Source organism: Frigidibacter sp. MR17.14, assembly GCF_037095735.1.
In the GTDB taxonomy this organism is placed as follows: Bacteria; Pseudomonadota; Alphaproteobacteria; order Rhodobacterales; family Rhodobacteraceae; genus Frigidibacter.
In genome coordinates this window covers 891,232-932,103 of the sequence record NZ_JBAWKD010000001.1, presented here as the reverse complement: position 1 = coordinate 932,103, position 40,872 = coordinate 891,232, and the positions used below count along the sequence as shown (strand labels likewise).

Below are 40,872 nucleotides of genomic sequence, written 5' to 3'. Positions count from 1 at the left end.
CCCCCCCCCCCCCCCCCCCCCCCCGCCCCGCAGGCTGGCGCCCCCCGGAACGGTCGCGCGTCAGGCGGCGAACGACGCCCAGATCAGCGCGAAGACCCACAGCGCGAGGCCGAAGACCACATGCGCGGCCAGCGACAGCGCGCGGGCCAGCGTCGGGTTCGCCGCCTTCGAGGCCGCGATGCCGCCGCCCATGCAGGGACCCATCACGAACCAGCCGAGGCCGACGGTGACGATGCCGACGATCAGCGGCAGCGGCAGGGTCGGGACGGCGAGCCAAGCGGGACCGCCGACGAAGACGGTGAAGGCCGCGAAGCAGATCCCCACCAGATAGTGGCAGAGCCAGCCCAGAGCCTGCTCGCCCGGCACCTCGTCGGCGCCGGCCATGCTGTCATGGCGCAACCGGCCGCGGCCGATATGGGCGAACCAGCGGCCCGGCATCTTCCAGTTCTGCACCGGCAGGCCCAGCGCCTTCGCGACGATCAGGCCCCAAAGGTCGAAGACCGCGGTGGTGGCGATGCCGATGAAGAGGATGGGCAGCAGCATGGACGGGCTCCGACAGCGAAAGTGCCGCGACCATGCGCCCGGATTCCCCGGCGATCAATAGCTTAGCTTCGGATACCAGTCGCCGCGGCCCTCGGGCGTCTTGTCGAGCAGCGTCCACAGGATGTCCGGGTCGGGCGCGCCGCGCGGGTCCTGCCCGGGATCGGCCATCGCGCCCGACATCTCTTCCGACCAGAAATGCCGCACCGTGCCGTCGCGCCGGGTGAAGACGGAAAAGCCCGGCACGTCGGCATCCTCGGCGCTGACATAGGCGCGGGTATAGGCGCCGCTCTCGTCGGAATAGACCGGGATCTGCGTCCAGCCGCGGGCGCGCTTCGCCTCGACCAGCCGCGCGATCGGGGCGCGGGCGGTGAAGGCGATGGCGGCGCGCTGGCGGATGTCGGCGATCTTGGGCTCGTATCCGGCCATGAACGAGGTGCACATCGGGCAGGGCGCCGCGCGTTCGGGACCGAACATGTAGCTGTAGACGATCAGGGTCTGATGCGGCCCGAACAGGCCCTCCAGCGTCACCGGGCCGTCCTCGCCGGTGAAGGCATAATCCTCGGGCACCGCGCCGCCAGGGGGCAGGGCGCGGCGCAGCTCTGCCACCCGCTCGATCTGCCGGCGCAGCGCGATCTCTTCTGCCAGAAGCGAGTTGCGCGCGGCGCGGTAGACCGGGCTTTCGTTCGGCCAGGCGGCGCGGTTCAGCGCGGCAAGGTCCAGCGCCGGGGTCTTCAGCCCTTGGGTCATCGGTCGGCTCCTTTCGGAAAGCGCACCGCGACAAACGGGAACGGGGCGGCGGGGGTTCCCGCCGCCCTCAAGCCCTGCCTCAAGCTCCGCCTCAAGCTCTGGGCGTCAGCCCGCCTGCCAGAAGGCGATGGCGGCCTCGGCCACCTCGCGGTCCTGCGCCGGCGTGCCCGAGCTGACGCCGATGCCGCCGACGACGGCGCCCTCGTGCAGCACCGGCAGGCCGCCCGGCACCGTCGAGAGCCGCCCGCCGATCGCGGCGAAGATCCCGTAGGCCGGCGCGCCCGGCTGGGCCGAGGCGTGATATTCGTGCGTGGCCTTCTTCGCGCCCGAGGCGGTGAAGCTCTTGTCGATGGCGATGGTGATCGAGGTGACCTTGCCACCCTCCATCCGCTCGAAGGCCAGCAGGTTGCCGCCCTCGTCGGTGATGGCGATGCACATCGGCACGCCGATCTCTTCGGATTTGGCGCAGGCGCCGGCGATCAGGCGGCGGGCGTCGGCGATGTCCAGGCGGGTGACGGTGATCATCGGCAGGTCCTTTCCGGAAGGTGACCGCGGCGGCCGCGGGGGGTGTACGGGGGGTGCACGCCCGGTGCACGGGATGCACCCCCCGGTATTTGCAGTCGGCTCAGGCGGTTGCGGCCTTTTGCTTGACGATGCGCCGCCAGGCGTGCAGCAGCGGCTCGGTATAGCCCGAGGGCTGGTCGGCCCCCTTCAGGATCAGGTCGCGCGCCGCTTGGAAGGCCGCGCCGTCATAGCCCGGTGCCATCGCGACATAGGCGGCGTCGCCGGCGTTCTGGCGGTCGACCTCCAGCGCCATGCGCTTCAGGCTCTCGTCGACCTGCGCCTCGGTGATCAGGCCGTGCATCAGCCAGTTTGCCAGGAATTGCGCGGAAATCCGGAGGGTTGCGCGGTCTTCCATCAGCGGCACGTCGTCGATGTCGGGCACCTTGGAACAGCCGACGCCCTGATCGACCCAGCGCACGACATAGCCCAGGATCGACTGGCAGTTCATGTCGATCTCGCGGGCGATCTCGGCTTCGGACAGGTTGCGCCCGCCCAGCATCGGCAGGGTCAGCAGCTTCGCCAGCGCCGCCTTTTCGCGGCCCTTCAGCTCGGCCTGCCGGGCCGCGACGTTCACGCGATGGTAATGGGTCGCGTGCAGGGTGGCCGCGGTCGGCGAGGGCACCCAGGCCGTCGACGCGCCCGACATCGGGTGCCCGACCTTGACCGTCAGCATCTCGGCCATGGCATCGGGTTTCGCCCACATGCCCTTGCCGATCTGCCCCTTGCCGTCCAGCCGGGTGGAAAGGCCCGCATCGACATTGCCATCCTCATAGGCGCCCAGCCAGGCGGCCGTCTTCATCTCGCCCTTCGGCACCACCGGGCCCGCCTGCATCGCGGTGTGGATCTCGTCGCCGGTGCGGTCGAGGAAGCCGGTGTTGATGAACGCGAGCCGCCCCTGCACCGCGCGGATGCATTCGGTCAGGTTGACCGAGGTGCGGCGTTCCTCGTCCATGACGCCGAGCTTCACGGTGTTGCGCGCAAGGCCCAGGATGTCCTCGACGCGGGCATAGGTCGCATCGGCGAAGGCGACCTCGGCCGGCCCGTGCATCTTCGGCTTCACGACATAGACCGAGCCCGCGCGCGAGTTCTGGTTCTCGCTCCGCGCCATGTCATGCATCGCGGCAGCGACGGTGACCACCGCATCGAGCATCCCCTCGGGCGTCTCGGCGCCGTTCAGTTTCACCGCATCGGTGGTCATCAGGTGGCCGACGTTGCGGATCAGCAGGACCGAGCGGCCGGGCAGGATCAGCGTGCCGCCCGCGGGCGTGGTGAAGACGCGGTCGGGGTTCAGGCGGCGGGTCATCGACTTGCCGCCCTTCTCGAAGGTCTCGGCCAGGTCGCCCTTCATCAGGCCGAGCCAGTTGGAATAGGCCAGCACCTTGTCCTCGGCATCGACGGCGGCGACCGAATCCTCGCAGTCCTGGATCGCGGTCAGGGCGCTTTCGATCACCACGTCGCGCAGGCCCGCGGGGCTGGCGGCGCCCACCGGATGGGTCTTGTCGATCACCAGCTCGATATGCAGGCCGTTGTTCTTCAACAGGAAGCTGTTCGGGGTGGTGCCGGCGAACTGGGCCGGATCCTGCAGCGCGACGGGCTGGCCCGCGACGGTGGCGGTGAAGGCGCCATCCGCTGCGGCATAGGCGGTGACATCGGCATGGCGCGCGCCGGCCAGCGGCACGGCGTCGTCGAGGAACTCGGCCGCCCAGGCGACGGCGGCGGCACCGCGCCTGGCGTCGAAGCCCTTGCCCTCGGGCGTTCCAGGCAGCGCGTCGGTGCCATAGAGCGCGTCATAGAGGCTGCCCCAGCGCGCGTTCGCCGCGTTCAGCGCGAAGCGGGCGTTCATCACCGGCACCACCAGCTGCGGGCCGGCGAGGGTGGCGATCTCGGGGTCGCAGGCGGGGGTCGAGACCTCGAACGCCGGGCCCTCGGGGACGATGTAGCCGATCTCGCGCAGGAAGGCCTCCATCTCGGCGGGCGCGATGTCCTTGCCCTTGCGGGCCTTCAGGAAGGCGTCGATCTGGGCCTGCATCTCGTCGCGGACCTGCAGCAGCCGGGCGTTCTCGGGCGCGAGATCGGCCAGCATCGCGGCATAGCCGGACCAGAAGGCCTCGGCCGAGACCGGCAGGCCGGGCAGCAGGCGCTCTTCGACGAAGGCGGCGAGTTCGGGGGCGACCTCGAGGCCGGCGCGGGTGACGGGGGTGGACATCGGGCATACCTCCTTGCGGTGCGACCGGGGTAGGGCCGATGGGCCCGGCGCGGGAGTCCCGGCGCGGATCTTTTCCACGATGTGGAAAGCCGGACGGGTTGGGATCAACCCGCGCAACCCCGGTGTCGCAGGCTGAAGCCCTGATGATGTGCTGTGACAGACACGGGACGCGCGATTCTGCTGTGGATGCCGACCTGCTGCGGCGCGATGGCGCAGCAGTCGGATCTGGCCGTGACGGTGCAGCTGCGCGCCGACCCGGCCGCCTTTCTCGGACGAGCAGAGGGTGTGATCCCGGCCCACGGCAGCGACGGGGCGCACGATGCGGCGGGGATCGACCGCCACGTGGGGCTGGAATGTCCGGAGGCCCGGGCGACTGCGGCAAAGCCTCGATACGGCGGTGGACCAGGATGAAGTGGCGGTGCTTGCGCAGGCCGGGTCGCACGGTCCGTTGTGGCGCCAGTTCGACGCGGCGGACCGGGATGGCGACCGCAGCGGCGGCTCCGCAGAGATAACCGATTGGGCACGATCAGAGGCCGCGCTGGCCTTTTCCACCGCCGCCCCCTGTCCTTCGATGCCGACGGAAGGGTGACGCTGCCACAGCTGCGCGTCAGGATGGGGCCGACGCGATCTGAGCGGGGAAGCTCAGCGCGTGCGGCGCAGGTAGACGTAATAGGCGCCCTCGCCGCCATGCTTCAGATGCGCGCCCGAGACCTGCAGGACCACCGCGCCCAGCGGCATCATCTGCAGCCACTGCGGCACCTGGTGCCGCAACGCGCCGACGCGGCGCGGGATCGGGCCCGGCTCGTCGCGGAACTTGCCCTTGCCGGTGATCACCAGCACCAGCCGCAGCCCGTCGGCATGCGCGTTCAGGATGAAGCGGATCAGCTCGGGATGCGCCTCGGACAGGGTCATGCCGTGCAGGTCGATCCGCGCCTCGGGCGCCAGCCTGCCGCGCACCATCTTGCGGTGCTGGCCCGCATCCATCTGCACCGGCTGCGCCGCCAGCCGCGCCGCCGGGCCGGGGGCAAGGTCGTGGCGGGGCAGCGCGCCCGCCGCCTTCTCGCCCAGCCGGAAGGCGTCGATCAGGCGTTTCGACGGCTTGGGCGCGACGAAGGGCGGCTCGGGCTCGGGCGGCGGCGGGGCCAGCGGCTCGGCCTTCGTCTTGTGGACGCTCTTCGCCACATGATCCCAGAGCGCGCGATCCTCTTCGCTCAGGCCCTTCCTGCGCCGCGCCATGGCTCAGCCCGCCACGAAAAACGCCGCCCTTGCGGCGGCGTCCGGGGTCTTGGCCGGAAAGGTCTGGCGCATCCGGGGTCAGCTCACTCGCCGGTGGCGACCAGCTGCCAGTTGGGATCGTCCGACCCCACGATCCGCGCGAAGGTCCAGACGTCGCGCTGGCGGCGCGAGGCCTTGGGATCGCCGTCGACGATCTCGCCCGAGGCGTCGCGGGTGGCCGAGACCAGCTCGCCGGTGAAGCGGATCGTCACCTCGCCCTCGCGGGTCGCCGGGGTGAATTCGGCATCCTGCAGCGCCAGTTCGCGCAGTCCGAGGAAGGTCGCCTCGGTCTTCAGGCCGCGGGCCTCGCGCTCGGCCACGACGCTGGCGAAGCTGTCGAAGACCTCGGCCGAGAGGAACGGGCGCACCTGCTCCAGCTCGCCCTTCTCGAAGGCCATCAGGATCATCTCGTAGGCGCCGCCGGCCCCGCGCAGGAATTCCGAAACCGAGAAGCCGGGCTCTGCCCGCTTCATCTCGGCCAGCGCCTGGGCGGCCGGCGAGTTTTCCGGAACGTGGTCGGCGATGTCGCGATCGGGGCCGCCCTCGATCACCTCGAAGCCCTGACGCGGGGTCGGGGTCGCGGCATCGGGCATCTGCACCGGCGGCTTCTCGAACCCCTCGCGGCTGCCGAGCACGGCCTTGAGACGGAGGATCAGGAAGATCGCAACTCCGGCCAGGACGAGCAGCTGGATCAAGGCATTGGACATGAGACGGCCTTTTCGGTCGTGGCTGGGCCGGTCATCTTGAGAACCGGCGGTTGGAACATCGGGCGATCCCTACCTATGTAGGACGCAGGGCGCTTCAAGTCCATGCCCCGGCCCAAGACGCGTTTGCCGCGGGTCCCTGCCACCACACTGCGTCGAAAGACTGCATCGAACCCGAAGGAACATCCGCCCCATGTGGCCGCTTGCCGCGCTTCTTGCGCTTCCCGTCATCGAAATTGCGCTCTTCGTCACCATCGGCGGGGCGATCGGCCTTGGTCCGACGCTGGCGCTGGTGCTGCTGACGCCGATGCTGGGGATCTGGGTGATCCGCACCGCCGGCGCCCGCGCGATGGCCGACCTGCGCGCGCCGCTGGGGGGCCTGCGCGATCCGGCGGTGCCGATGGCAGAGGGGGCGGTCAAGGTGATCGCGGGCTTCCTGCTGGTCCTGCCGGGCTTCCTGACCGATGCGCTGGGGCTGGCGCTGCTGGTGCCGCCGCTGCGCCATGCGATGCTGCGCGCCCTTGGGCGGCGCGTCGTGGTGCTGCGGCCCGGACAGGACCCGCGGCAGGATCCCTTCCGTCGCCCGGCCGGGCAGGACGTGATCGACGGCGAGTTTCACGAGATCCCGCAGGCCGAGATCCCGCGCCACCGCCCCGGCGGCCCCTCGGGCTGGACGCGCGACTGATCACCGGCAGGGGGCGCTGACGCATTGAGATGGCAGGGCCTTCCTGCTAGACCCGGGCCCGAAGCCGATCCCAGGGAGACGATCATGGCCGAGAACGGCAACGGAACGCCCGAAGCCCCCGCCGCGCAGCCGCCGGGCCAGCCGAAGATGCAGGTGCTCGCGCAGTTCGTGCGCGACATGAGCTTCGAGAACATCCTCGCACAGAAGGGCCTGAACGCAGGCGAGGTCGTGCCCGAGATGACCGTGCAGGTCAGCCTCGACGCCCGCAAGCGCGCGGTCGAGGGCCAGTACGAGGTCATCACCAAGTTCAAGGTCGCCTCGACCAACAAGGCCGACGGCTCGTCGCTGTTCCTGCTGGAGCTGGACTATGGCGGGATCTTCGCTATCGACGGCGTCCCGAACGAGCAGATCCACCCGTTCCTGCTGATCGAATGCCCGCGGATGCTGTTCCCCTTCGTGCGCCGCATCGTCTTCGACGTGACCCGCGACGGGGGCTTCCCGCCGGTGAACCTCGACACCGTCGATTTCCTCGCGCTCTACCGCAACGAGCTGGTGCGCCGCGCCGAGGCCCAGAAGGCGCAATCCTCGATCGTCTGATCGCGGCCCACGCCTGCGGAAGATCAGAAGGCCCGCGCTTCCGGCGCGGGCCTTTCGCTTGCGCCTGTGGCCCCTTTGCCCGGTTCCCGGAGTCGTTGCGTCGACGCGATCACTTTTGGGGAACCGGCGACTCCCCGCGCGTCTTGGTGCTGAGGGGTGGCAACCAATCGCCAGACCTGCGACGACTAGGGGCAGGGCCGGGACAACCGGCCGGGACGACCGAGGGGAGACGACCGAATGCGGCAGCGGATGCGGCGCAGGGGCCGGAACGCGATGGGCGCGGCCCTTGCTGGTCTCGGACTGGGGCTGATGGCGGGGCCGGCGCTCGCGCTCGACAATTTCCAGATCCGCATCATCGGCAAGGACCATGCGATCGGCAACGCGGTGCTGAACGCCTCGCAGACCGCCGCGGCGCGCGACGACAAAGAGGCCGACGCGCAGGACCTGCTGGCCGCCGCGCAGGCCGATTACGGGCGCATCCTTGGCGCGCTCTACGCGCAGGGTCACTATTCCGGCATCATCACCATCGCCGTCGACGGGCGCGAGGCGGCCTCGATCCCGCCGCTGAACGCGCCGCAGCAGATCCGCAGCATCATCATCACCGTCGATCCGGGCCCCGCCTTCACCTTCTCGCGCGCAGAGGCACGGCCGCTGGCCCCGAAGACCGAGATGCCGGACGGGTTCGCGCGCGGCGAGCCCGCCGAGTCGGGCGTCATCACCGAGGCCGCGGGGGCGGTCGTCGATGGCTGGCGGGCGCTGGGCTATGCCAAGGCGCGGCTGGCCGACCAGCAGGTGACGGCCGATCACCGCGCCAACACGCTGGACGCGCGGCTGGGCTTCCAGCCGGGGCCGCGGGTGACCTTCGGCGAGCTTTCGGTCACTGGCCAGCGCCGGGTGCGCGAGGACCGGATCCGCAAGATCGCCGGCTTCCCCACCGGCGAGCGCTTCGATCCCGACGAGGTCGATGCCGTGGCCGAGCGCCTGCGCCGCACCGGCACCTTCCGCGCCGTGGTGCTGAAGGAGCATGACACCGTCAGCCCCGGCGACCGGCTGGACTACGACCTGATCCTGACCGAGGAGAAGCGCCGCAAGATGAGCTTCGGCGCCTCGATCTCGTCCGATGACGGCGCGGCGCTGGAGGCGGGCTGGATGCACCGCAACCTGTTCGGCGGCGCCGAGAAGCTGACCATCGACGGCGAGATCTCGGGGATGGGCAGCTCGGTCGGTGGCATGGACTACAGCCTTGGCGCGCGGCTGGAACGACCGGGCACGCCGTTCCGCGACAGCGCGGCCTTCGTCGACGCGCTGGCGGCGCGCAACGAAGAGGACGACTACACCTCGGACAACGTGCGGCTGACCTTCGGCCTGAAACGCTACATCACCGACAAGCTGACCGGCGAGGTCTCGTTCGGCTTCGAAGGGTCGGACGTGACCGATGACCTTGGCGTAGACACCCGCTATCGCCAGCTGATCCTGCCGTTCTCACTGACCTGGGACGGGCGCGACAACGCGCTGAACGCGACCGAGGGCGTCTATGCCAAGGGCGAGATCCTGGCCTTCAACGGGCTCGAGACCACCGGCACCGGGGCGAAGCTGGCCTTCGACACCCGCGGCTATTACGGCTTCGGCGCGGACGACCGCGTGGTGCTGGCCGGGCGGGTGCAGGGCGGCACCATCGTCGGCGCCAAGCTGGAAGAGGTGCCGCGCGACTACCTGTTCTACACCGGCGGCGGCGGATCGGTCCGCGGCCAGCCCTACCAGTCGCTGGGCGTCTACGAGATCGACCCCGACCTGAAGACCGGCGGCACCAGCTTTGCCGCGATCTCGGCAGAGCTTCGGGTGAACGTCACCAAGTCGATCGGCATCGTGACCTTCTACGACGCGGGCTGGGTGCAGGGCGATAGCAGCGACGACATGCAGGCCGGGGCCGGCATCGGGCTGCGCTACAACACCGGCATCGGGCCGATCCGGCTGGATGTCGCGGCCCCCGTTTCCGGCAGCACCGGCGACGGCGTGCAATTCTACATCGGTATCGGACAGGCCTTCTGATGACCCGCAAAGCTCTTCCCCTCGCGCTCTGTCTTCTGCTGCCGATCGGGGCCATCGCGCAGGACGCGGCGGCCCCCAACGGGGACGAGGATCGCGGCTGGATCACCGGCCTGATCGAGGACAGCCTGGGCGGCGAGGGGCGGACGGTGCGGCTGGAAGGCTTCCAGGGCGCGCTGTCCTCGCGCGCGACCTTCGACAGCCTGACGATCTCCGACGATCAGGGCGCCTGGCTCACGATCCGCGGCGGGGCGATGCAGTGGAACCGGCTGGCGCTGCTGCGCCGCCAGATCGACATCCGCGAGCTGTCGGCCGAGGCGATCGAGCTGCCGCGCCTGCCCGCGACCGAGGCCGACCCGATGGAGGCCTCGACCGCCTCGGAAGGTTTCTCGCTGCCCGAGCTGCCGGTGAGCCTGAAGGTGGAATCGCTGATCGTGGGCAAGGTCGCGCTGGGCCAGCCGATCATCGGCACGCCGGTCGACTTCTCGCTGACCGGCAACGCCAGCCTCGCGAATGGCGAGGGCGCGGTCGACATCGCGGCCGAGCGCACGGACGGCCAGCAGGGCCGGGTGACGCTGGCCGGCAGCTTCGAGAATGCCACGGAACAGGCGAAGATCGACCTGCTTCTGGACGAAGGTGCGCAGGGCATCCTTGCCACCACCATCGGCCTGCCCGGTGCGCCCGCGCTGCAGCTGGCGGTTGCGGGGCAGGGGCCGCTGAGCGATTTCACCGCCGACATCCGCCTGTCGACCGATGCCGAGCCGCGGCTGACCGGCACCGTCGCCCTGACCGCCAGCGCCGCGGCAGACGGCGCCGAGCCGACGCGCAGTTTTGCCGTCGATCTGGGCGGCGACATCGCGCCGCTGTTCCTGCCGGCCTATCAGCAGTTCTTCGGCGACGACGTGCGCTTGCAGGCGCAGGGCAGCCGCGCCCCCGACGGGGCGATGGACCTGCCCAGCCTCACGATCTCGTCGCAGGCGCTGGACGTGACGGGGCGCGCGCAGATCGGCGCCGATGGCGTGCCGACGCTGGCGGAGCTGGCGCTGAAGCTGGGGCTGGCGGAAGGCGGCGACGTGCTGCTGCCGACCTCCGGCTCGGAAACCTATGTGACCAGCGCGGCGCTGAACCTCGACTATGACGCGGCGACCGGCCCCGACTGGCGGCTGGCGGGCAATCTGCAGGGTCTGCGCAGCGAGACGCTGGGGATCGAAGAGCTGACGCTGGACGGCACCGGGCAGCTGTCGAAGGCCGCGAGCACCGATCTGAACGGCACGCTGCGCTTCGCGGCCTCTGGCGTGACTTCGCCCGATCCCGATCTGGCCCGCGCTCTGGGGCCGACCCTGACCGGCAGCGCCGACCTCGCGACCGTGGCCGAGGGCTTCCGCATCGGCAACCTAGCGCTGGACGGCGAGGGCTATGGCGCGACCGGCGATCTGGTGATCGGCGGGCTCGACGGCAACTTCACCGTCGACGGCGCGCTTGGGGCGCGGATCGACGATCTCGACCGCTATTCCGGCCTTGCCGGGCAAAGCCTGAAGGGCGCGACCGAGGCTGCGGTCGAGGGGCAATATGCCGTGCTGACCGGCGCCTTCGATGCCCGCGTCACCCTGAACGGCACCGATCTGGGGGCCGGGATCGCGCCGCTCGACGCGCTGCTGCAGGGCCGCTCGACCGTGGCGCTGGACGCGATGCGCGACAAGCAGGGCACCACGATCCGCTCAGCCCGCGTCAACGCCCGCACCCTGACCGCGACCGCGCAGGGCCTGCTGGCGCCGGGCCGCAGCGACCTGACCGCCGATCTCGACTTCGCCGATCTGGGCGTCATGGGCCCTGACTACGGCGGCGCGCTGAAGGCCGACGCCCATATGAAAGAGGCGGGGCCGCTGCGCCGCTTCGATGTCGAGGGCACCGGGCAGTCGCTGAAGCTGGGCATTCCGCAGCTGGACGGCCTGCTGGCGGGCGAAAGCAAGCTGGTGCTGATCGGCGGGCTTCTGAACAATGTCGTCACCTTCGACATGGCGCGGATCAACGGGCAGGCGGTGTCGCTGGACGCCACCGGCCGCTACGGGCCCGGCGACGCCGACCTGAAGGCCAGCTTCCGCCTGCCGGACCTGTCGGTGATGGGCGCGGGTTACGGCGGCAGCCTGACCGCCGACGCGACGCTGAAGGAGACGGGCACCGCCGAGGCGCCGGTCCGCGACTTCACCCTGACCGGGCGCGGGCAGGATCTTGCGGTGGGCCTCCAGCAGGCCAGCGGCCTGTTGCAGGGCGCGACTGCGCTCGATGTCGCGGGCCGGCAGGACGGCACCGCGCTGACGCTGGACGTGGCCAAGCTGGAGGGGCCGCGCGTCTCGCTGGATGCGGCGGGAACCTATGATCCGGGCGCCAGCGACCTGCGCGCGAGGATCGGGCTGCCCGACCTGTCGGTGATGGGCCCCGGCTACCGTGGCCGCCTGAATGCGGATGCTACCCTGACCGAGACCGGCACCGCCGCCGCCCCGGTGCGGCGGATCACGCTGAACGGCGCTGCCGACAACCTCGCGATCAACCAGCCCGAGGCCGACCGCATCCTGGCCGGCGCGACCAGCGTGGCGCTGGTGGCTGAAGAGGATCAGGGCGCGATTCGCATCGAGACGCTGGATGTGAAGAACCCGCAGCTGACCGCGAGTGCCAGCGGCCAGACCGGCGGCGACGGCAGTGCGATCACGTTGAACGCGCGGCTGTCGAACATGGCATTGCTGGTGCCGCAGTTCCCCGGTCCGCTGAGCGTCTCTGGCACCATCGCCCAACCGCAGGGCCAGGGCTACCGCATCGACCTGAGCGCGCAGGGCCCCGGCGGGGTCGATGCCCGCGCGCAGGGCACGCTGGCCGCCGATTTCGCGACGGCCGATCTCGGGATCACCGGCGCGGCGCAGGCGGCGCTGGCCAACGCCTTCATCGCGCCGCAGACGGTCGAGGGGCCGATCCGCTTCGATCTGCGCCTGAACGGCGCGCCGGGGCTTTCGGCGCTGTCGGGGACCGTGTCGACGCAGAACACGCGCTTCAGCGTGCCTGCCGCCAATCTCGAGCTGCAGGGCATCGACGCGACCGTCAGCCTGGGCGGCGGGCGCGCGGACATCGCGATGAACGCGCGCGGCTCGGAAGGCGGCACGATCCGCGTCTCGGGCCCGGTCACGCTGAGCGGCGCCTATCCGGCCAACCTCGCCATTGCCTTGGGCGACCTGGTGCTGAAGGACCCGAAGCTCTACCAGACCTCGGTCGCGGGCAACCTGACCGTCGAGGGGCCGCTGACCGGCGGCGCCGAGATCGCCGGGCGCCTCGCGCTGGGGCCGACCGAGGTGCGCGTGCCCTCGACCGGCTTCGGCTCCAGCGGCGATGTGACCGGGCTGCGCCATGTCAACGAAAGCGCCGCCAGCCGGCGCACCCGCCAACGCGCCGGCGCCGACGAGGTGACCCGCGTCACCGCCGAGGGCAGCGGCGGCGGCTACGGGCTGGACGTGCGCGTGTCGGCGCCGAACCGGATCTTCGTCCGCGGCCGCGGCCTCGATGCGGAACTGGGCGGCGAATTGCGCGTGCGCGGCACCACCAACGACGTGCAACCCGAGGGCCAGTTCGAGCTGATCCGCGGCCGGCTCGACATCCTCAGCCAGCGCTTCACGCTGGACGAGGGGCTGATCCAGCTGCAGGGCTCGCTGGTGCCGACGATCACCTTCGCCGCCTCGACCCAGACCGACGACGACACCGCCACGATCCGCATCGACGGTCCGGCCTCGGACCCGCAGATCAGCTTCGTCTCGGCCAACGGCCTGCCGCAGGAAGAGGTGCTGTCGCGGATCCTGTTCGGGCGCGGGCTCGACAAGATCTCGGCGCTGCAGGCCGCGCAGCTGGCCTCGGCGGTCTCGACGCTGGCCGGGCGCGGCGGGCAGGGCATCATCGGCAACCTGCGCGACGCGACCGGGCTCGACGATCTGGACGTCACCACCGACGACAGCGGCAACGCGGCGCTGCGCGCGGGGCGCTACATCTCGGACAAGGTCTATACAGACGTCACGGTCGGGGCGGGGGGCACCAGCTCGATCAACCTGAACCTCGACGTGACCCGCAACGTGACCGCGCGCGGCTCTGCCGAATCCGACGGCGGCACCAGCATCGGGATCTATTTCGAGAAGGACTATTGACCGGGACGGGGGCGCATCGGCGCCCCCGCAACGGCTAAGCCTTCGCGCGTAACGTCCGACGCGGGGTCAGGTTCCGCCCGATCTTCACAATATTTCCATGAAGATCAATAAGTTGGCGCAGGAACCACTGTGTGCGCATTTCGTTGTCATCCCATACCGGGGCCGCGGTAGGCCGCATGCCCCGCCGGAGGAGATGAAAGGACTGCGACATGAAAAAGCTTCTTGCCACCACCGCGCTCGTCGCGATGACCGCCGCGCCGCTTTATGCACAGACCGCGACCCAGCCCGCCGCTGAACCTGCCGCCCCGGCCGCCGATGCGACGATGGGCACCAGCGACTTCAGCTACATGCCCGCCGAGGGCACGATGACGATCTCGGCCGAGACCTTCATCGGCAAGCGCGTCTACACCGCCGAGGGCGACATCGACACCAGCGCCGCCATTACCGAGGCGAATGCCGACTGGGACGACGTGGGTGAAGTCCACGATATGCTGATCAGCAAGGACGGCCAGCTCGAGGCGATCCTCGTCGACGTGGGCGGCTTCCTCGGGGTCGGCGAGAAGACCGTGGCCGTCAGCATGGACCAGCTGAAGCTGATCCCCGACGGTGACGACGCCAACGACTACTTCATCGCCTTCACCGCGACGAAGGAGCAGCTTGAGAACGCGCCCGAGTACAAGGCTCCGGGCGAGATGAACGAGCAGGCCGCCGCCGACGGCACCGCCGCCGCGACCGACCAGAAGGCCGCGGACACCATGGCCTCGAACGACGCGGCCGCGACGACCGGCGCCGCTGCCGGCACGATGGCTGCCGCCCCGGCCGCCGACACCACGGCGCAGGCCACGGCCCCGGCTGCGACGACCGATGCCGCCGGCACCGGCGAGCAGATGGCTGCGGTCGAGGTCGACCCGAGCACCGTGACCGCCGAGCAGCTGCAGGGCGCGCCGGTCTACGACTCGAACGACGAGAAGGTCGGTGACGTGAAAGAGCTGGTCATTGCCAACGACGGCAAGATCACCAGCGCCGTCGTCGATCTGGGTGGTTTCCTGGGGATCGGCGCCAAGCCGGTGGCCTTCGACTTCGGCGACCTGAAGATGACCGCCGAGGATGCAGAGGGCAAGAACCTGTCGGTCCATGTCTCGCAGACCGAAGACCAGATGAAGGCGATGCCGGAATACGACAAGGAAGGCTGATCCAGCCAGCCGAACGAAAAGGGCCCGGGGAGAGATCCCCGGGCCTTTTTCCTTGCGCGTTGGTGGCGTTCCGCCGGCGCGGCGGTCGTCGCGCGAAGGGGTGGGCGCGGCACCGGGTGCCGGCGCCGGCCCGTCAGTGGCCGCGGCCGTCGCGGGGGGTGTTGGTGACCTTGCCGCTGGCAGAGGTGGGGAACTGCTGGATGCCGTGCTGGAATTCGGCCACGTCGAATTCGACGGCGATCTCGTAGCTGTCTTCCGTCTCGGTCCACTCCACCTGCGAGCCGAGCTGGCCGGCGAAGGCGGTGATCAGCTGGGTGCCGATGCCGGTGCGTTCGTTCACCACTGGCTCTTCGCCGCCGCGCGAGTTCCTGACCGACAGCCGCGCCTTGCCGGGGCCGGTCGAGACCAGCGCGACGCGGATCCAGCGCCGATCGCCCGCCGGGGTGCGGGTCGAGTATTTCATCGCGTTGGTCAGCCCCTCGGTGGTGAAGAGCGCGACCGGCACCGCCTGGTCGGGGTAGAGGCTGACCGGATCGAAGCGCGTCTCGATCTCCGGCTGGCGGCCCGGCTCGCCGGTCATCACCGACATCTGCCGCACGATGTCGCCCAGAAGCGTGTCGGCCTGTACCGCGGACAGCGACTCGGCCTGATAGAGGTTGCGGTGGATCGTCGCGAGGCTGGTGACGCGGTCCTGCACGCTTTTCAGCACCGAACGTGCCCCGGGTTCGCGCACCCGACGGATCTGCATGTTCATGATCGAGGCGATGAGCTGCAGGTTGTTCTTCACGCGGTGGTGGATTTCCTTCAGCAGGACGGTCTTTTCCTGCAGGCTCGCCTCGCGCTCTGCTTCGTCGCGCATCACGATCCGCGCGAGGTTCTGGAAGGTGTGGCTGACCTCGGTGATCTCCGAGGGCGCGTTGCGCGGCACCTGCGGCAGGTGATCGCGGCGGCCCAGCGCGAAGCGACGCATCTCGCCGCGCAGGTCGCGGATGTGGCGGATCACCAGCCGGTCGACGGCGGCATAGGCGACGACGAGGCTGGTCAGCCACATCGTCAGCGGGAACAGAAGCGTCGCGGGCGAGATCAGGTCGCGGCTCAGCTGGGCCCTTTCCGGGTCCCAGCTGCCAAGGACGTAAACGAGGTTCGCGACCACCGGCACCGCGACGAAGACCCGCTCGCGCCCCTGCCCGTCACGGCCCCGGAAGATCGGCGGGTCCTGATGGCCGGCAAGGGTATCGCGCGAGACATCGGCGGGCAGCAGTTCTTCGGCCGCGGACATCGGCCGCGGCTCGGTCAGCAGGACGTCGCCGCTCTGGTTCATCATCACCACGTCGACATCCGACGGACCGCCGGTCCCGGTGCGCAGCGAGGACAGCACCCGGTGCGGCACCGACAGCACCATCATCCCGAGATAGACGCCATCGCGGGTCACCGGGACAGAGACCATCAGCACCGGCTCGCGCGAGACGGTGCCCTCCATCGAGGCGTTGACCTGGGCGCGGGGTGCTTCGGCGAACTTGCGCAGGATCGGATGGGCCGAGACGTCGAGCTCTTCGCCCGCGGACGAGCAGCGGATCTTGCCGTCCGCCGGGACGAGCCCGGCGAAGGTGTAGATCGGGCTGCGGGCCACGAAGTCGCGCAGCATGGTCGAGCAGGCGGTGACGTTGGCGATGTTCTCGACGACGGTCTGGCTGAGCGCGCCGGCAGCGCCAAGCGCGCCGTGGACGATCGCCTGTTCGCCGCCGATCGCATTCGAGGTGCGCTGGATCAGCGCGGTCTCAGAGGCGCTTTCGGCGTCCATCGCCATCTGCCAGGTCTGCGACAGCGCGATCAGGCCCAGCGGCAGCAGGGCCACCGACAGCAGAAAGGCCAGGCGGAAGCCCAGCCTTTCGGTCATGCGAAGGAAGTCCCGGAAAGTGTCCCTCACAGGCCTGTCAGCCCGAGGACGCAGACGCGGCCATCACCGCCATGGTCGCCGGATCAGTCATCGTGAGTTCTTCCCCTTCGGCGAGATTCAGCAGTTCCGCAAGCCGCCGGCGACCGCGGTTCGCCCGGCTCTTGATCGTGCCGACCGCGACGCCGCACATCTCGGCCGCCTCTTCGTAGGCGAAGCCCGAGGCCCCCACAAGGATCAGCGCTTCGCGCTGTTCATCGGGAAGCTGCTCGAAGGCCGCCTTGAAATCGGCCATCGCCAGGCGACCGTCGTGATCGGGCTTGGTCGCCAGCCGGCCGGCGTGGATGCCGTCGACATCCGCCACCTCGCGGCGGGTCTTGCGGCGCGCCGAATAGAAGGTGTTGCGCAGGATCGTGAACAGCCAGGCGCGAAGGTTCGTGCCGCGCTGGAAGCGGTGCATGTTGCTCCAGGCCTTCAGGATCGTGTCCTGCACCAGATCGTCGGCGGCCGAGGAGTTGCGGGTGAGGCTGAGAGCAAAGGCGCGCAGCGCCGGAAGATGTGTGACGAGTTCATCGCGCGGATCGAGGTCAGAGCAGTCCTTGCCAGCGCTCATTTTTCGTCCGGCTCCTTGGCCGCATCCTGCTGCCGCAGCTGCTGAAGCAGGGACATGAACTTGTCGGGGACGGACTGATCCACCATCTGCTGATACACGCGGCGCAGATTCTCGTCGATCTGGCGCTCGACGGTGGGTCTGCTGTCGTCGCTGGCGTCTGGCGTCATGGTGTTCCGCGGCATTCTTTTTTGATTTGCTCTGGAACCGAACACAGTCGGCCACGTTCGGTTCCGAGAAAAATGAAAAAACGTCTGGAGACGACATGACAGAAGGGCACACCGCGGACATCTCGGCGCTGATCGGTCCCGAGCTGCCGTATCTGCGTCGGTACGCGCGCGCGCTCACCGGCAGTCAGGACACCGGAGACCGCTATGCGGTCGCCACGCTGGAAGCGATCCTGCTGGACCGGGGCCTGTTCGAATCCGGGCTCGAGCCGCGGGTGGCGCTGTTCCGCGCCTTCCACGCCATCTGGTCCTCGGCCGGGGCGCCGGTCGCCGAAGAGGGTCTCGACGCGCTCGAGGCGCGGGCGCAGGTCCACCTCTCGGCGCTGACCCGCAACACCCGCGAGGCGCTGCTGCTGCGCACGATCGAGGAGATGCGGTTCGAGCAGATCGGCCAGATCATGCAGGTCTCGCCCGGGGAAGCGGAAGAGCTGGTCATCATCGCGCTGCGCGAGATGGAACGTTCGGTTCTTGGCCGCGTGATGATCATCGAGGACGAGACGATCATCGCGATGGACATCCAGTCGATCGTGCAAGCGATGGGCCACGAGGTCACCGGCGTCGCCCGGACCCGTGATCAGGCCGTGGCGCTTGCCCGCAAGGAGCGCCCGGCGCTGATCCTCGCCGACATCCAGCTGGCCGACAACTCGTCGGGCATCGATGCGGTGAACGACATCCTGGCCGAGATGGGCGATCTGCCGGTGATCTTCATCACCGCCTTCCCCGAGCGGCTGCTGACCGGCGAGCGCCCCGAGCCTGCGTTCCTGATCTCGAAACCCTACCTCGAAGAGCAGGTCCGCTCGGCCGTAAGCCAGGCGATGTTCTTCGCCTCGACCGAGACGCTGGCGGCCTGATCCATCCGCCTTCGACAGTCAAAAGGGCGCCCTCGCGGGCGCCCTTTCTTTTTCCCTGTCGATCCCGTCGCGTCAGCCGGTACTGCGGTCGTACATGCCGATCCCGAGGGCCAGCAGGCAGAGCGCAAGGAACAGCAGGCACAGGACCTGGCTCGCGACGACTGCGCCAAGGGCGAAGCCGCCGAAGCCGAAGATCCCGCAGATCGACGCGACGAGAAGGAAGATCGCGGCCCAGTAGAGCATTTTCCTTCTCCTTTCGCAGGTCTGCAGTCATGCTTGTCGAAAGGCGAACGTCGCGGGGCGGGGCGGAGTTCCGCCGTGCAGGCCCCCGGATGCTGCACCGGCGACCATCCGCCGCAGCGCGGAACCCGAGGCCGCCGATGGCGTTGGTGGGGCAATGGAACGTAACGCTCCGGCCATGTCGGGGCGCTTTAGGAAAAGGAGTGCACCATGGCGCGTGCTGCCGCTTACACCAATGGCAAGGCTGCCGAGGCTGATCTCGTGGCCCTTCAGAAACAGATCGCCGCTCTGAAGGACGACCTGTCCAACATCACCACCACGCTGGGCGACTATGGCAAGCATCAGAGCCTGTCGACGCTCGACACCGCGAAGGCCCAGGCCGAAACGCTGCGTGCGCAGACGCTGGCCAAGCTCGACACGCTGACCAGCCAGGCCGCCGCCCAGCTCGAGACGATGCGGGCGCAGGCCGGCACCGTGGCGACGCAGGCCGACACCTTCGTGAAGGAACGCCCCGCGACCGCCGTCGGCATCGCCGCCGGGATCGGCTTCGCGCTGGGCCTGCTGACCGCGACCCGTCGCTGATCCATGGGCGGGATCATCGCCGCCCTTGAACTGAAGCTGCAACGCGCCGTCTCCGGACTGGCGCGTTCGGCCGCTTTGGGCCTGCTTGCCGGGATCGCGGCGCTGGTGGCGCTGGCCTTCGCGACCGCCGCGGGCTTCATCGCGCTGTCGGACGTTCTGGGCGCTGCCTGGGCCGCGCTGATCGTCGCGCTGTTCTATCTCGCGGTCGCGCTGGTCGCGGTGGCGATGCTGCGCCGCCCCGCACCGCCGCCGCCGGTGGCGCTGCCGCTGGCCACCGCGCCGCCGCCGCCCCCGCTGGCCGAGGCGTTCCTGGCCGGGCTCGAAACCGGAAAGAGCTTCGGCGAAGGGTTCAGATCGGGGGCCCGCGCCTCGAAATGACCGGGCCGCGGCCGCCGATATCCTCGGAATGCGGTCGCGGGATGCCCAGCACATGGTTCAGCGCGGCGCCCAGCAGCACCGCGTAGGCCGAAAGATAGAACCACATCAGCAGCGCGATCCCGGCCCCGAGCGAGCCGTAGATCCGGTTGTAGGTTCCGAAATTCGACAGGTAGATCGAGAAGGCCATCGAGGCCGCGGCCCAGAGCAGCGCCGCGAGCCCCGCGCCCGGCGTCAGCCATCCGGCCCTGAGGGCGCGGCGGGTGTTCGGCCCGTAGCGGTAGACCATGGCGATGGTGATCAGCAGCAGCAGGAAGGTGATAACCCAGGGAATCCCGCCGATTATCCGCCCCTCGATCGGGCCCAGCGGCAGGACATGCAGCAGAAGCGGCAGCACAACCACCGTGGCCAGCGCCGCGATCGCCATGCCCAGCACGGTCAGCGTCAGGATCATCGGCAGGATGAACTGCTTCGACAGCTTGTGGTTCGGATAGCCGTGGATCGCGTTGATCCCCTGCACGACCGAGGCGAGGCCCGCCCGCGTCGACCAGAGCGCGATCAGCAGCGACAGGAAGGTGCGCCAGCCGATCCCGCTTTGCGCAGAGGCGTCGACCAGCGCCGAAACCTGCCCCGCGATCAGCCCGAAGGCCACGTCCGGGATGAAGCCGCGCGCGACCTGCAGATAGCTTTCCAGCACGTCCGGATCGGCGGCCAGCCAGCTCCAGACCGACACGACCGCCGCCAGCGCCGGGAAGATCGCGAACATGGCGTAGAAGGCCACCCCCGCCGCGACGAGGCCGAGGTTGCGTTCATCCATGATCTTCAGGATCCCCGAGCCGATCTCGAGGAAAGTCTTCAGGGGTGGAATCTGCAGGACGCCTCCTCCGCGCAAGCCGTCGGCCCTCTGTCGCGTGATACGCGCGAACTGTGACGAACGGTTCACCGGGGTGCAATCACGCGCGCGCGATCGGCGTAAATGCGCGGCACGAATGCATCAAATCGACTTCGGGGGAATGGGGAGCCGCGGAACGCACCCGTGTGAGGGACTGTGGGGCAGGGTGCGTTCCGCGGCATCCGGCATTGGCGGGGACCTGAGCCGGATCACCGCTGCGGCCCGGCAAAGCCACGGCGGTTCGCAGGATAAACGTCGATCCTCCGGACGGGTTCCACGGGTTTCGAACAATTTTTCAGAATCTTTCGCGACGGCCCGGCCTGCGGTTTTCTGGTGCGCGGATCGGCAGGTTTCGCCGCGCGGGGCTTGCCCTTCACGCGCCGCCGCGCGATCTCTCGGTAGCGCAAACAGGAGGATCGCGGATGTATATCGGGCTCGACATGGGCACTTCGGGGCTGAAGGCGATCCTGATGGATGCCGATCAGGCGATCCTGGCCGAGGCGACCGCGCCGCTGACCGTCTCGCGCCCGGCCGAGGGCTGGTCGGAACAGGACCCCGCCGACTGGATCGAGGCCACGAAGACGGTGCTGGCCGCGCTGGCACAGAAGCACGGCAGTCTTGCCGCGGTGCGCGGGATCGGGCTGTCAGGGCACATGCATGGCGCGGTGCTGCTGGATGCCGAGGACCGGGTGCTGCGCCCCTGCATCCTGTGGAACGACACGCGCGCGCATCGCGAGGCGGCGGAGCTGGATGCCGATGCGCAATTCCGCGCCGTCACCGGCAATATCGTGTTCCCGGGCTTCACCGCGCCGAAGCTGGTCTGGGTCGCCCGCCACGAACCGGCGATCTTCGCGAAGGTCGCCAAGGTGCTGCTGCCGAAGGATTACCTGCGGCTCTGGCTGACCGGCGGCCATGTCGGCGACATGTCGGACGCGGCCGGCACCAGCTGGTTCGACACCGGCGCGCGGAACTGGTCCGACGATCTGCTGGCCAAGACCGGCCTGTCGCGCTCGCAGATGCCCGCGCTGGTCGAAGGCTCGGCGCCCTCGGGCACGCTGCGCGGCGCGGTCGCGCAGGAATTCGGCATGTCGGCCTCGGTCGTCGTCGCGGGCGGGGCGGGCGACAATGCCGCCTCGGCGCTTGGCGTCGGCGTGGTGAGGCGGGGCGAGGCCTTCGTCTCGCTCGGCACCTCGGGCGTGCTCTTCGCCGCCGATGACGGCTATCGCCCCGATCCGGCGACGGCGGTGCACACCTTCTGCCACGCGATCCCCGACACCTGGCACCAGATGGGCGTGATCCTGGCCGCGACAGACGCGCTGAACTGGTGGGCGCGGGGGGCGGGTCTTGGTGCCGCCGACCTCGTGCGCGCGCTGGGCGACACGGTTCAGGCTCCCGGCAAGGCACGGTTCCTGCCCTATCTGGGCGGCGAGCGCACGCCGCTGAACGATGCCGCGATCCGTGCGGGATTCCTTGGTCTTGAACACGGGACAGACCGCGACGCGCTGACCCGCGCGGTGCTGGAGGGCGTCAGTTTCGCGATCCGCGACTGCCGCGACGCGCTGGCCGCGACCGGCACCCGCTTCGACAGCCTCTTGGCGGTGGGCGGGGGCTCGCGCTCGGACTATTGGCTGGGGGTGATCGCGACCGTGCTCGACACGCCGGTGTCGCTGCCGGTCGCCGGCGATTTCGGCGGTGCCTTCGGGGCTGCGCGGATGGGGCTGATGGCCACCGAGGGGGCCGGGGTCGAAATCTGCACCCAGCCCGAGATCGCCCGCGTGATAGAGCCTACTTCGACCCTGAAACAGGCTTTCGACGCAGGCTATGACCGCTGGCGACGCACCCGCGACGCGGTGGCCGCGCTCTAGATCAGTCGCCGTATCGCAACCAGACCGCGGCCTCGCCCAGGCCCTTGACGAAGGCCTCGTGGGCCGCGATCTCCGCCTCGGTGATCCGGGGCGGCAGGGGCTGCGGGCGAGGCGAGGGGCGCCAGGCCTCGATCACCGCGGCACCGGCACCGGCCTGCACCTGCGGGCCCGACGCCAGAACGAGGTCGGGCTGCCTTCCGCCCAGCAGTTCGAGGTAGACCTCGGCCAAGATCTCGCTGTCCAGAAGCGCCCCGTGTTTCTCGCGCGCCGAGTTGTCGACGCCGAACCGACGGCACAGCGCGTCCAGCGAGGCCGGGGACCCCGGGAATTTGCGCCGCGCGATCATCACGGTGTCGACCGCGCGGTCCATCGGGATCACCGGCAGGCCGGCCCAGCCCAGTTCTGCGTTCAGGAATTTCATGTCGAAGCTGGCATTGTGGATCACCAGCTTCGAATCCGGGCCGATGAAGTCCAGAAACGCCTGCCCCACGAACTTGAACACCGGCTTGTCGCGCAGGAAGTCGTCGCCCAGCCCGTGCACCTCGAAGGCATCCTGCGGCATCGACCGTTCGGGGTTGATGTACTGGTGATAGGTCCGGCCCGTCGGCATGTGGTTGTAAAGCTCGACCGCGCCGATTTCGACGATCCGGTCGCCCGTCGAAGGGTCGAAACCGGTGGTTTCAGTGTCGAGAACGATCTCACGCATCGGATTTCCCCAGTTTGGCGACCAGATCCGCGACAGCCGCGCGGGCGGCGTCGAGCGAGACGGTCTCTATCACGTAATCGGCGCGGGTGCGCTTTTCGGCATCGGGAAGCTGGCGCGACAGGATCATCTCCAGCGCCTCGGGCGTCATGCCCGGGCGGGCCAGAACGCGGTCACGTTGCACCTCTGGCGGGGCGGACACCACCACCACCGCATCGACATCGGCAAAGCCGCCTGCCTCGTAAAGCAGGGGAATGTCCAACAGGACCAGTGGTTTGCCTGCATTCTGTGCGATGAAATCCGAACGGTCAGCCGACACCAGCGGATGCACCGCCGCCTCGAGCGCCGCAAGCCGCGCGCGGTCGCCGGCCAGCCAGTCCTTCAGCCGGCCACGGTCCACCGCGCCGCCGATCACCGCTTCGGGGGCCAGCGCGGCGATCGCCGGCACTGCAGCCCCACCCGCAGCGTAAAGCCGGTGCACCGTCGCGTCGGCATCCCAGACCGGCACGCCGGCTTCCGCGAACATCGCCGCCGTCGTCGACTTGCCCATCCCGATCGAGCCGGTCAGGCCCAGCCGGAACGGCCGGGCTGCCGTCACGCCAGCACCGCGGCGCGGGTCGCGTCATCGACCTCGGGCCGATGGCCGAACCAGCGCTCGAACCCGGGCGTCGCCTGGTGCAGGAGCATCCCGAGCCCGTCGACCGTCGTGCAGCCGCGCGCCGCCGCGTCTTCCAGAAAACGGGTGCGCAGGGGGGTATAGACGATGTCGGTCACGATGCAGTCGGGCGAGAGGTCGTCCATCGGCAGCACCAGCTCGGGCTTGCCGACCATGCCGACCGCGGTGGTGTTCACCGCGGTGGCCGCGCCGTCGAACATCGACCCGGCCTGCGTCCAATCGCAGACCACCAGCTTCGCACCGAATTCCTGCCGCAGCGCCTCGGCTCGCGGGCGCGAGCGGTTGGCGATGCGGATCTCGGGCACGCCGACCTCGAGCAGCGAGGCGACGATCGCCCGCGCCGCGCCGCCCGCGCCCAGCACCACCGCCGGGCCGCTTTGCGGGGCCCAGTGCGGCGCGTTCTGGCGCAGCGAGGCGACGAAGCCGTAGCCGTCGGTGTTGTCGGCATGAATCTTGCCGTCGCGGCGGAAGATCAGCGTGTTGGCCGCCCCGATCAGCGCGGCACGGTCGGTGACCACGTCGGCGATCTGCAGCACGGTTTCCTTGTGCGGGATCGTGACATTGCAACCGACGAAACCGGCCTTGGGCAGGGTGCGCAGCACCTCTTTCAGATCGGCCTGCGCGATGTCCATCGCGATGTAGTGGCCGGGCAGCCCGTACCGCTTCAGCCAGTAGTTGTGCAGAATCGGCGAGCGGGAATGCGCGACGGGGGAACCGATGACGCCGGCCAGCGGAATCCGGGGATGGTCGCTCATGCCTCGATCTCCCCGGTGACGCGCAGCCAGGACAAGAGCGGCAGCAGCGGCAGCCCGAGGATGGTGAAGTGGTCTCCTTCGATGCGTGCCATCAGGCGCACGCCCTCCTTCTCGATCATGTAGCCGCCGACGGTGTGGCGGATCTCGTCCCAGTTACGAGAGACATATCCGTCGATGAACCCATCCGAAAGTTCGTTCAGCGTCAACCGCGCCTCGCCGACATGACGCCAGAGCGGCTTGCCGTCGCGATAGATCACCGCCGCCGACAGCAGCCTGTGGGTCTTGCCGGACAGGGCGCGGATCTGCGTGCGCGCGATCTCTGGCGTTTCCGGCTTAACGAAGACTTCACCCTTCAGCTCCAGGATCTGGTCAGCGCCCAGAACGAGCGCCCCCGGCGCCTTGTCGGAGACCTTGCGGGCCTTCATCTCGGCCAGCGCATCGGCCTGATCGCGGGGGCTCGCGCCCTCGACCTGCAGCGCGGCGCGGATCGCCTCTTCGTCGATGCGGGCGGGGCGGGTCTCGATGGCCAGGCCGGCGGCCTCGAGCATCGCGCGCCGGCTTGTCGAGCCCGAGGCGAGGATCAGCGGCGGCTGGGGAAGGGGCATGTGGATATTCCTGTGCGGGACTCGGGTGGAACCCTCTTGGTGGCGCGGGGGTGGATCGCCTGCCCGCCCCGACACCCCCTGTTTCACCCGAAGCGCCCCCGGTCCGCTACCCCCTTTTCCACCTGTTGAACGGGTTTCCCGCCCGGTGTGGGCTGCGGTGCAGCGATCGTACAGCACCCACAGGAAACCCACAGGCAGGCCAACAGGGCGCAAAAAGCATGACGCTGATTCAAATGGAAATTCCGAGAAACCTGAAGCGGCGGATGCGCCTTAGTCACCGCTTCGTCCACAGGCCGGATCCTGTGGGAAACCCGCCGGACAACCCGGGAAATCCCGTGATCCACAGGCCCTACTAATTCATCATCTCTTCTTCTTCTTAAATATATTGATAATAGGGAGGGACCGCCTGACCGAGGGATCCGAACGATGACCGACCTGCTCGCGACCCTCTATCCCTGGACCAAGAGCCTGCATGTGATCTCGGTGATCGCGTGGATGGCCGGGATCTTCTATTTGCCAAGGCTCTACGTCTATCACGCGGAACGCGCAGAAGGCGGACCGGGTTCCGAACCCTTCGACAGTTTCGTGATCATGGAAGCGAAGCTGCTGAGACTGATCATGAACCCGTCGATGATCGCGACCTGGATTTTCGGCCTGGCTTTGGTCGCCACGCCGGGGATCGTCAGCTGGTCCTATGCCTGGCCCTGGGCGAAGGCCGCCGCGGTCATCGCAATGACGGTGTTTCACATGTGGCTGGCAGGCCAGCGCCGCAAACTGGCCGCGGGGCATGGGCTTTCGGGCCGCAGCTACCGGATCATGAACGAGGTGCCGACGCTGCTTCTGGTGGTGATCGTCCTCTCGGTGATCCTCAAGTTCTGACGCCGCTCGCCGCGGACTTTGCCAAGAACGTTGACTCGCGCGCCCTCAGTCCTTATCTCCGCCGCCAGCAGGGCCGTCCGGCCCATCGCGCTTCCCGACTGACCAGAACCGATCTCACGCCCGCCCCGGTGCTCCGGGCCCGGCCCCATTGCACGAGTGTCCATGTCCGACATCCTCGAAGACGAACGCCTGAACCTGTCCGATCTGAAGGCGAAAAGCCCGGCGGATCTTCTGGCCATGGCGGAAGAGCTCGAGATCGAGAACGCCTCGACGATGCGCAAGGGCGAGATGATGTTCTCGATCCTGCGCGAATATGCCGACGAGGAAGGCTACACGATCGGCGGCGACGGCGTGCTGGAAGTGCTGCAGGACGGCTTCGGCTTCCTGCGCTCGCCCGAGGCGAACTACCTGCCCGGCCCCGATGACATCTATGTCTCGCCCGACATGATCCGCCAGTACAGCCTGCGCACCGGCGACACCGTCGAGGGCGTGATCCGCGCCCCCGGCGAGAACGAACGCTATTTCGCGCTGATCAAGGTCGAGGGCATCAACTTCACCGATCCCGAAAAGGCGCGTCACAAGGTCGCCTTCGACAACCTGACGCCGCTCTATCCGAACGAGCGGCTGAAGATGGAGATCGAGGACCCGACGATCCGCGACCGCTCGGCCCGGATCATCGACTTGGTCTCGCCGATCGGGAAAGGCCAGCGCTCGCTGATCGTGGCGCCGCCGCGGACCGGCAAGACGGTTCTCCTGCAGAACATCGCCCATTCGATCGAACGCAACCACCCGGAATGCTACCTGATCGTTCTTCTGATCGACGAGCGTCCCGAGGAAGTCACCGACATGCAGCGTTCGGTGAAGGGCGAGGTGATCTCGTCGACCTTCGACGAACCCGCAACCCGTCACGTCGCCGTGGCCGAGATGGTGATCGAAAAGGCCAAGCGCTTGGTCGAACATAAACGAGATGTTGTGATCCTTCTCGACTCGATCACAAGACTTGGTCGTGCCTTCAACACCGTGGTGCCGTCGTCGGGCAAGGTCCTGACCGGCGGCGTCGATGCGAACGCGCTGCAGCGTCCAAAGCGCTTCTTCGGCGCGGCGCGGAACATCGAAGAGGGCGGTTCGCTCACCATCATCGCCACCGCGCTGATCGACACCGGTTCGCGGATGGACGAGGTGATCTTCGAAGAGTTCAAGGGTACCGGCAACTCCGAGATCGTGCTGGACCGCAAAGTCGCCGACAAGCGCGTGTTCCCGGCGATGGACATCCTCAAGTCGGGCACCCGGAAGGAAGACCTGCTGGTCGACCAGAAGGACCTGCAGAAGACCTTCCTGCTGCGCCGCATCCTGAACCCGATGGGCACCACCGATGCCATCGAGTTCCTGATCTCGAAGCTGAAGCAGACCAAGACCAACTCGGAATTCTTCGAGTCGATGAACGGCTGACATGGATACGATCTACGCCCTGGCCTCGGCGCGTGGCCGGGCCGGGGTGGCGGTCCTCCGCATCTCTGGCCCTGCTGCCTTTGCAGCGGTCAAACACCTTGCCGGCGCGGTTCCCGAACCGCGCCGCTCGTCGTTGCGGACCCTGCGCGACGGCGACGTGGTTTTGGATCAGGCGCTGGTCCTGACCTTTGCGCGCGGTGCCAGCTTCACAGGGGAAGACAGCGCCGAATTGCACCTGCACGGTTCGATTGCCACGGTGAACGCGGTGCTTGCCAGCCTGTCGCGGATCCCCGGCCTGCGTTTGGCGGAGCCGGGCGAATTTACCCGACGGGCGCTGGAAAACGGCTGCCTCGATCTCGCGCAGGTCGAAGGCCTTGCCGATCTGATCGAGGCTGAAACCGAATCCCAGCGGCGCCAGGCGCTGCGCGTGCTTTCCGGTGCCATCGGCGTCCGGGCCGAGGCCTGGCGGTCGCAGCTGATCCGCGCTGCCGCATTGATCGAGGCGACCATCGATTTCGCTGACGAGGATGTGCCGGTCGATGTCACGCCCGAGGTTCTGGCCCTGCTCGATGCGCTTCAGGCAGAGCTTGCGCGCGAGGCGGCGGGGGCTTCGATGTCCGAGCGCATCCGTGACGGGTTCGAAGTGGCGATCGTCGGCCTTCCGAATGCCGGCAAGTCGACGCTGCTGAATGCACTGGCCGGACGCGAAGCCGCGATCACCTCTGAGGTGGCCGGTACGACGCGCGATGTCATCGAGGTGCGTATGGACCTCGACGGACTGGCGGTGACATTGCTCGACACGGCCGGGCTGCGCGAGACGGAAGACCGGGTCGAGGCGATCGGCGTGCAGCGCGCACTGGACCGCGCGGCGGCCGCGGACTTGCGGATCTTCCTGCGCTCTGACGACGGCCTGCCCATGGGCCTGGATCCGGTGGATCAGGATATCGTGATCCGAGGCAAGGCCGATGCCGGCGGCGGCGTATCCGGCAAGACCGGGGCAGGGGTGCCGGAGCTTGTGGCGCAGGTCACCGCGGTTCTGGCGGCGCGGGCGTCCGGCGCTGCGCTGGTCACGCGGGAACGCCACCGGCTGGCGATCCTGACCGCGATCGAGGCTATTGAATCGGCGCGAATTGCTGTAAGAGGCGGGGCAACCAGGGCAGAGCTGGCGGCGGAAGATCTGCGCCGCGCGATCCGGGCGCTTGACTCGCTCGTCGGTCGCGTGGATGTGGAGCACCTTCTGGGTGAAATCTTCACCTCGTTCTGTATCGGGAAATAGGCGCACGGGTGTCGGCAGGCCGGCTCATGGGGGATGTTTCACGTGAAACATTTTGACGTCATCATCATCGGCGGCGGTCATGCCGGCTGCGAAGCGGCACAGGCCGCGGCGCGCATCGGCGCCGAAACCGCCTTGGTCACCCTGCGCCGGGGCGATCTTGGCGTGATGTCCTGCAATCCGGCCATCGGTGGGCTGGGTAAAGGCCATCTTGTTCGCGAGATCGATGCGATGGATGGCGTCATGGGCCGCGTTGCGGATCGGGCCGGGATTCAGTTCCGGCTCCTCAACCGCCGCAAGGGCCCGGCCGTGCAGGGGCCGCGCACGCAAGCGGACCGGCGCCTTTACCGTGCCGCGATGGCGCAGGAATTTGAGGGCCGCGAGAATCTGACCGTGATCGAAGGCGAAGTCGCCGATCTGCGGATTGAAGCGGGTCGCGTCGCTGGCGTCGTGCTCGCCGATGGATCCGGCCTTGGCGCACGATCGGTCGTTCTGACCTCTGGCACTTTCCTGAACGGTGTCATTCACATCGGCGACCGCCGCAGCTCTGGCGGCAGGATGGGCGACCGGCCGTCGCTGCCCTTGGCCGAGCGGATCCGTGGGCTGAACCTGCCGGTGGGGCGCCTGAAAACCGGTACCCCGCCGCGACTGGATGGGCGGACGATTGACTGGTCGGTACTGGAGGAGCAGCCGGGCGATGACGACCCGGTGCTGTTCAGCTTCCTTCACAAGACGCCCTTTGCGCGGCAGATCGCCTGCGGGATCACCCATACCAACGGGCGGACCCATGACATCATCCGCGCGAACCTGGGCCGATCTGCGATGTATGGCGGCCATATCGAGGGCGTCGGACCGCGCTATTGCCCGTCGATCGAGGACAAGGTCGTGCGGTTCGCCGACAAGGAGTCGCATCAGGTGTTCCTCGAGCCCGAGGGGCTCGACGATCCGACCGTCTATCCGAATGGCATTTCGACCTCGCTGCCCGAGGAGGTTCAACACGACTACGTCCGGTCCATGCGCGGGCTGGAAAATGTCGTCATCACCCAACCCGGCTACGCGATCGAATATGACTATGTCGACCCGCGGGCCTTGGACGCGACGCTGGCATGCCGTGCCGTGCCGGGTCTTTATCTCGCGGGGCAGATCAATGGGACGACGGGGTATGAGGAAGCTGCAGCCCAGGGCCTGGTCGCTGGCCTGAATGCGGCGCTTGCCGCCAAAGCCGAGGCGCCGCTGATCTTCTCGCGTTCTGACAGCTATATCGGTGTGATGATAGACGACCTCACCACCCGTGGTGTGACCGAGCCCTATCGGATGTTCACCTCGCGCGCCGAGTTCCGCCTGAGCCTGCGTGCCGACAACGCCGACCAGCGCCTGACGCCGATCGGTCTGGCCGTCGGCTGCGTGGGTGCGGCCCGTGCTGGCGCCTTTGGGGACAAGATGGAGCGGATCGAGCAGGGCAGGGGGGTGCTGGAAAGCGTTCGCCTCAGCCCCGCCGAGGCCAACGCAATCGGCATCCGTGTCGGTCAGGACGGCCAACGCAGGACCGGGATGCAGCTTCTGGCGTTCGAAGGTGTGAGCTTCGACCAACTCGCGCCGGCCTTCCCGGGTCTCGACAGCATCGACCTCGAAACCCGCGAGCAGCTCGGGCGTGACGCACTCTACGCGAACTATATCGACCGGCAGAAGGCGGATGTCGCAGCAATGCGTCGCGATGAAGAGGTCCTGATCCCGGCGGCCTTCGTCTACGACGACCTCGGCGGTCTGTCGAATGAACTAAAGGCCAAGCTGAAGCGTGTGCAGCCGGCGAGCCTCGCTCAGGCGGGTCGGATCGACGGCATGACGCCGGCCGCGATGACGCTGATCCTCGCTCGGATTCGTCAAATGGATCGGCTCCGCCGTGCCGGCTGATTTTGACGCCGCGCTCAGCAATGTTTCACGTGAAACATCCGACCGGCTGGCTGCCTATGCGGCGCTGGTGCGGAAATGGAACCCTGCGATCAACCTCGTCTCGCGCAACTCGCTCGACACGCTTGAAGATCGGCACATCCGCGATTCCGCTCAGATCTTTACCCTCGCGCCCCAAAGCGCGAGGCATTGGGTGGATCTCGGGTCCGGCGGCGGCTTCCCGGGGCTCGTCGTTGCCGTAATGGCGGCGGAATTCTCGCCAGAAATGAAGGTCACGCTGGTGGAATCTGATATGCGCAAGGCCGCGTTCCTGGCGACCGTGGCCCGCGAACTCGGTCTTTCGGCGATCGTGATCCCCGACCGTATCGAGAAGGTTCCGGCCGCGGGCGCGGACGTGCTTTCCGCGCGGGCCTTGGCGCCCCTTTCGGCATTGCTGGGGTTTGCGGACCGACATCTCGCCGCGGGTGGGGTGGCGCTGTTTCCGAAAGGTGCGACCCATGCGGCGGAGATCGCCGAGGCGCGTGCGATCTGGTCCTTCGATGTCGAAACCCTTGCAAGTGTCACCGATCCAGCCGCTGCGGTTCTTAGAGTGAGAGGCATCTCCCGTGTCTGACCTGTCCCGGCCTCCGGCCCCCCGCATCGTCGCCGTCGCGAACCAGAAGGGCGGGGTGGGCAAGACCACGACTGCCATCAACCTCGCGGCGGCGCTTGCCGAAGCCGGGCGTCGCGTCTTGATCGTCGACCTCGATCCGCAGGGGAACGCGTCGACCGGCTACGGCGTCGACGACCGCCAACTGACGACCTATGACCTGATCATCGACGACGCGCCGCTGGAAAAGGTGATCCGAGAGACGCAGACGAAGAACGTCTGGATCTGCCCGGCCACCACCGATCTCAGCTCGGCCGATATCGAGATGATGGCCAATGAAAAGCGCAGCTACCTGCTGCGCGATGCGCTGCGCCAGGTGGCGATCGACGCCTTCGGCTTCGAGTTCGTGCTGATCGATTGCCCGCCCTCGCTGAGCCTGCTGACCATCAACGCGATGGTGGCGGCGGATTCTGTGCTGGTGCCGCTGCAGGCGGAGTTCTTCGCGCTGGAAGGTCTGTCGCAACTGATGCTGACGATCCGCGAGGTGCGGGCCAGCGCGAACCCGGATCTGCGGATCGATGGTGTCCTGCTGACCATGCACGACGCGCGCAACAACCTGTCGCAGCAGGTCGAGCAAGATGCCCGCGACACGCTGGGCGAGCTGGTGTTCGAAACCGTGGTGCCGCGGAACGTCCGGGTGTCCGAGGCGCCGTCTTTCGCGGTTCCGGTGCTGGCTTATGATCCGCTGTCCAAGGGCAGCCAGGCCTATCGGGCACTGGCCAAGGAATTGCTTGGGCGGACCTCCGTTCTGGCATGATATTGTAGTTCGCAAGAACGACGAGACTAAATAGGGGGCGATCTGCGATGATGGACAAGAAACGCGGCTTGGGGCGTGGGCTTTCTGCGCTGATGGCGGATGTGGGCCCGGCGCCGACGGTCGAACAACCGCGCCGCGCCGATCTGCGGGTGCCGGTCGAGAAGATCGTCCCGAACCCCGACCAGCCGCGCCGCCGCTTCACCCCCGAGGCGCTGCAGGAACTGTCCGACTCGATCCGCGAGAAGGGCGTGATCCAGCCGCTGATCGTGCGCGAGCGCGACGGTGGCATGTACGAGATCGTTGCCGGCGAACGTCGCTGGCGCGCGGCGCAGATGGCCCAGGTCCATGACCTGCCGGTGATCGTGCGCGATTTCAGCGATACCGAAGTTCTGGAAGTCGCGATCATCGAGAACATCCAGCGCGCCGACCTGAACGCGGTGGAAGAGGCGATGGCCTATCGCCAGTTGATGGACCGCTTCGGGCACACGCAGGAAAAGCTGGCCGAGGCGCTGTCGAAGTCGCGCAGCCATATCGCCAACCTGCTGCGCCTGCTGACGCTGCCCGACGAGGTGCTGGATCACCTGCGAGAGGGGCGGCTGTCGGCCGGTCACGCGCGGGCGCTGATCACCACCGACAATGCCGCGGTCCTGGCCAAGCAGGTCATCGACCGCGGGCTCTCGGTGCGCGAGACCGAAAAGCTGGTAAAGCCCGCCGATCCCGCCGGCGCGGCACCGAAAGGTCCGTCGCGGCCGCGCGCTGCCGAAAAGGACGCGGATACCCGCGTGCTCGAGGGCGACCTCTCGGCGACGCTGGGGATGAAGGTCTCGATCGATTTCCGCGCCGATGGCTCAGGCTCGCTCAGCATCGAGTACAAGGATCTCGAACAGCTCGACGAGCTGTGCCGGATGCTGTCGCGCTAGGCGATCAGGCGTCCGGCCGCGTCCAGATGAACAGCGCGCAGCAGGCCAGCGTCAGGGCCTGCGCCGCGATCGCCACCGGGGGCAGGGCCAGCGCGGTGGCGATCCCGACCGACCCGAAGAAGGACGCGGTCGCCAGCCACTTCGCCCGGCGTCCGATCGAGCGCCGTTCCTGCCAGTTGCGGATTGGCGGGCCAAGGTGGCGGTGGTTCAGCAACCACTGGTGAATGCGCTCGGACGAGCGCGCGAAGCAGAAGGCCGCGGCCAGTGCGAAGGGCACGGTCGGCATCAGCGGCAAAAGCAGCCCGATCACCGCCAGCGCCAGGGCGAGCGACCCGAGGGTCGCCCAGAGGATCCGGGTCGCCTGCTGCATCTCAGGCCATGAGCTCGCGGATCACCGCGTTCAGCACCGCGCGGCCTTGGGCGGTGGCGCGCAGGCGGTCCTCGGTGCGCTCGATCATCCCCAGTTCCTCCAGCCCCGCCAGCTTGCCGGCATCGAGCGTCATCATGCGTTCCAGCCGCGACAGGTCGAGGCCCTCGGTCAGCCGCAGACCCATCATCAGGTATTCGGCGCCCTGATCCTGCAACGCCAATCCCTCGCGAAGGGTTTCCCCCGAACCGGCCTCGGCCATCGCCAGCCAGCGCAGCGGCGCCTTTTCGGTTTCGGTCGCCAGCCGCTGGCCACCCAGCGTCAGCCGGCCATGCGCGCCGGGGCCGATGCCGCCCCAGTCGCCGGCCGACCAGTAGATGCGGTTGTGCCGGCTTTCGGCGCCGTCGCGGGCGTGGTTCGAAATCTCGTAGGCCGGCATGCCCGCCGCGGCGCAGATCTCCTGCGTCAGGTGGTACATGTCGGCCGCGTTGTCTTCGTCTGGCAGGCCGCGCAGACCACCTGCCGCATGACGCGCGCCAAAGGCGGTGCCGTCCTCGATGGTCAGCTGGTAGAGCGACAGGTGATCGACCGCCATCGCGATCGCCTCGTGCAGTTCCGCCGCCCAGGCCTCGGGCGTCTGGTCCTGCCGGGCATAGATCATGTCGAAGCTGACGCGCTCGAACGTGTCGCGGGCGATCTCGAGGGCGGCCCGCGCCTCGGCCACGGAATGCAGCCGTCCCAGCCGCCGCAGATCCACATCATTCAGAGCCTGAAGCCCCATCGAGACCCTGTTGACGCCCGCCTGCCGATAGCCGCGGAACCGTCCGGCCTCGATCGAGCCGGGGTTGGCTTCCAGCGTGATCTCGACATCGTTGCGCATGGGCCAGGTGGCGCGGATCTTGTCGATGATCGCCGCCACCAGATCGGGGTCCATCAGGCTGGGCGTGCCGCCGCCGAAGAACACCGTGTCCAGAACGCGGGGGCCGGTTTCCCGGCCCAGCCGCTCGATCTCGGAAAGATAGGCTCCTTGCCAGCGCGACTGGTCGATGGTCGCCGAGACATGGCTGTTGAAGTCGCAATAGGGGCACTTGGAGGCGCAGAACGGCCAGTGCAGGTAAAGACCGAAACCGCCGTTCTGCCAGTCCTCCATCGTCATCAGCCCTTCAGGGCCGTGACTTCGATCTCGATCAGCATCTCGGGCTTGATCAGGGGCGCCACGACCATCGTCGCGGCCGGGCGGATTTCCGAAAACCACTTACCCAGCACCGGCACGACGGCGTCGAAGTCCGAAGCGCGGGCCAGCGTGTATTGCACGCGCACCACGTCGGCCAGCGTGAAGCCGCCCTGTTCCAGCGCGCCCGCGATGGTCTTGAAGCAGTTGTCGGCCTGATCGGCCGCGGCTTCGGGCATGGTCATCGTGGCATAGTCATAGCCGGTCGTGCCCGAGACGAAGCACCAGTCGCCCTTCACCACGGCGCGGGAATAGCCCATCGTCGCCTCGAAGGGCGAACCGGACGAGATCAGTTTGGCGCTCATTCAAAGCATCCTTTCACGAATTTGCGGAAGGCATCGGCCCGGTGGCTGATGCGGTTCTTTTCGTCATGGCCCATCTCGGCAAAGGTCCGGGTCTCGCCCTCGGGCTGGAACATCGGATCGTAGCCGTGGCCCTGGGTGCCGCGGATCGGCCAGACCAGCTGGCCTTCGGCCTTGCCTTCGAAGACCTCGTCGCTGCCATCGGGGAAGGCCAGCACGAGGGTCGAGCGGAAGCGGGCGGTGCGGGGCAGGGGCGCGGCCTCGGCCTCGCAGGCGGCCCAGGTCTTTTCCATCGCCATCACGAAGTCGCGCCCCGAAGGCGTCTCTGCCCAGTCGGCGGTGTAGACGCCGGGCGCGCCGTTCAGGCAGTCGACCTCGATCCCCGAGTCGTCCGACAGCGCCGGCAGGCCGGTCGCCTGCGCGGCGGCATGGGCCTTGATGCGGGCGTTCTCGACGAAGGTGGTGCCGGTTTCCTCGGGCTCGGGCAGGGCCAGCGCCTTGGCGCCGACCACCTCGATCCCGTAGGGCGCCAGCAGCTCGACCATCTCCTCGAGCTTGCCTGCGTTATGCGTCGCGACCAGCAGCCTGTTTCCCGTGAAACGGGGCATCAGATCGCGGCTTTCTGCGCCGCGACCAGCTCGGCGATGCCGGCCTCGGCCAGATCGAGAAGCTGGCCCATCTCGTCGCGCGAGAAGGTCGCGCCCTCGGCCGACATCTGCACTTCGACCAGCCGACCCGAGCCGGTCAGGATGAAGTTGCCATCGGTGCCGGCCTCGCTGTCCTCGAGATAGTCGAGGTCCAGCACCGGCTGGCCGCCGTAGATGCCGCAGCTGACGGCCGCGACATGCTCGACCAGCGGATCGCTTTTCAGCACGCCCGCGGCCAGCATCTTGTTCACCGCAAGGCGCAGCGCGACCCAGCCGCCGGTGATCGAGGCGCAGCGGGTGCCGCCGTCGGCCTGGATCACGTCGCAGTCGACGACGATCTGGCGCTCGCCCATCGCGACGCGGTCGATGCCGGCGCGCAGGCTGCGGCCGATCAGGCGCTGGATTTCCTGCGTGCGGCCCGACTGCTTGCCGGCAGCGGCCTCGCGGCGGTTGCGGCTGTTGGTCGCGCGCGGCAGCATGCCGTACTCGGCGGTGACCCAGCCCAGACCGGTGCCCTTCAGGAAGGGCGGGGCCTTTTCCTCGACCGTGGCGGTGCACAGCACATGGGTGTCGCCGACCTTGATCAGGCACGAGCCTTCGGCATGTTTGGTGATCCCGGTTTCGATCGAGATCGGGCGCATTTCGCTAAGTTTCCGGCCAGAGGGGCGCATGGTCCGTCCTTTCCTCACAATTGGGCCCATTAGAGGTTTCGCCCTTGCATATGCAAGCCCGCGGCCAGTTGCCTCGGGTGCCGGAACGCGGCAGGATCGGCCCACGATGGCAGGCCAGATGACCGAAGGGTCCAAACTCCTTTCCGAGATGAACGAGCGCTCGCGCGAGGTCTTCCGCCGCGTGGTCGAGGGCTATCTGTCCTCGGGCGAACCCGTCGGTTCGCGCACGCTGACGCGGTCGATGTCCGAGAAGGTCTCGGCCGCAACGATCCGCAACGTGATGCAGGATCTGGAATATCTCGGGCTTCTGGACAGCCCGCATGTCTCGGCCGGCCGGGTGCCGACGCAGTTGGGTCTGCGGATGTTCGTCGACGGGCTGATGGAGGTTGCGACCGTCGGGCCCGACGACCGCGCCGCGCTGGATGCGACGCTGGGGTCTAACGAGCGCGACGTGGGCACGCTGCTGGACCGCGTCGGCTCGGCGCTGTCGGGGCTGACGCAAGGGGCAAGCCTCGTGCTGGCGCCGAAGCGCGAGGCGCCGATCCGCCACATCGAATTCGTCTCGCTGGCCCCGGACCGGGCGCTGGTGGTGCTGGTCTTCGCCGATGGCCATGTCGAGAATCGCGTCTTCCGGCCACCGCTGGGCCAGACGCCGTCCTCGATGCGCGAGGCGGCGAATTTCCTGAACGCAGTGGCCGAGGGCAAGACGCTCAGCGACCTGCGCGGCCATATCGCGCGCGAGATCGCAGCGCATCGGCAAGAGCTGGACGGGCTGGCGCAGGACCTCGTGGAAAGCGGGCTCGCGCTCTGGCAGGATGCGGGTGAAAGCTATGAACGGCTGATCGTGCGCGGCCGGTCGAACCTGATCGGCGCGGCCGAGGCTGCGGAACTGGCGCGGGTGCGCACGCTGTTCGACGACCTCGAACGCAAGCGCGACATCGTCGATTTCCTCGAACTCGCCGAGGGCGGCGACGGGGTGCGCATCTTCATCGGGTCAGAGAACAAGCTTTTCTCACTTTCGGGTTCCTCTCTGGTGGTCTCTCCCTATATGAACGCTGACCGTAAGATCATCGGTGCCATCGGCGTCATCGGTCCGACGCGGCTGAACTATGGCCGCATCGTTCCGATCGTCGATTACACGGCGCAGCTGGTGGGGCGGCTCCTGTCGGAGCGATAGGACCGGGACACCGGGGCAAGGGTTGAGACATGAGCGACACGAAAAAAGACGAGATCCTCGAGGATCAGGCACAGATCCACGAACCGGCGGACGAAGCCGGCTATGCGGCCCAGGACGGCGAGATCGCCGCGCTGACCGCCGAGCGCGACGAGCTGAAGGACCGCTTCATGCGGGCGCTCGCCGACGCCGAGAATTCGCGCAAGCGCGCCGACCGCGACCGCCGCGAGGCCGAGCAGTACGGCGGCTCGAAGCTCGCGCGCGACCTGCTGCCGGTCTATGACGCGCTGCGCCGCGCGCTGGACCACGCGGGCGAGGCAGAGCGCGCCGCGGCTGCCCCGCTGATCGAGGGCGTCGAGCTGACGCTGCGCGAGCTGGTCAAAGTCTTCTCGAAGCACGGGATGGAGGCGGTGATGCCGCAGGTCGGCGACACCTTCGACCCGAACATCCACCAGGCGATGTTTGAGGCACCGGTGCCCGGCACCAAGGCCGGCGACATCATCCAGGTGATGGCCGAGGGCTTCCTTCTGCACGACCGCCTGCTGCGCCCCGCGCAGGTCGGCGTCAGCTCGACCCCGAAATCCTGATCCCCGATCGGTGTTTCACATGAAACGGCCTGCGCCCCCGGCGCGGGCCGTTTTCGTTTCGCCGTTTCACGGGGGATTGGTCGCGCGTGGAACGCTCCGCCGCCACCCCGCCGCCCGATTTCGTCTGCAGCCTCTGGCCGATGATCGCCCCTGCCGGAGGACCCGATGCCGCCCTTTCGGATGCCGCCCCGCCTTGCCGGGGCCTTTAACCCTTTCTTCACCTTCTGCTCGCGGATGCAGGACTGGTTGCGTAGAAGAGAACGCAGCCAATCGACTCAAATCTGCGAAAAAAGCATGTCGTTCTTCGATCTCTTCCTCGGCCGCCGCGCCGCGCCCGTGCCGCCGGTGGTTGAAAAGCCTGCGGCACCGAAGCCGCTCAGCGATGCAGAGATCCTGCGCCGGCTGAACCAGTTGGCCGCGGCGGCGCTGGTCAGCGGCAGGATGGACCGGGCCGAGGCGCAGAAGCTGGCAGAGGCCGCCCGCGGCCGGTTCACCGAAGAGGAATTCGCCCGTGCCGTCCGTCAGGCCGCGGAACGGCAGATGGCGCTGAAGCGCGCGGCCGAGCGCGAGGCGCCGAAGCCAGACCCGCTCGCCGCCCGCGCCGCCGCGGGCTACCGGGCCACGAGGTCCTTCAGCCGGTAAAGCTCTGCCAGAGCCTCGCGCGGGGACATCTCGTCCGGGTGCAGCGCCGACAGCCGTTCCTCGAGCGGCGACGGTCCGCCCGGCGCTGCCACGACCGGAACCGCGGGCCGCACCGCCGAAAACAGCGGCAGATCGTCGATCACCGCGGCTTTGCGGCCGCCACCCTCGCGTTCGCCCCTCTCCAGCGCCTCGAGCACCACCTTCGCCCGCTCGATCACCGCCGGCGGCAGGCCGGCAAGTCGCGCCACCTGCACGCCATAGCTGCGGTCGGCGGCACCGCGACGCAGCTCGTGCAGGAAGATCACCTCGCCGTCCCATTCCTTGACCGCGACCGTGGCGTTCTCGACCCCTTCCAGCTTGGCCGAGAGCGCGGTCATCTCGTGGTAATGCGTCGCGAAAAGCGCGCGGCAGCGGTTCTGGCCGTGCAGATGCTCCATCACCGCCCAGGCGATCGAGAGCCCGTCATAGGTCGCCGTGCCGCGGCCGATCTCGTCGAGGATCACCAGCGCCCGGTCGTCGGCCTGATTGAGGATCGCCGCGGTCTCCACCATCTCGACCATGAAGGTCGAACGCCCGCGGGCGAGGTCGTCGGCGGCCCCGACGCGGCTGAAAAGCTGGCTGACCATGCCGATCCGGGCCGAGGCCGCCGGCACGTGGCTGCCGGCCTGCGCCAGAAGCGCGATCAGCGCGTTCTGGCGCAGGAAGGTCGACTTGCCCGCCATGTTCGGGCCGGTGATCAGCCAGATCGCCGGGGTGGCGTCCTCAGTCAGGGGGCAGTCGTTGGCCACGAAGGGCGTGCCCGTCCGGCGCAGCGCGCGTTCGACGACCGGGTGCCGCCCGGCCTCGATGTCGAAGGCGCGGCTGTCGTCGACATGCGGCTCGCACCAGCCCTCGGTCACCGAGAGATCGGCGAAGGCAGCCGAAAGGTCGAGTTCGGCCAGCGCCCGGGCCGCGGCACCGATCCGGGCCGCCTCGGCCAGAACAGAGCCTTTGAGCCTGTCATAGAGCCGCTTTTCGATCTCTAGCGCGTGGTTCGCGGCGTTCAAGATCCGGGTTTCCAGCGACGACAGCTCGACCGTGGTGAAACGGACCTGGTTGGCGGTGGTCTGCCGGTGGATGAAGGTCTCGTTCAGCGGCGCGCCCAGCATCTTCTCGGCATGGGTCGCGGTCGTCTCGATGAAATAGCCCAGCACGTTGTTGTGCTTGATCTTCAGGCTCTGGACCCCGGTCTGTTCGATGTATTCGCCCTGCATCCGGGCGATGACGCCGCGGCCTTCGTCACGCAGCGCGCGGGTCTCGTCCAGCTCGGGCTCGTGGCCGCTGGCGATGAAGCCGCCATCGCGGACCAAGAGCGGCGGCTCGGCCACCAGCGCGGCCTCGAGCAGGTCGAGAAGCGCGTCATGGCCCTGAAGATCGGCGGCCGCGCCCGCCAGCCTTGCCGGCACCTCGGCGCGCCCGAGCATGCCCGCGATGCGCCCGGCCTCGGTCAGCCCGGCGCGGATCGCCGTCAGGTCGCGCGGGCCGCCGCGGTCGAGGGCAAGGCGCGAGAGCGCGCGGTCCATGTCCGGCACCCGGCGCAGATCCTCGCGCAGGTCGTCGCGAAACCGACCCTGTTCCACGAGGAAACCGACGGCAGAGAGCCTGTCGCGCACCTCGGCCAGATCGCGCGAGGGCGCCGAGATCCGCCGTTCCAGCAGGCGCGCGCCGGCCGCGGTCACCGTCCGGTCGATGGCCGACAGAAGCGAGCCTTCGCGGCCCCCCGACAGCGCCTGCGTCAGTTCAAGGTTGCGCCGGGTCGCGGCGTCGATCTGCATCGCGGCGCCGGTCGCCTCGCGCAGTGGCGGGCGCAACAGCGGCAGCCGGCCGCGCTGGGTGAGTTCGAGGTAATCGACGATGCCGCCCAGCGCGGCCAGTTCCGCGCGGTCAAAACTGCCGAAGGCCTCGAGCGTTTCCACGCCGTAAAGCGCACAAAGCCGCCGCTCGGCCCCGGCGCTGTCAAAACTGACGCGCGCGAGCGGGGTCAGCGACAGGCCCAAATCGGCGGTGATCTCGGCGCAGTCGGCCTCGCGCGTTTCGCTGACCAGAAGTTCGCGCGGGGCAAGGCGGGCCAGTTCGGGCGCCAGCCGCGACAGCGGGCAGGCGGTGACCCGCATCTCGCCGGTCGAGATGTCGACCCAGGCCAGCGCGCCCTCGTCGCGGACCTCGGCCCAGGAGCAAAGCCAGTTCGCCCGCCGCGCATCCAGCAGGCTTTCCTCGGTCAGGGTGCCGGGCGTGACCAGCCGCACCACGTCGCGCGCGACCACGGATTTCGAGCCGCGCTTCTTCGCCTCGGCCGGGTCCTCCATCTGCTCGGCGATCGCCACCCGGAAGCCCTTGCGGATCAGGGTCAGCAGATAGGCCTCG

At 68.5% G+C, this 40,872-nt stretch carries 40 protein-coding genes (1 of these 40 only partly in view); 19 read left to right on the top strand and 21 right to left on the bottom strand.

Translation table 11 applies throughout. From position 1 onward, the window contains the following. Positions 1 to 60 precede the first annotated feature (60 nt). The 6 genes from V8J36_RS04395 to V8J36_RS04370 all read right to left on the bottom strand — a co-directional run bounded on the left by V8J36_RS04395 (position 61) and on the right by V8J36_RS04370 (position 6,042). A complete protein-coding gene (locus V8J36_RS04395; RefSeq protein WP_336466022.1) occupies positions 61 to 543 on the bottom strand; it encodes a DUF2938 family protein in 483 nt (160 codons plus the stop codon). A gap of 54 nt (positions 544 to 597) precedes the next feature. After that, positions 598 to 1,290, bottom strand: coding sequence for a DUF899 family protein (locus tag V8J36_RS04390; RefSeq protein ID WP_336466021.1), 693 nt, complete (start codon positions 1,288 to 1,290; stop codon positions 598 to 600). 105 nt (positions 1,291 to 1,395) lie between these two features. Continuing rightward, positions 1,396 to 1,815, bottom strand: a complete 420-nt coding sequence (locus V8J36_RS04385; protein WP_336466020.1) for a GlcG/HbpS family heme-binding protein — start codon at positions 1,813 to 1,815, stop codon at positions 1,396 to 1,398. A gap of 100 nt (positions 1,816 to 1,915) precedes the next feature. Continuing rightward, entirely contained in the window at positions 1,916 to 4,060 is a 2,145-nt protein-coding gene (locus V8J36_RS04380) for a malate synthase G (protein WP_336466019.1), read from the bottom strand. A 642-nt stretch (positions 4,061 to 4,702) separates the two neighbouring features. Then, positions 4,703 to 5,296, bottom strand: coding sequence for a Smr/MutS family protein (locus tag V8J36_RS04375; protein WP_336466018.1), 594 nt, complete (start codon positions 5,294 to 5,296; stop codon positions 4,703 to 4,705). A gap of 83 nt (positions 5,297 to 5,379) precedes the next feature. Then, on the bottom strand, positions 5,380 to 6,042 hold the full coding sequence (locus V8J36_RS04370) for a Tim44/TimA family putative adaptor protein (RefSeq protein ID WP_336466017.1): 663 nt from the start codon (positions 6,040 to 6,042) through the stop codon (positions 5,380 to 5,382). A 190-nt stretch (positions 6,043 to 6,232) separates the two neighbouring features. Between V8J36_RS04370 and V8J36_RS04365 the strand changes: the two genes are divergently transcribed. The 5 genes from V8J36_RS04365 to V8J36_RS04345 all read left to right on the top strand — a co-directional run bounded on the left by V8J36_RS04365 (position 6,233) and on the right by V8J36_RS04345 (position 14,738). Beyond that, positions 6,233 to 6,724, top strand: a complete 492-nt coding sequence (locus V8J36_RS04365) for an FxsA family protein (protein WP_336466016.1) — start codon at positions 6,233 to 6,235, stop codon at positions 6,722 to 6,724. Positions 6,725 to 6,808: 84 nt separating this feature from the next. Further along, positions 6,809 to 7,321 (top strand): protein-export chaperone SecB, encoded by a 513-nt coding sequence (secB, locus tag V8J36_RS04360; RefSeq protein ID WP_336466015.1) that lies wholly within the window; start codon positions 6,809 to 6,811, stop codon positions 7,319 to 7,321. Between the two features lie 237 nt (positions 7,322 to 7,558). Next, positions 7,559 to 9,370, top strand: a complete 1,812-nt coding sequence (locus V8J36_RS04355) for an autotransporter assembly complex protein TamA (RefSeq protein ID WP_336466014.1) — start codon at positions 7,559 to 7,561, stop codon at positions 9,368 to 9,370. After that, positions 9,370 to 13,545 (top strand): translocation/assembly module TamB domain-containing protein, encoded by a 4,176-nt coding sequence (locus tag V8J36_RS04350; RefSeq protein WP_336466013.1) that lies wholly within the window; start codon positions 9,370 to 9,372, stop codon positions 13,543 to 13,545. Before V8J36_RS04355 ends, V8J36_RS04350 begins: the two co-directional genes overlap by 1 nt. Positions 13,546 to 13,754: 209 nt before the next feature. Continuing rightward, entirely contained in the window at positions 13,755 to 14,738 is a 984-nt protein-coding gene (locus V8J36_RS04345; protein ID WP_336466012.1) for a PRC-barrel domain-containing protein, read from the top strand. Between the two features lie 133 nt (positions 14,739 to 14,871). Here the strand turns inward: V8J36_RS04345 and V8J36_RS04340 are convergent, their stop codons facing one another. The 3 genes from V8J36_RS04340 to V8J36_RS04330 are packed head-to-tail and all read right to left on the bottom strand — an operon-like array spanning position 14,872 to position 17,412. Beyond that, on the bottom strand, positions 14,872 to 16,635 hold the full coding sequence (locus V8J36_RS04340) for a sensor histidine kinase (RefSeq protein WP_336466011.1): 1,764 nt from the start codon (positions 16,633 to 16,635) through the stop codon (positions 14,872 to 14,874). A gap of 37 nt (positions 16,636 to 16,672) precedes the next feature. Then, complete coding sequence (locus V8J36_RS04335; protein ID WP_336466010.1) at positions 16,673 to 17,245, bottom strand: RNA polymerase sigma factor; 573 nt, start codon at positions 17,243 to 17,245, stop codon at positions 16,673 to 16,675. Beyond that, positions 17,242 to 17,412, bottom strand: coding sequence for a NepR family anti-sigma factor (locus tag V8J36_RS04330; protein ID WP_336466009.1), 171 nt, complete (start codon positions 17,410 to 17,412; stop codon positions 17,242 to 17,244). Before V8J36_RS04330 ends, V8J36_RS04335 begins: the two co-directional genes overlap by 4 nt. Positions 17,413 to 17,507: 95 nt before the next feature. On the opposite strand from V8J36_RS04330, the gene V8J36_RS04325 reads away from it, so the two are divergent. Continuing rightward, the gene (locus tag V8J36_RS04325; protein WP_336466008.1) at positions 17,508 to 18,320 is read left to right on the top strand and encodes a response regulator; all 813 of its coding nucleotides are present in this window, start codon (positions 17,508 to 17,510) and stop codon (positions 18,318 to 18,320) included. Between the two features lie 72 nt (positions 18,321 to 18,392). Here V8J36_RS04325 and V8J36_RS04320 read toward each other — a convergent pair whose 3' ends face one another. Next, entirely contained in the window at positions 18,393 to 18,563 is a 171-nt protein-coding gene (locus V8J36_RS04320; protein WP_336466007.1) for a DUF1328 domain-containing protein, read from the bottom strand. Between the two features lie 207 nt (positions 18,564 to 18,770). On the opposite strand from V8J36_RS04320, the gene V8J36_RS04315 reads away from it, so the two are divergent. Both V8J36_RS04315 and V8J36_RS04310 read left to right on the top strand, forming a co-directional pair. Continuing rightward, the gene (locus tag V8J36_RS04315) at positions 18,771 to 19,142 is read left to right on the top strand and encodes a DUF883 family protein (RefSeq protein ID WP_336466006.1); all 372 of its coding nucleotides are present in this window, start codon (positions 18,771 to 18,773) and stop codon (positions 19,140 to 19,142) included. 3 nt (positions 19,143 to 19,145) lie between these two features. Then, positions 19,146 to 19,520 (top strand): phage holin family protein, encoded by a 375-nt coding sequence (locus V8J36_RS04310; RefSeq protein WP_336466005.1) that lies wholly within the window; start codon positions 19,146 to 19,148, stop codon positions 19,518 to 19,520. Here the strand turns inward: V8J36_RS04310 and V8J36_RS04305 are convergent. After that, positions 19,492 to 20,334 (bottom strand): YihY/virulence factor BrkB family protein, encoded by an 843-nt coding sequence (locus tag V8J36_RS04305; protein WP_336466004.1) that lies wholly within the window; start codon positions 20,332 to 20,334, stop codon positions 19,492 to 19,494. The two genes, V8J36_RS04310 and V8J36_RS04305, sit on opposite strands and share 29 nt — an antisense overlap. A 497-nt stretch (positions 20,335 to 20,831) precedes the next feature. On the opposite strand from V8J36_RS04305, the gene xylB reads away from it, so the two are divergent. Further along, positions 20,832 to 22,274 carry a xylulokinase gene (gene xylB / locus V8J36_RS04300; protein WP_336466003.1) on the top strand — a complete coding sequence of 481 codons (1,443 nt, stop codon included), beginning with the start codon at positions 20,832 to 20,834 and terminating at the stop codon, positions 22,272 to 22,274. Position 22,275: 1 nt separating this feature from the next. On the opposite strand, the gene dnaQ is transcribed toward xylB, so the two are convergent. From dnaQ to V8J36_RS04280, 4 genes are read right to left on the bottom strand one after another with little or no spacing between them, the layout of a single operon-like run. Beyond that, a complete protein-coding gene (gene dnaQ / locus V8J36_RS04295) occupies positions 22,276 to 22,980 on the bottom strand; it encodes a DNA polymerase III subunit epsilon (protein WP_336466002.1) in 705 nt (234 codons plus the stop codon). Continuing rightward, positions 22,973 to 23,575, bottom strand: a complete 603-nt coding sequence (gene coaE, locus V8J36_RS04290) for a dephospho-CoA kinase (protein WP_336466001.1) — start codon at positions 23,573 to 23,575, stop codon at positions 22,973 to 22,975. Before coaE ends, dnaQ begins: the two co-directional genes overlap by 8 nt. Beyond that, entirely contained in the window at positions 23,572 to 24,408 is an 837-nt protein-coding gene (locus tag V8J36_RS04285) for a shikimate dehydrogenase (protein WP_336466000.1), read from the bottom strand. Before V8J36_RS04285 ends, coaE begins: the two co-directional genes overlap by 4 nt. Continuing rightward, the gene (locus tag V8J36_RS04280; RefSeq protein WP_336465999.1) at positions 24,405 to 25,013 is read right to left on the bottom strand and encodes a Maf family protein; all 609 of its coding nucleotides are present in this window, start codon (positions 25,011 to 25,013) and stop codon (positions 24,405 to 24,407) included. The genes V8J36_RS04285 and V8J36_RS04280 overlap by 4 nt, the downstream gene beginning before the upstream one ends. A 426-nt stretch (positions 25,014 to 25,439) precedes the next feature. Between V8J36_RS04280 and V8J36_RS04275 the strand changes: the two genes are divergently transcribed. The 7 genes from V8J36_RS04275 to V8J36_RS04245 all read left to right on the top strand — a co-directional run bounded on the left by V8J36_RS04275 (position 25,440) and on the right by V8J36_RS04245 (position 32,848). Further along, complete coding sequence (locus V8J36_RS04275; RefSeq protein WP_336465998.1) at positions 25,440 to 25,892, top strand: CopD family protein; 453 nt, start codon at positions 25,440 to 25,442, stop codon at positions 25,890 to 25,892. Positions 25,893 to 26,054: 162 nt separating this feature from the next. Beyond that, positions 26,055 to 27,341 (top strand): transcription termination factor Rho, encoded by a 1,287-nt coding sequence (gene rho, locus V8J36_RS04270; RefSeq protein ID WP_336465997.1) that lies wholly within the window; start codon positions 26,055 to 26,057, stop codon positions 27,339 to 27,341. Between the two features lies 1 nt (position 27,342). After that, complete coding sequence (gene mnmE, locus V8J36_RS04265) at positions 27,343 to 28,617, top strand: tRNA uridine-5-carboxymethylaminomethyl(34) synthesis GTPase MnmE (RefSeq protein ID WP_336465996.1); 1,275 nt, start codon at positions 27,343 to 27,345, stop codon at positions 28,615 to 28,617. 33 nt (positions 28,618 to 28,650) lie between these two features. After that, on the top strand, positions 28,651 to 30,525 hold the full coding sequence (mnmG, locus tag V8J36_RS04260; protein WP_336465995.1) for a tRNA uridine-5-carboxymethylaminomethyl(34) synthesis enzyme MnmG: 1,875 nt from the start codon (positions 28,651 to 28,653) through the stop codon (positions 30,523 to 30,525). After that, entirely contained in the window at positions 30,515 to 31,135 is a 621-nt protein-coding gene (gene rsmG, locus V8J36_RS04255) for a 16S rRNA (guanine(527)-N(7))-methyltransferase RsmG (RefSeq protein WP_336465994.1), read from the top strand. Before mnmG ends, rsmG begins: the two co-directional genes overlap by 11 nt. After that, a complete protein-coding gene (locus V8J36_RS04250) occupies positions 31,128 to 31,928 on the top strand; it encodes a ParA family protein (RefSeq protein WP_336465993.1) in 801 nt (266 codons plus the stop codon). The genes rsmG and V8J36_RS04250 overlap by 8 nt, the downstream gene beginning before the upstream one ends. A 47-nt stretch (positions 31,929 to 31,975) precedes the next feature. Continuing rightward, positions 31,976 to 32,848 (top strand): ParB/RepB/Spo0J family partition protein, encoded by an 873-nt coding sequence (locus V8J36_RS04245; protein ID WP_336465992.1) that lies wholly within the window; start codon positions 31,976 to 31,978, stop codon positions 32,846 to 32,848. Between the two features lie 4 nt (positions 32,849 to 32,852). Here V8J36_RS04245 and V8J36_RS04240 read toward each other — a convergent pair whose 3' ends face one another. The 5 genes from V8J36_RS04240 to rph are packed head-to-tail and all read right to left on the bottom strand — an operon-like array spanning position 32,853 to position 36,066. Further along, entirely contained in the window at positions 32,853 to 33,218 is a 366-nt protein-coding gene (locus tag V8J36_RS04240) for a YbaN family protein (protein WP_336465991.1), read from the bottom strand. Between the two features lies 1 nt (position 33,219). Then, on the bottom strand, positions 33,220 to 34,365 hold the full coding sequence (gene hemW, locus V8J36_RS04235) for a radical SAM family heme chaperone HemW (RefSeq protein WP_336466190.1): 1,146 nt from the start codon (positions 34,363 to 34,365) through the stop codon (positions 33,220 to 33,222). Between the two features lie 5 nt (positions 34,366 to 34,370). Beyond that, a complete protein-coding gene (locus tag V8J36_RS04230) occupies positions 34,371 to 34,751 on the bottom strand; it encodes a RidA family protein (RefSeq protein WP_336465990.1) in 381 nt (126 codons plus the stop codon). Beyond that, the gene (gene rdgB, locus V8J36_RS04225) at positions 34,748 to 35,356 is read right to left on the bottom strand and encodes an RdgB/HAM1 family non-canonical purine NTP pyrophosphatase (RefSeq protein ID WP_336465989.1); all 609 of its coding nucleotides are present in this window, start codon (positions 35,354 to 35,356) and stop codon (positions 34,748 to 34,750) included. Before rdgB ends, V8J36_RS04230 begins: the two co-directional genes overlap by 4 nt. Continuing rightward, positions 35,356 to 36,066, bottom strand: a complete 711-nt coding sequence (gene rph / locus V8J36_RS04220; RefSeq protein ID WP_336465988.1) for a ribonuclease PH — start codon at positions 36,064 to 36,066, stop codon at positions 35,356 to 35,358. The genes rdgB and rph overlap by 1 nt, the downstream gene beginning before the upstream one ends. 118 nt (positions 36,067 to 36,184) lie before the next feature. On the opposite strand from rph, the gene hrcA reads away from it, so the two are divergent. From hrcA to V8J36_RS04205, 3 genes are all read left to right on the top strand, one after another. Next, positions 36,185 to 37,243 (top strand): heat-inducible transcriptional repressor HrcA, encoded by a 1,059-nt coding sequence (hrcA, locus tag V8J36_RS04215; RefSeq protein ID WP_336466189.1) that lies wholly within the window; start codon positions 36,185 to 36,187, stop codon positions 37,241 to 37,243. Positions 37,244 to 37,272: 29 nt separating this feature from the next. After that, positions 37,273 to 37,827 carry a nucleotide exchange factor GrpE gene (locus V8J36_RS04210; protein ID WP_336465987.1) on the top strand — a complete coding sequence of 185 codons (555 nt, stop codon included), beginning with the start codon at positions 37,273 to 37,275 and terminating at the stop codon, positions 37,825 to 37,827. A 294-nt stretch (positions 37,828 to 38,121) separates the two neighbouring features. Further along, a complete protein-coding gene (locus tag V8J36_RS04205; protein ID WP_336465986.1) occupies positions 38,122 to 38,469 on the top strand; it encodes a hypothetical protein in 348 nt (115 codons plus the stop codon). Here V8J36_RS04205 and mutS read toward each other — a convergent pair. After that, a protein-coding gene (gene mutS, locus V8J36_RS04200) for a DNA mismatch repair protein MutS (protein ID WP_336466188.1) crosses the window boundary here: on the bottom strand, positions 38,439 to 40,872 show its 3' portion. The gene runs 191 nt beyond the window's last position; only the last 2,434 of its 2,625 coding nucleotides appear in the window; its start codon lies off the right edge, out of view; the stop codon is at positions 38,439 to 38,441. The genes V8J36_RS04205 and mutS overlap by 31 nt on opposite strands.

Coding starts and splice junctions, on each gene's coding strand:
- V8J36_RS04335 (WP_336466010.1), bottom strand. CDS start 17,245: ATGAGCGCTGGCAAGGACTGCTCTGACCTCGATCCGCGCGATGAACTC.
- V8J36_RS04245 (WP_336465992.1), top strand. CDS start 31,976: ATGATGGACAAGAAACGCGGCTTGGGGCGTGGGCTTTCTGCGCTGATG.
- dnaQ (WP_336466002.1), bottom strand. CDS start 22,980: ATGCGTGAGATCGTTCTCGACACTGAAACCACCGGTTTCGACCCTTCG.
- mnmE (WP_336465996.1), top strand. CDS start 27,343: ATGGATACGATCTACGCCCTGGCCTCGGCGCGTGGCCGGGCCGGGGTG.
- V8J36_RS04315 (WP_336466006.1), top strand. CDS start 18,771: ATGGCGCGTGCTGCCGCTTACACCAATGGCAAGGCTGCCGAGGCTGAT.
- V8J36_RS04305 (WP_336466004.1), bottom strand. CDS start 20,334: ATGGATGAACGCAACCTCGGCCTCGTCGCGGCGGGGGTGGCCTTCTAC.
- V8J36_RS04375 (WP_336466018.1), bottom strand. CDS start 5,296: ATGGCGCGGCGCAGGAAGGGCCTGAGCGAAGAGGATCGCGCGCTCTGG.
- V8J36_RS04210 (WP_336465987.1), top strand. CDS start 37,273: ATGAGCGACACGAAAAAAGACGAGATCCTCGAGGATCAGGCACAGATC.
- V8J36_RS04390 (WP_336466021.1), bottom strand. CDS start 1,290: ATGACCCAAGGGCTGAAGACCCCGGCGCTGGACCTTGCCGCGCTGAAC.
- xylB (WP_336466003.1), top strand. CDS start 20,832: ATGTATATCGGGCTCGACATGGGCACTTCGGGGCTGAAGGCGATCCTG.
- V8J36_RS04395 (WP_336466022.1), bottom strand. CDS start 543: ATGCTGCTGCCCATCCTCTTCATCGGCATCGCCACCACCGCGGTCTTC.
- V8J36_RS04355 (WP_336466014.1), top strand. CDS start 7,559: ATGCGGCAGCGGATGCGGCGCAGGGGCCGGAACGCGATGGGCGCGGCC.
- rph (WP_336465988.1), bottom strand. CDS start 36,066: ATGCGCCCCTCTGGCCGGAAACTTAGCGAAATGCGCCCGATCTCGATC.
- V8J36_RS04285 (WP_336466000.1), bottom strand. CDS start 24,408: ATGAGCGACCATCCCCGGATTCCGCTGGCCGGCGTCATCGGTTCCCCC.
- rdgB (WP_336465989.1), bottom strand. CDS start 35,356: ATGCCCCGTTTCACGGGAAACAGGCTGCTGGTCGCGACGCATAACGCA.
- V8J36_RS04240 (WP_336465991.1), bottom strand. CDS start 33,218: ATGCAGCAGGCGACCCGGATCCTCTGGGCGACCCTCGGGTCGCTCGCC.
- V8J36_RS04340 (WP_336466011.1), bottom strand. CDS start 16,635: ATGACCGAAAGGCTGGGCTTCCGCCTGGCCTTTCTGCTGTCGGTGGCC.
- V8J36_RS04230 (WP_336465990.1), bottom strand. CDS start 34,751: ATGAGCGCCAAACTGATCTCGTCCGGTTCGCCCTTCGAGGCGACGATG.
- rho (WP_336465997.1), top strand. CDS start 26,055: ATGTCCGACATCCTCGAAGACGAACGCCTGAACCTGTCCGATCTGAAG.
- V8J36_RS04370 (WP_336466017.1), bottom strand. CDS start 6,042: ATGTCCAATGCCTTGATCCAGCTGCTCGTCCTGGCCGGAGTTGCGATC.
- secB (WP_336466015.1), top strand. CDS start 6,809: ATGGCCGAGAACGGCAACGGAACGCCCGAAGCCCCCGCCGCGCAGCCG.
- V8J36_RS04320 (WP_336466007.1), bottom strand. CDS start 18,563: ATGCTCTACTGGGCCGCGATCTTCCTTCTCGTCGCGTCGATCTGCGGG.
- hemW (WP_336466190.1), bottom strand. CDS start 34,365: ATGGAGGACTGGCAGAACGGCGGTTTCGGTCTTTACCTGCACTGGCCG.
- V8J36_RS04350 (WP_336466013.1), top strand. CDS start 9,370: ATGACCCGCAAAGCTCTTCCCCTCGCGCTCTGTCTTCTGCTGCCGATC.
- V8J36_RS04345 (WP_336466012.1), top strand. CDS start 13,755: ATGAAAAAGCTTCTTGCCACCACCGCGCTCGTCGCGATGACCGCCGCG.
- V8J36_RS04365 (WP_336466016.1), top strand. CDS start 6,233: ATGTGGCCGCTTGCCGCGCTTCTTGCGCTTCCCGTCATCGAAATTGCG.
- V8J36_RS04385 (WP_336466020.1), bottom strand. CDS start 1,815: ATGATCACCGTCACCCGCCTGGACATCGCCGACGCCCGCCGCCTGATC.
- V8J36_RS04275 (WP_336465998.1), top strand. CDS start 25,440: ATGACCGACCTGCTCGCGACCCTCTATCCCTGGACCAAGAGCCTGCAT.
- V8J36_RS04330 (WP_336466009.1), bottom strand. CDS start 17,412: ATGACGCCAGACGCCAGCGACGACAGCAGACCCACCGTCGAGCGCCAG.
- V8J36_RS04205 (WP_336465986.1), top strand. CDS start 38,122: ATGTCGTTCTTCGATCTCTTCCTCGGCCGCCGCGCCGCGCCCGTGCCG.
- V8J36_RS04310 (WP_336466005.1), top strand. CDS start 19,146: ATGGGCGGGATCATCGCCGCCCTTGAACTGAAGCTGCAACGCGCCGTC.
- V8J36_RS04380 (WP_336466019.1), bottom strand. CDS start 4,060: ATGTCCACCCCCGTCACCCGCGCCGGCCTCGAGGTCGCCCCCGAACTC.
- V8J36_RS04280 (WP_336465999.1), bottom strand. CDS start 25,013: ATGCCCCTTCCCCAGCCGCCGCTGATCCTCGCCTCGGGCTCGACAAGC.
- V8J36_RS04325 (WP_336466008.1), top strand. CDS start 17,508: ATGACAGAAGGGCACACCGCGGACATCTCGGCGCTGATCGGTCCCGAG.
- hrcA (WP_336466189.1), top strand. CDS start 36,185: ATGACCGAAGGGTCCAAACTCCTTTCCGAGATGAACGAGCGCTCGCGC.
- mnmG (WP_336465995.1), top strand. CDS start 28,651: ATGTTTCACGTGAAACATTTTGACGTCATCATCATCGGCGGCGGTCAT.